At 69.5% G+C, this 56,372-nt stretch carries 58 protein-coding genes and 1 pseudogene (1 of these 59 running past the window's edge); 23 read left to right on the top strand and 36 right to left on the bottom strand.

What is annotated here, in order from left to right; translation table 11 throughout:
- Positions 1-722 carry the 5' end (the start) of a PGRS repeat-containing protein gene (locus tag A5771_RS24320; protein WP_064855391.1) on the bottom strand. It extends 2,830 nt beyond the left edge of the window, so the window shows 722 of its 3,552 coding nt (coding positions 1-722); it begins with the start codon at positions 720-722; its stop codon lies beyond the left edge, outside the window.
- Between the two features lie 249 nt (positions 723-971).
- Here A5771_RS24320 and A5771_RS11740 point away from each other — a divergent pair, with 249 nt between their 5' ends.
- The 3 genes from A5771_RS11740 to A5771_RS11730 are packed head-to-tail and all read left to right on the top strand — an operon-like array spanning position 972 to position 4,779.
- Positions 972-1,841 (top strand): helix-turn-helix transcriptional regulator, encoded by an 870-nt coding sequence (locus A5771_RS11740; RefSeq protein WP_064855396.1) that lies wholly within the window; start codon positions 972-974, stop codon positions 1,839-1,841.
- Positions 1,842-1,861: 20 nt separating this feature from the next.
- The gene (locus tag A5771_RS11735) at positions 1,862-2,896 is read left to right on the top strand and encodes an LLM class F420-dependent oxidoreductase (RefSeq protein ID WP_064855390.1); all 1,035 of its coding nucleotides are present in this window, start codon (positions 1,862-1,864) and stop codon (positions 2,894-2,896) included.
- A 56-nt stretch (positions 2,897-2,952) separates the two neighbouring features.
- Positions 2,953-4,779: a fatty acyl-AMP ligase gene (locus A5771_RS11730; RefSeq protein WP_064855389.1), complete on the top strand. Its 1,827-nt coding sequence runs from the start codon at positions 2,953-2,955 to the stop codon at positions 4,777-4,779.
- Between the two features lie 7 nt (positions 4,780-4,786).
- Here A5771_RS11730 and A5771_RS11725 read toward each other — a convergent pair whose 3' ends face one another.
- The 13 genes from A5771_RS11725 to eccCb all read right to left on the bottom strand — a co-directional run bounded on the left by A5771_RS11725 (position 4,787) and on the right by eccCb (position 16,292).
- The gene (locus tag A5771_RS11725) at positions 4,787-5,218 is read right to left on the bottom strand and encodes a TA system VapC family ribonuclease toxin (RefSeq protein WP_064855388.1); all 432 of its coding nucleotides are present in this window, start codon (positions 5,216-5,218) and stop codon (positions 4,787-4,789) included.
- Positions 5,215-5,451, bottom strand: coding sequence for a hypothetical protein (locus A5771_RS11720; RefSeq protein WP_064855395.1), 237 nt, complete (start codon positions 5,449-5,451; stop codon positions 5,215-5,217). Before A5771_RS11720 ends, A5771_RS11725 begins: the two co-directional genes overlap by 4 nt.
- 58 nt (positions 5,452-5,509) lie before the next feature.
- Positions 5,510-6,838 carry a hypothetical protein gene (locus A5771_RS11715; RefSeq protein ID WP_064855387.1) on the bottom strand — a complete coding sequence of 443 codons (1,329 nt, stop codon included), beginning with the start codon at positions 6,836-6,838 and terminating at the stop codon, positions 5,510-5,512.
- Between the two features lies 1 nt (position 6,839).
- Complete coding sequence (locus tag A5771_RS11710) at positions 6,840-7,142, bottom strand: type VII secretion target (RefSeq protein WP_064855386.1); 303 nt, start codon at positions 7,140-7,142, stop codon at positions 6,840-6,842.
- Positions 7,143-7,289: 147 nt separating this feature from the next.
- Positions 7,290-8,618 (bottom strand): phosphoglucosamine mutase, encoded by a 1,329-nt coding sequence (gene glmM / locus A5771_RS11705; RefSeq protein ID WP_064855385.1) that lies wholly within the window; start codon positions 8,616-8,618, stop codon positions 7,290-7,292.
- A gap of 88 nt (positions 8,619-8,706) precedes the next feature.
- Positions 8,707-9,228, bottom strand: coding sequence for a 30S ribosomal protein S9 (gene rpsI / locus A5771_RS11700; RefSeq protein WP_064855384.1), 522 nt, complete (start codon positions 9,226-9,228; stop codon positions 8,707-8,709).
- Positions 9,225-9,668, bottom strand: coding sequence for a 50S ribosomal protein L13 (gene rplM / locus A5771_RS11695; protein ID WP_064855383.1), 444 nt, complete (start codon positions 9,666-9,668; stop codon positions 9,225-9,227). The genes rpsI and rplM overlap by 4 nt, the downstream gene beginning before the upstream one ends.
- A gap of 180 nt (positions 9,669-9,848) precedes the next feature.
- Entirely contained in the window at positions 9,849-10,214 is a 366-nt protein-coding gene (locus tag A5771_RS11690) for a hypothetical protein (RefSeq protein ID WP_064855382.1), read from the bottom strand.
- Between the two features lie 54 nt (positions 10,215-10,268).
- Positions 10,269-10,700, bottom strand: coding sequence for a hypothetical protein (locus tag A5771_RS23040; protein WP_131808911.1), 432 nt, complete (start codon positions 10,698-10,700; stop codon positions 10,269-10,271).
- A gap of 153 nt (positions 10,701-10,853) precedes the next feature.
- On the bottom strand, positions 10,854-11,150 hold the full coding sequence (locus tag A5771_RS11680) for a WXG100 family type VII secretion target (protein ID WP_064855380.1): 297 nt from the start codon (positions 11,148-11,150) through the stop codon (positions 10,854-10,856).
- A 13-nt stretch (positions 11,151-11,163) separates the two neighbouring features.
- Positions 11,164-11,481, bottom strand: coding sequence for a WXG100 family type VII secretion target (locus A5771_RS11675; protein WP_064855379.1), 318 nt, complete (start codon positions 11,479-11,481; stop codon positions 11,164-11,166).
- A 69-nt stretch (positions 11,482-11,550) separates the two neighbouring features.
- Positions 11,551-12,729 (bottom strand): type VII secretion-associated protein, encoded by a 1,179-nt coding sequence (locus A5771_RS11670; protein ID WP_064855378.1) that lies wholly within the window; start codon positions 12,727-12,729, stop codon positions 11,551-11,553.
- Positions 12,726-16,292, bottom strand: a complete 3,567-nt coding sequence (eccCb, locus tag A5771_RS11665; protein ID WP_064855377.1) for a type VII secretion protein EccCb — start codon at positions 16,290-16,292, stop codon at positions 12,726-12,728. Before eccCb ends, A5771_RS11670 begins: the two co-directional genes overlap by 4 nt.
- A 120-nt stretch (positions 16,293-16,412) precedes the next feature.
- Between eccCb and A5771_RS11660 the strand changes: the two genes are divergently transcribed.
- Both A5771_RS11660 and mycP read left to right on the top strand, forming a co-directional pair.
- The gene (locus A5771_RS11660; RefSeq protein WP_165606088.1) at positions 16,413-17,528 is read left to right on the top strand and encodes an EsaB/YukD family protein; all 1,116 of its coding nucleotides are present in this window, start codon (positions 16,413-16,415) and stop codon (positions 17,526-17,528) included.
- Positions 17,529-17,531: 3 nt separating this feature from the next.
- Complete coding sequence (gene mycP, locus A5771_RS11655; protein WP_064855375.1) at positions 17,532-18,806, top strand: type VII secretion-associated serine protease mycosin; 1,275 nt, start codon at positions 17,532-17,534, stop codon at positions 18,804-18,806.
- Here mycP and eccB read toward each other — a convergent pair.
- The gene (gene eccB, locus A5771_RS11650) at positions 18,748-19,851 is read right to left on the bottom strand and encodes a type VII secretion protein EccB (RefSeq protein WP_064855374.1); all 1,104 of its coding nucleotides are present in this window, start codon (positions 19,849-19,851) and stop codon (positions 18,748-18,750) included. The genes mycP and eccB overlap by 59 nt on opposite strands.
- 107 nt (positions 19,852-19,958) lie before the next feature.
- Between eccB and A5771_RS11645 the strand changes: the two genes are divergently transcribed.
- The 3 genes from A5771_RS11645 to A5771_RS11635 all read left to right on the top strand — a co-directional run bounded on the left by A5771_RS11645 (position 19,959) and on the right by A5771_RS11635 (position 22,078).
- A complete protein-coding gene (locus tag A5771_RS11645) occupies positions 19,959-20,663 on the top strand; it encodes a cutinase family protein (RefSeq protein WP_064855373.1) in 705 nt (234 codons plus the stop codon).
- Positions 20,664-20,751: 88 nt separating this feature from the next.
- Complete coding sequence (locus A5771_RS11640) at positions 20,752-21,381, top strand: cutinase family protein (RefSeq protein WP_275084983.1); 630 nt, start codon at positions 20,752-20,754, stop codon at positions 21,379-21,381.
- 67 nt (positions 21,382-21,448) lie between these two features.
- Positions 21,449-22,078, top strand: a complete 630-nt coding sequence (locus A5771_RS11635) for a cutinase family protein (RefSeq protein ID WP_064855371.1) — start codon at positions 21,449-21,451, stop codon at positions 22,076-22,078.
- Positions 22,079-22,149: 71 nt separating this feature from the next.
- Here the strand turns inward: A5771_RS11635 and truA are convergent, their stop codons facing one another.
- The 8 genes from truA to infA all read right to left on the bottom strand — a co-directional run bounded on the left by truA (position 22,150) and on the right by infA (position 26,720).
- Positions 22,150-23,040 (bottom strand): tRNA pseudouridine(38-40) synthase TruA, encoded by an 891-nt coding sequence (gene truA, locus A5771_RS11630; protein WP_109401107.1) that lies wholly within the window; start codon positions 23,038-23,040, stop codon positions 22,150-22,152.
- Entirely contained in the window at positions 22,994-23,536 is a 543-nt protein-coding gene (gene rplQ, locus A5771_RS11625) for a 50S ribosomal protein L17 (RefSeq protein ID WP_064855369.1), read from the bottom strand. The genes truA and rplQ overlap by 47 nt, the downstream gene beginning before the upstream one ends.
- 75 nt (positions 23,537-23,611) lie before the next feature.
- A complete protein-coding gene (locus tag A5771_RS11620) occupies positions 23,612-24,655 on the bottom strand; it encodes a DNA-directed RNA polymerase subunit alpha (protein ID WP_064855368.1) in 1,044 nt (347 codons plus the stop codon).
- Positions 24,656-24,726: 71 nt separating this feature from the next.
- Positions 24,727-25,332 (bottom strand): 30S ribosomal protein S4, encoded by a 606-nt coding sequence (gene rpsD, locus A5771_RS11615; protein ID WP_064855367.1) that lies wholly within the window; start codon positions 25,330-25,332, stop codon positions 24,727-24,729.
- 15 nt (positions 25,333-25,347) lie between these two features.
- Positions 25,348-25,758 carry a 30S ribosomal protein S11 gene (gene rpsK / locus A5771_RS11610; protein ID WP_013830211.1) on the bottom strand — a complete coding sequence of 137 codons (411 nt, stop codon included), beginning with the start codon at positions 25,756-25,758 and terminating at the stop codon, positions 25,348-25,350.
- 5 nt (positions 25,759-25,763) lie between these two features.
- Positions 25,764-26,138 (bottom strand): 30S ribosomal protein S13, encoded by a 375-nt coding sequence (gene rpsM / locus A5771_RS11605; protein ID WP_046318640.1) that lies wholly within the window; start codon positions 26,136-26,138, stop codon positions 25,764-25,766.
- 189 nt (positions 26,139-26,327) lie between these two features.
- A complete protein-coding gene (gene rpmJ, locus A5771_RS11600; RefSeq protein ID WP_003879483.1) occupies positions 26,328-26,441 on the bottom strand; it encodes a 50S ribosomal protein L36 in 114 nt (37 codons plus the stop codon).
- 57 nt (positions 26,442-26,498) lie between these two features.
- The gene (gene infA / locus A5771_RS11595; protein WP_003418601.1) at positions 26,499-26,720 is read right to left on the bottom strand and encodes a translation initiation factor IF-1; all 222 of its coding nucleotides are present in this window, start codon (positions 26,718-26,720) and stop codon (positions 26,499-26,501) included.
- A 270-nt stretch (positions 26,721-26,990) separates the two neighbouring features.
- On the opposite strand from infA, the gene A5771_RS11590 reads away from it, so the two are divergent.
- Genes A5771_RS11590 through A5771_RS11560 form a run of 7 tightly spaced genes read left to right on the top strand, consistent with a single transcriptional unit; the run spans position 26,991 to position 32,398 of the window.
- Positions 26,991-27,848, top strand: coding sequence for an LLM class F420-dependent oxidoreductase (locus A5771_RS11590; RefSeq protein ID WP_064855394.1), 858 nt, complete (start codon positions 26,991-26,993; stop codon positions 27,846-27,848).
- Positions 27,849-27,879: 31 nt separating this feature from the next.
- On the top strand, positions 27,880-28,875 hold the full coding sequence (rfbB, locus tag A5771_RS11585; RefSeq protein WP_064855366.1) for a dTDP-glucose 4,6-dehydratase: 996 nt from the start codon (positions 27,880-27,882) through the stop codon (positions 28,873-28,875).
- Position 28,876: 1 nt separating this feature from the next.
- A complete protein-coding gene (gene rfbC, locus A5771_RS11580; RefSeq protein WP_064855365.1) occupies positions 28,877-29,449 on the top strand; it encodes a dTDP-4-dehydrorhamnose 3,5-epimerase in 573 nt (190 codons plus the stop codon).
- Between the two features lie 42 nt (positions 29,450-29,491).
- Entirely contained in the window at positions 29,492-30,646 is a 1,155-nt protein-coding gene (locus A5771_RS11575) for an FAD-dependent oxidoreductase (protein WP_234783031.1), read from the top strand.
- Positions 30,646-31,239: a DUF4389 domain-containing protein gene (locus A5771_RS11570; protein WP_064855364.1), complete on the top strand. Its 594-nt coding sequence runs from the start codon at positions 30,646-30,648 to the stop codon at positions 31,237-31,239. Before A5771_RS11575 ends, A5771_RS11570 begins: the two co-directional genes overlap by 1 nt.
- The gene (locus A5771_RS11565) at positions 31,236-31,865 is read left to right on the top strand and encodes a class I SAM-dependent methyltransferase (RefSeq protein ID WP_064855363.1); all 630 of its coding nucleotides are present in this window, start codon (positions 31,236-31,238) and stop codon (positions 31,863-31,865) included. Before A5771_RS11570 ends, A5771_RS11565 begins: the two co-directional genes overlap by 4 nt.
- Positions 31,865-32,398, top strand: a complete 534-nt coding sequence (locus A5771_RS11560) for a hypothetical protein (protein ID WP_064855362.1) — start codon at positions 31,865-31,867, stop codon at positions 32,396-32,398. The genes A5771_RS11565 and A5771_RS11560 overlap by 1 nt, the downstream gene beginning before the upstream one ends.
- 3 nt (positions 32,399-32,401) lie before the next feature.
- On the opposite strand, the gene A5771_RS11555 is transcribed toward A5771_RS11560, so the two are convergent.
- Complete coding sequence (locus A5771_RS11555) at positions 32,402-34,897, bottom strand: ABC transporter permease (protein ID WP_064855361.1); 2,496 nt, start codon at positions 34,895-34,897, stop codon at positions 32,402-32,404.
- Positions 34,894-35,616, bottom strand: a complete 723-nt coding sequence (locus A5771_RS11550; protein ID WP_064855360.1) for an ABC transporter ATP-binding protein — start codon at positions 35,614-35,616, stop codon at positions 34,894-34,896. The genes A5771_RS11555 and A5771_RS11550 overlap by 4 nt, the downstream gene beginning before the upstream one ends.
- 160 nt (positions 35,617-35,776) lie before the next feature.
- Between A5771_RS11550 and A5771_RS11545 the strand changes: the two genes are divergently transcribed.
- The 3 genes from A5771_RS11545 to mmsB are packed head-to-tail and all read left to right on the top strand — an operon-like array spanning position 35,777 to position 39,390.
- Entirely contained in the window at positions 35,777-37,309 is a 1,533-nt protein-coding gene (locus tag A5771_RS11545; protein WP_064855359.1) for a CoA-acylating methylmalonate-semialdehyde dehydrogenase, read from the top strand.
- Between the two features lie 23 nt (positions 37,310-37,332).
- A complete protein-coding gene (locus tag A5771_RS11540; RefSeq protein ID WP_064855358.1) occupies positions 37,333-38,496 on the top strand; it encodes an acyl-CoA dehydrogenase family protein in 1,164 nt (387 codons plus the stop codon).
- 18 nt (positions 38,497-38,514) lie between these two features.
- Entirely contained in the window at positions 38,515-39,390 is an 876-nt protein-coding gene (gene mmsB / locus A5771_RS11535; RefSeq protein ID WP_064855357.1) for a 3-hydroxyisobutyrate dehydrogenase, read from the top strand.
- Positions 39,391-39,410: 20 nt separating this feature from the next.
- Here the strand turns inward: mmsB and A5771_RS11530 are convergent, their stop codons facing one another.
- Positions 39,411-40,025 carry a L,D-transpeptidase family protein gene (locus A5771_RS11530; RefSeq protein WP_064855356.1) on the bottom strand — a complete coding sequence of 205 codons (615 nt, stop codon included), beginning with the start codon at positions 40,023-40,025 and terminating at the stop codon, positions 39,411-39,413.
- A 97-nt stretch (positions 40,026-40,122) separates the two neighbouring features.
- A complete protein-coding gene (locus A5771_RS11525) occupies positions 40,123-40,656 on the bottom strand; it encodes an HAD family hydrolase (RefSeq protein WP_064855355.1) in 534 nt (177 codons plus the stop codon).
- Positions 40,657-40,756: 100 nt separating this feature from the next.
- Between A5771_RS11525 and A5771_RS11520 the strand changes: the two genes are divergently transcribed.
- Both A5771_RS11520 and A5771_RS11515 read left to right on the top strand, forming a co-directional pair.
- Positions 40,757-41,407, top strand: a complete 651-nt coding sequence (locus A5771_RS11520) for a response regulator (protein WP_064855354.1) — start codon at positions 40,757-40,759, stop codon at positions 41,405-41,407.
- Entirely contained in the window at positions 41,404-42,660 is a 1,257-nt protein-coding gene (locus tag A5771_RS11515) for a GAF domain-containing sensor histidine kinase (RefSeq protein WP_064855353.1), read from the top strand. The genes A5771_RS11520 and A5771_RS11515 overlap by 4 nt, the downstream gene beginning before the upstream one ends.
- Here A5771_RS11515 and A5771_RS11510 read toward each other — a convergent pair.
- From A5771_RS11510 to secY, 5 genes are all read right to left on the bottom strand, one after another.
- Positions 42,657-43,172 carry a MarR family winged helix-turn-helix transcriptional regulator gene (locus tag A5771_RS11510; protein WP_064855352.1) on the bottom strand — a complete coding sequence of 172 codons (516 nt, stop codon included), beginning with the start codon at positions 43,170-43,172 and terminating at the stop codon, positions 42,657-42,659. The two genes, A5771_RS11515 and A5771_RS11510, sit on opposite strands and share 4 nt — an antisense overlap.
- A 52-nt stretch (positions 43,173-43,224) precedes the next feature.
- Complete coding sequence (locus A5771_RS11505) at positions 43,225-43,698, bottom strand: hypothetical protein (RefSeq protein ID WP_064855351.1); 474 nt, start codon at positions 43,696-43,698, stop codon at positions 43,225-43,227.
- A gap of 100 nt (positions 43,699-43,798) precedes the next feature.
- Positions 43,799-44,593, bottom strand: coding sequence for a type I methionyl aminopeptidase (map, locus tag A5771_RS11500; protein WP_064855350.1), 795 nt, complete (start codon positions 44,591-44,593; stop codon positions 43,799-43,801).
- The gene (locus tag A5771_RS11495) at positions 44,594-45,145 is read right to left on the bottom strand and encodes an adenylate kinase (RefSeq protein ID WP_064855349.1); all 552 of its coding nucleotides are present in this window, start codon (positions 45,143-45,145) and stop codon (positions 44,594-44,596) included.
- Positions 45,142-46,473, bottom strand: a complete 1,332-nt coding sequence (secY, locus tag A5771_RS11490; protein ID WP_064855348.1) for a preprotein translocase subunit SecY — start codon at positions 46,471-46,473, stop codon at positions 45,142-45,144. The genes A5771_RS11495 and secY overlap by 4 nt, the downstream gene beginning before the upstream one ends.
- A 309-nt stretch (positions 46,474-46,782) precedes the next feature.
- Here secY and A5771_RS11485 point away from each other — a divergent pair, with 309 nt between their 5' ends.
- Both A5771_RS11485 and A5771_RS11480 read left to right on the top strand, forming a co-directional pair.
- Positions 46,783-47,733, top strand: a complete 951-nt coding sequence (locus A5771_RS11485; RefSeq protein WP_064855347.1) for a class I SAM-dependent methyltransferase — start codon at positions 46,783-46,785, stop codon at positions 47,731-47,733.
- 3 nt (positions 47,734-47,736) lie between these two features.
- A complete protein-coding gene (locus A5771_RS11480) occupies positions 47,737-48,648 on the top strand; it encodes a class I SAM-dependent methyltransferase (RefSeq protein ID WP_064855346.1) in 912 nt (303 codons plus the stop codon).
- 3 nt (positions 48,649-48,651) lie between these two features.
- Here A5771_RS11480 and A5771_RS11475 read toward each other — a convergent pair whose 3' ends face one another.
- On the bottom strand, positions 48,652-50,076 hold the full coding sequence (locus A5771_RS11475) for an alkaline phosphatase family protein (RefSeq protein WP_064855345.1): 1,425 nt from the start codon (positions 50,074-50,076) through the stop codon (positions 48,652-48,654).
- 141 nt (positions 50,077-50,217) lie between these two features.
- Here A5771_RS11475 and A5771_RS11470 point away from each other — a divergent pair, with 141 nt between their 5' ends.
- The gene (locus A5771_RS11470; RefSeq protein WP_064855344.1) at positions 50,218-51,450 is read left to right on the top strand and encodes a serine hydrolase domain-containing protein; all 1,233 of its coding nucleotides are present in this window, start codon (positions 50,218-50,220) and stop codon (positions 51,448-51,450) included.
- 11 nt (positions 51,451-51,461) lie between these two features.
- Here A5771_RS11470 and A5771_RS11465 read toward each other — a convergent pair whose 3' ends face one another.
- The 3 genes and pseudogenes from A5771_RS11465 to A5771_RS24315 form a co-directional block, all read right to left on the bottom strand.
- Entirely contained in the window at positions 51,462-51,767 is a 306-nt protein-coding gene (locus tag A5771_RS11465) for a DUF732 domain-containing protein (protein ID WP_207545430.1), read from the bottom strand.
- 87 nt (positions 51,768-51,854) lie between these two features.
- The gene (gene sppA / locus A5771_RS11460) at positions 51,855-53,627 is read right to left on the bottom strand and encodes a signal peptide peptidase SppA (protein ID WP_064855342.1); all 1,773 of its coding nucleotides are present in this window, start codon (positions 53,625-53,627) and stop codon (positions 51,855-51,857) included.
- Positions 53,628-53,678: 51 nt separating this feature from the next.
- Positions 53,679-56,372, bottom strand: a pseudogene (locus A5771_RS24315) (PE family protein); the annotation flags it as partial.

The raw sequence follows: 56,372 nt of genomic DNA, 5'->3' as shown, positions 1-56,372 counted from the left end.
CCGCCGACACCGCCAGCACCTCCTTGACCGAAGAACCAGGCGGCCGCCGCACCGCCGTCGCCGCCGTCACCACCGCCGAAGCCGGCGGTGATGGCACTGCCGCCGGCCCCGCCGGCGCCACCGTTGCCCATGAAGGCGCCGCCGATCCCGCCCATGCCACCGTCCGCACCGGCACCGCCGTCACCACCGGCGCCGCCGTTGCCGAACCAGCCGGCGTCGCCGCCATCGCCGCCGGCGACCCCGGCCGCGTCGCTGTCCCAGCCCGCGCCGCCGTCGCCCAACCACAGCCCGGCGGCGCCGCCGTCAGGGTTGAGCGCCGTGCCGTCGATGCCGTTGCCGATTAAGTAGAGCCCGGCCATCTGGTTGATGGAGTTGTTGATCATCTCGCCGAAGTCGCTGGTGATCCAGGCCTGGATACCCATGTGCATCGGGGTGTAGAACCACTGGTCGATCAGGCTGGTCATGTCGAAGCCCAGCCCGTCGGCGGCGCCCGGGGCGAGCTCCAGCGCTGCCGTCGTGTCGGCCGGGGCGAACAACTCGTTGAACCAGCTGAAGTCGAACAGGTCCTCCAGGTCGGCCTGGGCCGGCGGCGCCGTCGCCAGCGGAGCCATCCCGAACGCCAGGAACGCGGCGACCGCGCTGCTGGCACCGATCGCCCGGTTACGGCGCTGCTGCCCGGCGTTGGCTTGCTGGCCACCCTGGCTGGTGCGGAGACGGCTCATGTATCAAAACCCTTCCTGTGAAAGTGGCAGGTTATTTTGCTCAGCGGAAAATAAGTCCGATCTGCGGTGGCGCCGCTCGTCCCGATCGCGACGGCGGGGCCGTGGGCACCGATGACGTGCGCAGATAGCGCCTGAACCGCAAGGCCCGGCTGTGATGCACGCAACGCTCCCGACATAGCTTCAATCTTCATCCGTCGGAAACCTGTGTAACAGGACAATTTTCCTCAGGCATGGATTATTGTTGTGAACATGCAGTACGCGGCCCGAGAAGTGCGTCAGCGCGGTGGCGTTCGGGTCTACGAGTACTCGCCGGACCCGCACATTCCGCCGGTGCTGCTGGCCCGGGCGGGGCGCGCGGCGCTCTCCGAACAGGGCCAGATTCACAACTTCCCGGCGCTGTGGTTCGACCGCCGGACCCGAGTCGCCTACGTCATCGCGATGGGCGTGATCATCGACCCGGGGCAGGTGGAATGCACCGAGGACGGGATCGCGGTGTTCTTCAACTCGACCGCGCTCGGCGACGACGGGGGGTCGCCCTGGCTGACCTGGCAGTCGCACCCGCTGCTCTGGTTGTTCCTGCACGAACACGACGGCGGATTGTTGCGCCTGGATCTGCCCGCGGAACGCCAGCCGATCATCAATACCACGCTCGAGTCGATGAAATCCGAGCTCAAAGGACGAGACGAGGGATTCCGCGAGGCGGCGCTGGCGCATCTGACGCTGCTGTTGACCGATCTCGCCCGGCTGGCCCGCGGCCCGCTCGGAGCCGCCCCCCGCGGCGGCGACCCGCTGCTGTCCAGCGTGTTCACCGTGATCGACCGGCGCTACCGCGAGCCGCTGTCACTGTCTGACGTGGCACGCGAACTCGCGGTCTCCCCGGGATATCTGACCACCGCGGTCCGCCGCAGCACCGGACGCACCGTCGTCGAATGGATCACCGAACGCCGGATGGGCGAGGCGCGCCGGCTGCTCACCGATACCCGCCTGCCGATCGCCGACATCGCCGGTCAGGTCGGGCTGCCCGACCCGGGCTACTTCACCAGGATCTTTCGCCAAGCACACGGCACCTCACCGAGTCACTGGCGAAACCAGCCCGCGGCGGCCTCGGACCGTCGGTAACGCTCTGGTATGTGTCGTAGATGCGAATCGGTGTGCAGCTGTCCTACTCAGGTGGATTCAAAGAGGCGGCCGAGCAGGTGGTCGAACTGGAGCGAGCCGGCATCGAGGTGGTCGCGGTCGCCGAGGCGTACTCCTTCGATGCGGTCAGTCAGCTGGGTTACCTGGCGGCCAAGACGTCGCGAGTCGAGCTGGTGTCCGGTGTCCTGCCCATCTACACCCGTACGCCGTCCCTGCTGGCGATGACGGCCGCGGGCCTGGACTTCGTCTCCGACGGCCGGTTCCGGCTGGGCATCGGCACCTCCGGGCCGCAAGTGGTGGAGGGCTTCCACGGGGTGCCGTTCGACGCCCCACTGGGGCGCACCCGCGAGGTGGTGGAGATCTGCCGAGCGGTGTGGCGCCGCGAACGGGTGAGCTATGCCGGCAAGCACTATCAGCTGCCGCTGCCGGGCGGCACCGGGCTGGGCAAGCCGTTGCAGCTGATCAATCATCCGGTGCGCGAGCGGATTCCGATCTCGATCGCTGCGTTGGGCCCGAAGAACGTCGCGCTGACCGCCGAGATCGCCGACGGTTGGCAGCCGGTGTTCTACTATCCCGAATGCGCCGCCGAGGTATGGGGTGAGGCGTTGAGGGCCGGCGCGGCCAAACGGGATCCGGCGCTGGGCCCGCTTGACGTGATGGCCGGAGTGTCGCTGGCCATCGGTGACGACGTCGAGGACCGGCTGGCGTGGGCGAAACCGCAACTGGCGCTCTACATCGGCGGGATGGGCGCGGTGGGCCGCAACTTCTACCACAATCTGGCCACCCGATACGGGTTCGGCGACGTGGCGGACCGCATCCAGGAGCTCTACCTGGCGGGGCGCAAGTCCGAGGCCATCAACGCCGTCCCCGACGACCTGGTGCGGCACACCTCGTTGATCGGCCCACGCGGATACGTCGCCGAGCGGCTCGCCGCGCTGGCCGAGGCTGGCGTGACGACGCTGCTGGCCGGCCCGCTGGCTGCGGAACCGGCTGAGGCGCTGCGCTACATGGAGGAGCTGCGCGCGTTGGCGCCCTGACCCGGTTCAAGTGGGTCGATTGTGGTCCACGACACCCCTCGGGCCAAGATGGGGCCATGGATTTCACGCCCACGGTGACGACGCCAATCGCAGAAACCCTCGTTGAGCTGCTACAACGCCAGGCCCACCGGTTCGGCGACAAGGTGGCGTTCAGCTTCTCCTACAACGGGGACGACGAGGGCCGCAGTGAGCTGTCCTTCCGCGAGCTGGATCTGCGGGCGCGCGCGATAGCGGCGAATCTGCAGCGCCACGACGTCGCCGGGGAGCGGGTCCTGGTGCTGGTGCGCCCGGGCCTGGACTTCATCGCCGGGTTCTTCGGCTGCCTGTACGCCGGCGCCGTCGCGGTGCCCGTGCACCAGAAGCTGGCGCCGCGCCTGCAGGTGGTCGTCCCCGACGCTGCGGCGAAGTTCGCGCTCACCGCCGGCGAGACCCAGCAGGCCACTCGCAGCGCGGTCGCCGGGATTCCCGGGGAACCGGAGCACTGGTTCTTCACCGACGCCGGCGCCGATCCCGACACCTGGGTCGCCCCCGACATCCGGGCCGACTCTCCGGCCGCCATTCAGTACACCTCGGGTTCGACCCGCTCACCCAAGGGTGTGCTGCTGTCCCACGGCAACGTACTGCACAACGTGGACGCCATCGCTCAGGCCTGGAACGGCGATGAGAACGCCAGGGGCGTCTTCTGGCTGCCGCCGCACCACGACCTGGGCCTGATCGGCGGGATTCTGTCGATGGTCTACCTCGGGGCGAGCACGGCGCTGATGTCGCCGACCGCGTTCATCAAACGTCCGATGCGGTGGCTGGAGCTGGTGTCCCGGCATCGTGGTGTGATCACCGCCGCACCGAACTTCGCCTATGACCGGTGTGTGGAAACCAGCACACCCGAAGAGCGTGCGGCACTGGACCTTTCCTGCATGACCGTCGCCATGAACGGCGCCGAGCCGGTGCGCGCCACGTCGCTGGCGGCGTTCGCCGATGCTTTCGCGCCGGCGGGTTTTCAGGTCTCGTCGTGCTACCCGGTGTACGGGCTGGCCGAGGCCACCCTGCAGGTGTCGGCCGGCTGTGCCACCGGGATGCCGGGGGTGCGCTACGTCCACCGGGTGGCGCTGGCCGAGGACCGCATCGTCGACATCGCACCCGACGATCCGGCCGCCGCGACGTTCGTGGGTTGCGGTCAGCCGCGCCAATCCGACGTCGCCATCGTCGACCCGGTGACCCACCAGCCCTGCGGGCCCGACGAGGTCGGCGAGATCTGGGTCGCCGGGCCCAATGTCGCCCTGGGCTACTGGAACAGGCCCGAGGAGACCGCGGCGACGTTCGGAGCGCGGCTGGCCGCGCCGGGGGACCCTGACCGGGGACCGTTTTTGCGTACCGGCGATTACGGGTTCCTCTGCGCCGGTGAGCTTTTCATCACCGGGCGCTGCAAGGACCTGATCGTCGTCGACGGGCACCGTTACTACCCCAACGACATCGAGTTCACCGTCCAGCAGTGCGACCCGGTGTTGGTGTCCGGCCGGGGCGCGGCGTTCGCCACCGACGCCCCACCGGGCGGCGTCGAGCAGCTGGTCGTCGTCCACGAAGTCGACAGTGCGCGAGCCGGCGAGACCGACCTGAATGAGGTTATCGACCGGATCCGAACCGCAATCGCCACCCACCACGGCATCGCGACCGACGCGGTAGTGCTGGTACACCACGTGTCGCTGCCGACTACGTCGAGCGGCAAGATCCAGCGCGGTCAGTCCCGCCAGCAGTTCATCGACGGTGCGCTGGCGGTGGTCGCCGAATGGCGGCGCAACCCGGCCGACGAGATGTCGCTGGAGCAGCTGGAGGCGGCCGCCAAAATCGCTTCGGCACTGCAGACCTGGGGAGCCCGCCAGGGCTGAGGTGGGTTCAGCGGGGGCCCAGCGGGTTGATCCAGCGCAGGCCGGGGAATCGCTGAAAGTCGGTGTCGGCGGAGGCGAGTTCGACGCCGTGTTCCATCGCCAGGGCGGCCAGTTGGGCATCGGGCACCAGGTTGCCGGTGACATCGACCTGTGCGCAGATCCTGGCGTAAACCTGAGCGGTGGATTCGGTCGCAGGCGGGATCCACACCACGGGCACCGCCAGCCAATCTGCGATATAGCTCCATGATTCGGATGCGCTCAACGGATTGTCGGTCACCCGGGGGTGAGTGACAATCCGCAGGAACGCGCCGATCGTCTGCCACGGCAAACCGATCCGGTTGGGGCCGCGCAGCGTTGCCGCCAGCCACGCCGCAGCTGCCTGGTTGTGCCTGCTGTCCTCATCGACGGCGTACAGCAGGAGGTTCGCATCGACGATCATCGGTCGTCATCGAGTAGGTCGAGCACATCGGCCACGCTGGTGACGTCGACCTTCAGTCCGATCCGTGCCGTGCGATGCCGGTAGGGAGCCGCGGGGGCACTGGCCTGCGCGGCCATGCCGCGGCGCGCGAGCAGGTTCAGCGCCTCGCTGACACCCAATCCCTCACGCCGAAGCCGTTCGACCTCGGCAGCGACATCACTGTCGATCACCACGGTTGTCCTCACATCGAGCATCATACGCCCGGTGCATCACGATGCGAGTGCCTAAGCATGTGCATGCTTACCAGCTTGTTCACTGCCCCACCTGCGGCAACTCCTGGGCGGCGATCTCGCAGGGGGTTTTGGGCGGACTGTCGGCCAGCGGCTGGGGCGCTGGCCCGGACGTCGGCTCGTTCTCGGTTTCCCCCGCTTCGACCGCTGGGGCGACTTGTTCGGAAGCGAGTTCGGATTCTCCGCCGGTCGGCTCTGGTTCCGGCCCGGTTTCGTCGGCCAGTTCGGCGTCGACGGGATCGTCGGCGGCGGCATCATCATCGTCCGCGGGCTCAGCCTCGGAGTCATCGTGGTCCTCCGGGCCATGCTCGTCAGCCTCCGGCGTGTCCTCGAACGGGTCGTCGAACGGCTCGCCGAGCCCGGCATCACCGAACGCGTCGGCCAGCCGCGGAATCAGCCCGCCCAGTCCACCAAGACCACCGAGCCCGCTGCCACCGGCCGGCAGCCCGCCCGACGGCAAGCCCAGATCGCCAGGCACGCCGAGGCCGGCCGGCAAACCCGGATCGACAGGCAGGTCCTCGAATGCTGCGGTGGGTTCGGGCGCGGCGGCGCCCGGCCGATCGCCCGCCGCCGCCGGTGCGTCTGCCGAGGGCAAATCTGCCGCAATGGGGGCGATGGCCGCCGGGGCGGCCGGTGCCGGGTCGTCGGGCGGGCGCTCTGGCCCGAGGTCACCCGGAATCGCGAAGAGCACCCCCGCCCCGACGTCAGCCGCCGCGGTCGCGCTGCGGTAGGCCGCCGCAGCCCCGTCCCGGACCGGCCGCACGGCCGATGCCCACACGCCCCGAACGTTGTTGTCCACGTGGGGCATCACCTGCTTCTCGATGACCTCGGTGGCGTGCTCGTCGGCGGCACCGGAATCCACCGCGTGCGCGGCGGCCAGCCATGCCGGACGCTGGGCGCCGACCGCCTCGTCGATGGCCAGCACCGCGGCCACCTTGCTATCGACCAGCCGCCACAGCTCGTCGCGCAGCACCGCACATCCGGTGGCGGACGCCCGCAGCCGGGCCGTCAACTGCGCACCGGCATCACAGTGCCGGCGCAGGAACACCGCGGCGGCCTCAGCCCCGGGACCGCGCCAGGCCGTGGCGAACTCGCCGAGTTGCGCGCGCTGCTGGCGCACCGCATCGTCGGCCGTATCGGCCAGCGCTCCCAGCGCGGCGCAGTCGGCGTCGAGCAGCCGCAGGTCCAGGCCGGCTTCGCTGTCGTAGCAGTCGGCGAGCTGCCCGTCGTAGCCGGTGAGCTCGGGATGGCGATAACCGAGCCGATGGCAAGCTGACACGTAGGTTTGATTGTGCGCCAACGCCTCTCGACCCTCGGCGAGCCGCCCGGCCACGTCGTATTGCTGCGCCACCTCAACCGACCCGATCCGCCGCGGAGGTTTCGGCGTGTTCGTAGCGCACCAGTCCTCCTCGCAAAGCCGCCGCGATCTCGGTGTTGGCCCGCGACCAGCGCGTCAGCTCGCTCGCCCAGCCGTCCAGCGCGCGGCGCATCTCCTCCCCCGCCGCGACGTGGTCGCGCCCAGCGACGCGACCGTCGAACGCCAATCCGCCCAGCCGGATTCGGATGGCGGTATCGATATCGGCCGCGGTGGCTTCAAAGCAGTCCGCCACGGAGTGCAGCGCGGCGACGTCGAGGTAAAGCTGTTGTCGTCCCATATGGGTATGACGGTGCGGGCGCTGCAGCGGTTCCCGGCAATTCCACACCGCCTCATGCGGTGCTAGCGCCGAGGCTACCGTTTTCGAAAAGGTCTCACCCCACCTGATCGGAGACAACAGTGACGGGTGAGACGCCCGCGGCAAGGATCAGCGGCTGCGTACCGTTTCGGCGACACCGAGCGCGATCTGGCGCGCGGTGTCCTCGTCGGCCGCTTCCACCATCACTCGAATCAGCGGCTCGGTGCCGGAGGGCCGCAACAGAATTCGTCCGGTCTCGCCGAGCTCCTCCTCGGCGCGCTGCAGTGCGGTGCGCACCGCCAGCCGGCTCATCGCGGCAGCCTTGTCGGTGACTTCGACGTTGATCAGCACCTGCGGCAGCGTGCGCATCGCCGAGGCCAAACCGGCCAGCGGGATGCCGGTCTGCGCCATCCGCGCCATCAGGCGCAGGCCGGTGACGATGCCGTCGCCGGTGGTGGCAACTTGGGGCAGCACGATGTGACCGGACTGTTCACCGCCGAGGGTGAAACCGCCGGCCCGAAGCTGCTCGAGCACGTAGCGGTCGCCGACGTCGGTGGTGCGCACCTCGATGCCCGCCTCACGCATCGCCAGGTGCAGGCCGAGGTTGCTCATCACCGTCGTGACCAGCGTGTCGCCGGCCAGTTCACCGGCGTCGCGCATGGCCAGCGCCAGCACGACCATGATGGCGTCGCCGTCGACCACCTGACCGGCGGCATCCACGGCCAGGCACCGGTCGGCGTCGCCGTCGTGGGCCAGGCCCAGATCCGCGCCGTGCGCGAGCACCGCCTCCCGCAACGGTTCCAGGTGCGTCGAGCCGCAGCCGTCGTTGATGTTGAGCCCGTCGGGATCGGCGTTGATCGCGATCACGGTGGCACCGGCGGCCCGGTAGGCCCGCGGCGCCGCATGGAACGCTGCGCCGTGGGCGCAGTCCACCACCACGGTCAGCCCGTCCAGCCGGGTGCGGTGGGTTTCGCCGAGGTGGCGCAGGTAGCAGTCCAGGGCGTCCTTGGCGTCCACCACCCGGCCCAGCTCGGCGCCGACCGGTCGCAGCCCCGGCCCGGCGGCGACCAGATCCTCGATCTGGTCCTCGGTGGCGTCGTCGAGTTTGTGGCCGCCCGGGCCGAAGAACTTGATGCCGTTGTCGGGCATCGGGTTGTGCGACGCGGAGATCATCACCCCGAAGTCCGCTTCATAAGCACTGGTCAGGTAGGCCACCGCGGGTGTGGGCAGCACACCGGTCCGCAGTGCGTCGACGCCTTGGCTGGTCAGCCCGGCGATGACCGCGGCTTCCAGCATCTCGCCGCTGGCCCGCGGGTCGCGACCCACGACGGCAACCCGACGCTCGGTGCCGGTGGACAGCCGCTGGGCCGCCGCACTGCCCAGCGCCATGGCCAGTTCCGCGGTCAATTCGCGGTTGGCCACCCCACGGACGCCGTCGGTGCCGAAAAGTCGACCCATAACTATCCTTTATCGCCGCGAGCGTGCGTGTTCCCGGTCCGACACGCCGGTGTAGGACCGTTTCCACGCACGCTCGCTGCCAGAACGATCAGCGCTTGCTGTACTGAGGCGCCTTGCGGGCCTTCTTCAGGCCGTACTTCTTGCGCTCGGTGGCCCGCGGGTCACGGGTCAAGAAGCCGGCCTTCTTCAGCGCCGGCCGGTCCTCCGGCTGCACCAGGATCAGGGCGCGTGCCAGGGCCAGCCGCAGCGCGCCGGCCTGCCCGGAGGGGCCGCCGCCGTCGAGGTGGGCGTAGACGTCGAAGCTTTCTAGCCGGTCCACGGTGACCAGCGGAGCCTTGATGAGCTGCTGGTGCACCTTGTTCGGGAAGTAGGCCTCCAGGGTCCGCCCGTCCAGGTTGAACTTGCCGGTGCCGGGCACCAGGCGCACCCGCACCACGGCCTCCTTGCGGCGACCGACGGTCTGGATGGGACGTCCCAGGTCGTGCGGCTCGTAGCTCGGCGCGGCCTCCGCCTGCGTCTCTATGGTCTCCTCGACCTCAACCGTCTCGGTGGGCTCAGTGGGCTCAGTGGGCTCAATGGCCTCGGTGCCCTCGATTGCCGTCTCGGTCATTGCGTCACCTGCTTGATTTCGTACGGGACCGGCTGCTGGGCGGTGTGCGGATGCACCGGCCCGGCGTAGACGTGCAGCTTGCGCTGAATCTGACGCCCCAGCTTGGTGTGCGGGATCATCCCGAGGATCGCCTTCTCCACGACACGGTCGGGACGGGTCTCCATCAGCTCACCGATGCTGCGCTTGCGCAGCCCGCCCGGGTAGCCCGAGTGGCGGTAGGCCATTTTCTTCTGCAGTTTGTTGCCGCTGATGGCGACCTTGTCAGCGTTGATGATGATGACGAAGTCACCACCGTCGACATTCGGCGTGAACGTCGGCTTGTGCTTGCCGCGCAGCAGATTTGCTGCCGCAACGGCGAGCCGGCCGAGCACCACGTCGGTGGCGTCGATGACGTACCACGACCGCGTGGTGTCACCCGCCTTCGGCGTATAGGTGGGCACAGCGCTTACCTCTCGTAATTCGGGTTGCTACCCGGTTGTGCGGATCCCGGAGCGGGCCGGGTGCCGGTCCAGCGTGAGCGGCGGGGTGGTTCTCGGCGACCGACAGTGACCCGAGGACCCGCTGTGCCAGGACGGCACCGCACGCCAACGCAGCAGCTTACCGGCGGGTATCCGGGCAGGTCAAAACGGGGCAGTGGACCGTTGTGCGGTGCGCGTGACAGGACGACGCCGCACGACGGAGTCATCTTCGGCAATCAGTGTCAGTGCGACCTTCGGGTCGGCTGCCGCGAGACGGTCGAACGTGATGTCGGCGCGGCGCTGTTGCTCGTCGACGGTCGGGGCACCGACCGTGACCCACAATTCACCGTCATACGGCTCGTCGGGCATAGTGACAACGAAGTCGTAGCCCGTCGCGCGGTACCACCGAACATTGCGGCCCTGCGTCCACACGCCCCCCGGGCCGAATGCCTTCTCGATCAGCTGCGCCAGCTCTTCGGTGGTGTCCACACCGACATCGAGCAGGTCGTGCCGCAGCTCCGTAGCCATCGCGTGTCACCACCTTCCTCGTTGCCAGTCATAGCGGTCGCCGATCACCCGAGCTTACGTCAGAACGCCGAGGTCAATAAGTTGCTGGACCAGGTCAGACATGGTGTCGGGACTGATCCGCGATTGCTTCGCATTGACGAACACTCGTGTCGCATGCGCTTCTTGCAGTCGTTTGCCGAAACCTTGAACACCAGCTCCGATGCTGGTCTTGATTTCGGCAAGCACGCCGTCGACGACCAGGTCAGGCGGAGGTTGACCGGTTTTGGCGGGCGGGACGTGGCTGACGTTCCGGTCCTCAGACACCAGCAGCCGAGCGACAAACCGTTCGCTGTCATCGAGTTTTCCAACACGTTCGTCAAGGTGTGCTGGATAGCCGAGTTCCGCCCGGTACCGGTGAAGCATCCGCGCCTGATCGAGAACGCTGGCCAACGCGACGGACTCGTCGCGAAGCCGGCGCCGCACAAGTTCGTCCAGGCGACGTTCCATCGCTCGTTCTTGAGGGTCACGCGAAAGTCCCGATATCTCGTCACGACCGGGATGGTCCTCCCTTACCAACAGTCCACCTCGACTCGGTGAGCCGGTGTGGCCCCGACGGCTCTCCTCCATCGGGGCCACACCGTTACCCGGGGGTGGTCTCTCCTACCGCCCCCAAGTTCCCGCCGCGCGCCGGTCGGCGTCGGCGACGTCAGCCGCGCCGTCGCGCACCGCGCTACCCAAGGCGAACAGGATCTGGTTGAGTGCGTCCACGGCCTGCTGCCATCGCAGCTGCTCGGCGTGGTAGGCACCGGCCGCCTCCCGGGTCCACACCTGCTGCAGCGGTGCGATCTGCGACCGCAGCTGTTCCAGCGCGCCGTTGAGCCGGCTGGCCGTGGAGTGGATCTCCTGACGGACGGCGTATTCGATTTCCTCGAAGTTGTACGACAATGCCGCGGCCATGACTGACCGCCCCTCAGATACCGTCGCCGGCGGCGGCGATGTGGTGCGAGTGGGTCTCGGCCACCTCCCGCAACGCGCGCTCATTGTGGCGAATGGTCTCGGCAATGCGCGCCAGCGCGTGATGCAAGCTCAGCGATTCGGTGTTCCAGCGGTCCAGGACATCCTGGAACCGGGCTGCTGCCATTCCCGACCAGACCGACGGCGGCACGGCCCGCATCCGGCCGACGAACGCTTGCAGCATTCCCCGGATCTCCTCGTTGCGGGCGTCGGTGGCCGCCGCGACAGCGAGCATGACGTCGAAGTCGGCGCTGAGTGTGTTGGATGGGCTCACATCTCCCCCGTATCGGTTGTTGGTTGTTATGTAGTTCGACGGCGGCGGGGCGCATTCGGTTCCGGTCAATCAGCCCGCCGGAGGAACACCCAGCGCGTGCGCCGAGCGCACCGCCTGCTCGCACACCGGGAGCAGGACATCGCCGTCGCCTGGTCCGCTCTGGCAGCCGATGCCGATCCGCACCGCACGGTCGACCAGCACCGTCCAGTCGACGTGATGGTCGGCGCGAATCTCGCGGTAGGTCACCGCGGGCCGGCCCGCGCTGCTACCGGCCGGGTCGAAGCCGACGAACACTCCGGGCGCCTCGGCCTCGGCGAGTTTCATGGCCAGCTGCAGGGGTTCGGCGATGTCGGCCAGGGTTTCGCCGACGGCCGGCGCCTGCGTAACGTGCAGCATCAGCTGTGGCTCGTTCGGGGACACCACCTCCATCCGGGCCGATCCGGGCCCGGCGGTGACCCGGCGCAGCGACCAGCCCGCCGGCACCTCCACCGTCACCCGGCCCTCGATCAGATTGGTCACCGTCGTTCCCTCCAGGGGCGGGGCACGGTGGACTCCTAGACCCAGTGCGACGACACCCACCGCCACCAGGACGGCCGGCGCGAGCCGTCGACGGCGGTCGGGGCGGGCCGGGGCCGGCTCCGGCGTCGCGGCGGGTTCGACGGCCTGAACCGTCGGCAGCGCGTCGAGCACCGTCACCTGCGCTGTGTCCCTGAGCTTTTCGGCGATCAGATCGGCCAAGACGCCGGCCCCGCCCACCGCGGCGGCCGCGTCGATCAGCACCGCAGCGCCGCGATCCGGGACCGCCTCCCGCACCCGGTGCGCCACCGCCGCGGCCACCTCGCCGGGTGAGCCAACCCGCGGCTCGGCGGTGATTCCGGCGGCAGTGACAGCGACCAATTGAGTGGCGATCTCCACGACCGCCGCAGCCGCGAAGGTGTCCGCCAGCAGGCGTGCGCGGGACCGCGTGACGACCTCGGCCGCCAGGCCGCGCGCGGCCGCGCTGACCAGTTCGACCCGCCGGGCCGGCCACCACGACGGGTGGATGATCTCGATCGCCTCGGCGGCCGCCGGGCAGGCCAGCACACTGCGCAGCAGCTCCGCCACCTCGACCGGCTCCCCCTCGACCAGCGCGAACGGCTCATCGATCCACTCCCCCAGGGCCCCCGCGGCATCAGATGATTCGCCAGCGCCGCAACACAACCGGCGGACGGTCGCCGGGCCGACCTCGATGACGGCGCGGTGCGTCACGGTTCCCAGGCCACCTGGATCGGCCGCTCGCCGCCGGAGCGGGTGACCAGGGTGCCGCGCCCGGGCGGCAGTGGGCTCGGCCGCACCGAACCGATCAGCGGGGTGTCGGCGGGGTCGCCGCTCATCACCAGGCCCATCGCGCCCAGGTCGTGCAGTGCGGCCAGCACCGGCTCGTACATCGACCGCGCCGCCCCGCCGCTGCGGCGCGCCACCACCAGGTGCAGTCCGAGATCGCCTGCCTGAGGCAGGTATTCCAGCAGCGGTGTCAGCGGGTTGCCGGCGGCGGTGGCCACCAGGTCGTAGTCGTCGACCAGGACATACAGCTCCGGGCCGCGCCACCATGACCGGTCGCGCAGTTGCTGCGGGCTGACGTCCGGCCCGGGCATCCGCCCGGCGACACGCTCGATCACCGCCGGTAGCAGCGCTGAGCACGCTGCGGCCGACATCGCGTAGCCGGCCAGATGGCCGGTGTCGACGACCCCGAGCAGGCTGCGCCGGTAGTCGACCACCAGCAGCTGCGCCTGCTCGGGGGTGTGCGTGCGCACCAGTTCTCGGCACAATGTGCGCAACACGGTGGACTTACCGCACTCGTTGTCGCCCAGGATCAGCAGGTGCGGTTGCCGCGTGAAATCGACTGTGACGGGTCCGCGTTCGTCGGCTCCCAGCACCGGCTGGCCACCGGCGGAGACAACCAGTTCAGCTCGCTCGACCAGCTCCGGCAGCAGCGGAATCGGCGGCACCGACTTTCCGTTGTCTTGCACTGGTTCCCAGTCCTGCGGGAGCGCGACCAGCATGTGCAGACCCTCCGGTGTCAGGCCGCGACCGGGCCGGTCACGGGGTACCCGGTGGGCTTGGCGCCGGTCCAGCTCGGATTCGGCCGGATCTCCCAGCCGCAGCTCGATGCGGGTACCAATCAGATCGCGCAATGCGGGCCGCACTTCGGCCCACCGCGACGCCGAGAGCACCACGTGCACCCGAAAGGACAGGCCGCGACCGGCCAGAGCGGTGATCGCTGACTCCACATCGAACTCGTGGCACAGGCCCGCCCACCCGTCGATCACCAGGAACACGTCGCGGGCCGGGCCGCCGTCGCAAGCACCGCCGGCCGCCTCCCTCCGTTGCACGATCGCCTCCATCTCGGCGATCGTGCGCCGCACCAGGTCGGGCTGGCCACGACCGGCCACCGACCCCACCTGCGGCAGCCAACCCAGCTCGGAGAGGGTGCCGCCTCCGAAGTCCAAGCAGTAGAAGCCCACTCGGGTCGCGTCGTGAGTCCCACTCAGCGCGGCGATCAGCGTGGCCAGTGTCGTCGACTTACCGGACCGGGGCGCACCGACGACGGCGACGTGCCCGCCGGCGCCCTCGAGGTGGACCGACAGCGGGGTGCGCCGTTGCTCGAAGGGCCGGTCGACGATTCCGATCGGCACGCTCAGCGCGGGATTCTCGCCCTCGAGCAGCGCGCCCAGCGTCGGCGAGGCCCCCAACGGGGGCAACCACACCTGCCGGGCCGCCGGGCCGTGGCCGGAGATCCGCTGCAGGATCGCCTCGAGTACAGTGCGCCCGACCGCCGCGGGCACCTCTCCGGTCGGGCCGCTCGGCACCGCGGTGAACCACAACGCTTCGCGCGGAGCCGGCCGGGCAGCCGGACACCCGCCGGAGACGTAGGCCGCCTGGAACCGCGTCACCTCGCCGTCGGCGGTACGCAGGAACCCCGCCCCGGGAATGTTGGGCAACTCATGGGCGTCTGCCACCCCGAGCACCAGCCGGGACTCGGCGGCCGACACCGTCTTAAGGCACACCCGGTAAGACAGGTGCGATTCCAACCCTCGCAACCTGCCCTCCTCGAGGCGCTGGCTGGCCAGCAGCAGGTGAATCCCCAGCGAGCGCCCTAACCGGCCGATCGCGAGGAACGTGTCGATGAAATCGGGCTGTTGGTCGAGCAGTTCGGAGAATTCGTCGACGATCACGAGCAGCGCCGGCAGGGCCGGCAGCGCCATGCCTGAGGCCTGCCGGGCCTGGCCGTAGCTGCTGATGCCGGCAACGCCCGTGGCCCGCAGCAGTTCCTGGCGTCGGCGCATCTCACCGGCCAGCGCGTCACGCATCCGCTCCACCAGCGGCGCCTCATCGGCGAGATTGGTGATCACCGCGGCGATATGCCGGGTTTGCTCGAACCCGAGAAACGTTGCGCCCCCTTTGAAGTCGACCAGAACCAGATTCAGGTCCTCCGGTGAATGCCGGACCGTCATGCCCAGCACCAGGGTGCGCAGAAACTCCGATTTGCCCGAGCCGGTGGCGCCGATGCACAGCCCGTGCGGCCCGCTGCCCCGCTCGGCGGCCTCCTTGATGTCCAGCCGCACCACGTTTCCGTTCGGGTCGGTGCCGATCGGCACGCACAGCCGCTGCGACGGTGCGCCGGCCCAACCGCCGGCCGGCTCGTAGCGGTCGATATCGCCAATACCCAGCAACTGCGCCCAGTCCGCCGGCCTCCCGCCGCCGGCCGCGTTCGCTCGCTGGCCGGCCAGCCGCTGCGCGCATACCACCGCGTCGGCGATACCGAGGAAGTCAGGCCGGGCGCCCTCGGGGTCGCTCAGCGCCGTCGCGGTAACCGTGAGCCGTCGCGCGGTGCCGGCGGTACCGAACTCGGCCACCGAAAGGCCTTCGCCCGTGCTGTCGACGATCACCACCGCCCGTCGGCCGGCCAGCGCGGCTTCAGCGGCAGCCAAGCTGGGGCAAGTCAGCCGAAGCGGCCCGGTGGCGTCGGTATCCGACGGATGCTGATGGTGTGGAAGCCATTTCAGCCAGTCCCAGTGGTCGGGTGCATCGGTGACTGCAGCGATCCGCAGCACGTCCGGGCCGTGCAGCATCGCCAGCCGGCAGATCATCGCGCGCAGCAGGCCACGCGCCGCGTCGGCGTCGCCGTCCAGCAGCAGCGGCCCCGCGCCCAGCAGCGGCACCGTGATCGGCACCTCGGGCACCGTCGCGTGGGTCTCGAGGAAGCGCCGCAGCGCGGTGTCGGTGACCGGGTCGATGCGCCGCGCCGGATCGTGCGGCGGCGGGACCAGCCGGGTGGCCAGGCCGGTCGGACCGATCCCGACCCTGACGCAGCCGAAGTCCGCGTCGCCGGGCCGGCGCTCCCACATCCGGGCGCTGCCGGCCAGCATCCAGAGCGCATCCGGCTCCGGATGCGCCCACCACAGAAACGAGCGTTGACGGGCGGCGGTGTCGGTCACCGATTCACGCAGCGCGGCAAGGTAATCCAGGTAGCCCTCGCGGGCGTCGTCAATGTTCTTGGGCCCGCGGTTCCGTCCGGCCACCGTCGCGGCCACCGCGGAAGCCAGCATCATCAACGGCAGCATCGCGAACACCGGGCTGCGTGCCGCCGATGATCCCGAGCGGTAGACGACCGCGGTCATTGCCAGCATCCCCACTGCCATGACGGCGGGCAGCAGTCGGGCCAGCGGGACGTCCGAATCCGGAAGCGTCGCCGACGGCGGTGCGGCGACGGCGATTTCACCGTCCGGCGGTGCCGGCGGCGGGCCCGCAGTGCTTCCCAGCGCGGTCATCGGCACACCGTAGGCAGCGGGCGAAGGACCGGCAAGTCAGCTGTGGAAGAACGAAAACATTGCGGGCCCCCATCGCGCTACGGTGCGCGCAAGCGGAAGGCGCAAACGAGGAGGCTAGGCGTGTCGATTACGGATTCGGGTCTGCGCCGGGTCGCGGTGCACACCGATACCGGTCGCGCCGATCTGGCACTGCCGGCCGCGGTGCCGGTGGCAGCGCTGATCGCCTCCGTCATCGACCTCATGCCGCGCCGGGACGGCCCGCACGCCCCGCGTCCGTACCGGCTGGGTCTGCCCGGGCGGGCACCGCTGGACCCCTCGAAAACACTGGCGCAGCAGGGCATCCACGACGGCGCGGTGCTGGTGTTGGCGCGGGCGGGCGACATTGTGGCGGATGCGCGTTTCGACGATCCCGCCGAGCAGGTGGCGGCTACGGTGCGGGAAGCGCTAAGCCCGTGGAATCCGGCTGCTCGCCGGCTCACCGCCGCGCTGGCAGCGTCCGGCTTGGCCGGGGTGGCCGGTTTCGTGGCGGTCCCGGGCGGGCCCGGCACCCCGAACGCCCTGTTAGCCGTCACTGCGGCCGGGACAGTGGCTGCCGCTGCGGTTCCGTCGAGCGGCTGTAGCGGGCCGGTGCGGGCGACGTTGTGCTGCTTGGCCGGGTTGGCGGTGGCCGCCGCTGTCGTGGGGATGGCTTGTGCTGCAACCGGCATCTCGCTGCAGGCGGCCGGTGCGGTGGGAACGGCGGTTGCGGTCGGTGTGGTCCGGATGGCGGGCCGGATCGCGCTGGCGACCCGGCGCCCGACACGCGAGGCCCACGATCTGCTGACCGGGTTAGTCGCCGCGTCCGCAGCCGCGGTGGTCCTGGGTTCCCTCGGCGTCGCGGCCCGACAACCGGACCCGGGGCCGGTCGGTGTCGCATTCGCAGCCGTGGCCGGCCTCGCCCTGTTACTGCGGGCCCGCTCCCACAGCGATAGCCGCCAGATCGCGGCATTACTGGCTGGCGGCGTCACCACCATCGGAATCGCGGTTCTCACAGCGGGTTCGGGGCCATGGCCGGCCGCGGTGGCGCTGGCACTGGCCGGTGGCGCCATCGCTGCCGGTTTCGCCGCACCGCCGGCATCCCCGTTGAGCCGGCGCGGCGCCGAGGTGCTGGAGAGCCTGGCGCTGGGCGCGCTGGTGCCGCTGGCCTGCTGGCTCTGCGGGGTTTACGGTGCCGTGCGCGGACTGAGTCTGGGCTGACGCGTGCGGATCGCCCGGATCGCCATCGCCGCTGCGGTGATCGCCGGGGCCACCCCGGGCGTGCCGCCGGCCAACGCGGTCGCACCCCCGCCGATCGACGGCTCCCGGTTACCGGCCGCGGCGCCGGCCGCACCGGCGCATCCCACCGTGCAACGTCAGGTGTGCGCGGTGCCGGCGCTGGATCCCGCGGTGACACCGAACCAGCTCGACGGGCTGGACCTGCCGGCGGTCTGGGCGCTGACCCGCGGGGCGGGGCAGCGGGTGGCGGTGATCGACACCGGGGTGGCCCCGCATCGACGGCTGCCCGGTTTGGTGGGCGGCGGCGACTACGTGTTCACCGGCGACGGCACCCAGGACTGCGACGGCCACGGCACCCTGGTCGCCGGGACTATCGCGGCCACAACCGATCCCGGCGACCGGTTCAGCGGTGTGGCGCCGCTGGCTACGGTGATCGGTATCCGCCAATCCAGCACCAGGTTCGGCGCCGTCGGCGACGCCGCGGGTGTCGGCGACGTCGACACGCTGGCGAAAGCGGTGCGTACGGCGGCCGATTTGGGGGCGTCGGTGATCAACATCTCGGCCGTGGCCTGCCGGCCGGTGAACTCCGGCCTCGACGACCGGGCACTCGGCGCCGCCCTGGCCTACGCGGTCGAGACGAAGAACACCGTCGTGGTCGCCGCGGCCGGCAACACCGACGACGGGTGCGCTAAAGACGGGCCGATGATCGTCAGCCCGGCCTGGTACGACGACTACGTGCTGACGGTCGGCTCGGTGGACGCCGACGGCGCACCGTCGGCCTTCACCCGCGCCGGCCCCTGGGTCGACGTGGCCGCACCCGGCGAAAAAGTGCTGTCGCTGAGCAGCGTCGGCGACGCGATGGCGACCACCGCCGGCGGCACCAGTTTCGCCGCACCGGTGGTCAGCGGTGTGGCGGCACTGATCCGGTCCCGCTTCCCGGCGTGGACGCCGCGCCAGGTGATGGACCGGATCAAGGCCACCGCGCGCCACCCGGCCGGCGGGCGCGACGACGTCGTCGGCGCCGGGGTGATCGATCCGCTGGCCGCGGTCAGCTCGGAGGTAGCTGAGCCCGCCTCCGTTGCCCGAGCCCCCGAACCGGCACCCCCACCCCCGCCGGCCGTCGAGCCCGTCGCCGCTTCGGCCGGGCTGCGCACCGCGATCACCGGCACCGGTGTCCTGCTGGCCCTGCTGCTGGCGGTGGTCACCGGCCGGGTGGCGGTGGCACGACGTCGCGGGCCAGCAGCGCCTGCTGCCGACTGAGCCGCGGGCCGGCCGGCAGCCCGGCGAGCATCGGCCAAGGCACCCCGGCAGGGGTCTCGGGCAGACCCAGGCTACGTGCCGCGGCGGCATCGTCGACGGTGAACCGCACCCCGGTCTCGGTGATCAGGTAGCCGGCACCAGCTGGGCGACCAGACACACCGACGGCCCGAACGTAGGCACTGCGGCCCGGCGGCAACCAGACCGCATCGAGGGCCGGGCCGAGGCCGTCGGCCTGGGCCAGCACCGTTGCCGCCGCGCCCGCCGGCAGCGGCAGGCCGACACCGGCCGACAGCGTGATGCCGACCGGATCGTCGGCACGCCAATGGGCGCACAGCGTCACCGCGGCGGCGGGCAACGTGGCGAGGCGGCCGTCGAATTCCTTCGCCGGCGGGGCCTCGGGTAGCGCAGTGAGCAGCAGACCCGAGACCCGCCGCGGCGCTGCGGATTCCAGGCTCGGATCAGCCGGGTTGACCGGAATCCGCCGGCCCCGCAGCACCAGGTACGTGGCGGTGGACTCCGCGCTGACCGGCACCGCCGCATCGGCGTCGATACGCGCGGATTGCGGCGGTTCGGCCCCGACGACCAGGGTGGTGCCGGCCGGGTCATCGCACAGCGACCAGGTCTCGGTCGCGGCCGCCGCTGCGCCGAGTGCGCCGGGGACGCCAGGGATGCCCAGCGGTGGCCCGCGCCGGGCCTTTGCGATCTCGGTGCCGGCTACCGGCCGCGGGTCGGCGGGGCCGGCGATCAGGCGGGCCGAGGCGAGGTTGAACACCGGATGGACCGTGTCGCCGACCCGGACATACAGCGCGCCCGAGGCGCGGTCCAGCAGGATCGGCGCGTCACCGAGGCCGGGTTGCGGCCGCACGATGGCCAGCACCACCGCGCCGGCCGCCACGATCACGCTGAGCAGGCAACCCAGCGCCAGCCCGGCCCGCCCGGGCGCGGGGCCGCCGGCCGCCTGGCCGCACCGCAGCGCACGCTCGATGCGGCGCGCGCTGAATCGGTGCGCATGCAGCTGTAGCTGTGTGGTCGTTCGCCCGGCCATGCGCCCCCGTTCCCGTGCCGACGACGCTAACCCCGGCAGCGGCCCGGCGGCCTCCGACCATCCACAGGGCCGTCCGCGCCGAAATCGGGCTTCGGTACCATTCCGCTATGCGTTTTGTTCGATTGAGCAGCATTTTCTCGGCGGCGTTGATGGCCGGCGCACTGCTGACCGTGCCGGTCGTGGCCCCTGATGCCATCCCGTCGGCGGCCGCCTACGACTGCCCCGACGTCGAGGTCATCTTCGCCCGCGGCACCAGCGAGCCGCCCGGCGTCGGCCGGGTGGGTCGCGCGCTGATCGACTCGCTGCGCCAGCAGACCTCGAAGAAGGTCGACGAGTACGGCGTCAACTACCCCGCCGGCCGGCTGCAGCTGGGTGGCGGCGACGGCGCCAATGACGTGATCCGCCGCGTCAAGGCCGCCGCCGACGTGTGCCCGGACACCCAGCTGGTGCTCGGCGGGTACTCGCAGGGCGCCTCGGTGATCGACATCGTCACCGGCACCCAGGTGGGCGGTATCAGCTGGGGCAGCCAGCTGCCCGCCGAGTACGCCGACCAGGTGGTGGCCGTGGTGGCGTTCGGCAACCCCGCCGTCCGCACCGGCGGCCCGATCAGCGCGCAGAGCGCCCTGTTCGGCGCCAAGGCCCTCGACCTGTGCAACCCGGGTGACCCAATCTGCCACGAGGGACCGGGCAACGAGTGGACCGACCACACCGACGGCTACATCCCGGCGCTGACGAGCCAGGCGGCCAACTTCATCGCCGGCCGGCTGCGCGCTCCTGGGCCGGTGCCCGACGTCGAACCGCTGGTCCGCTGACCTGCACCGACGCTCTTATTTAGCCCGTCAAGTTTTTACGGCGCTACTATCAGTCGCTGTGAAGGCATACCGGCTCCTGACCGCGGTCGTGCTGCTCGCCGTGTCCTTGATAGCTCCCGCGCTGATACCGACGGTCATTCCCTCGGCGGCGGCGGCCGGCTGTCCGCCGGTCGAGTTGGTGTTCGCCCGCGGCCGGCTCGAGTCGGCAGGCCCGGGCATAATCGGCAACGCCTTGGTCAGCGCGTTACGCGCGCGGGCCAACCGCACCGTCGGACTGTATGCGGTGCGCTACGACGCGGACGCCGATGTGGATCGCGGCGCCAACGACATGAGCGGCCACATCCAGCACATGATGCAGACCTGCCCGGACACCCGATTGGTGGTCGGCGGCTACTCGCTGGGCGCGGCGGTCAGTGACATCGTGCTGGCCGTCCCGATGAGCGTGTTCTCGTTCAACAACCCGCTACCGCCTGGCGCCGACGAACACATCGCCGCGGTCGCGCTGTTCGGCAACGGCAGCGCCTGGGCCGGGCCGATCACCCGGTTCAGCCCGGTCTACGCCGACCGGACCATCGAGTTGTGCCACGGCGCCGACCCGATCTGCAATCCGGCCGACCCCAACACCTGGGAAGCGAACTGGCCACAGCACCTGGCCGGTGCCTATATCGAGGCCGGCATGATCAACCAGGCCGCCGACTTCATCATGGGCAAGCTCTGACCGGGCTCGTCGCGACTGGGCCGCCGGGATTAGTTAGATCATCTTTGCTTCGCTACTATTCTCCGCTGTGAAGGCATACCGCATCCTGGCGGCCGGCCCCCTGGCCGCAGCCCTGCTGATCAGCCCCGTCCCGTCGTCGACGGCTTCGGCCGACGGGTGTCCGGACGCCGAGGTGGTGTTCGCGCGGGGCACCAATGAGCCGCCGGGCCTGGGCCGCGTCGGCAACGCCTTCGTCGGCGCCCTGCGCGGCCAGACGTCCCGCTCGATCGGCACCTATGCGGTGAACTACCCGGCCAGCTACGACTTCGGCCGGGCCGCCGACGGCGCCAACGACGCCAGCGGCCACGTGATGTGGATGGTGGAGAACTGCCCGGGCACCCGGCTGGTTCTCGGGGGGTACTCGCAGGGCGCGGCCGTCATCGACGTGGTGGCCGCCGCGCCGGTGCCCGGCTTCGGGTTCACCGCGCCGCTGCCGCCCGAGGCCGCCGACCACGTCGCGGCGATCGCGGTGTTCGGCAACCCGTCCAACAAGATCGGGCAGCCGCTGACGAACAGCCCCGGCTACGGGTTCAAGACGATCGACCTGTGCACCGACGGCGACCCGGTCTGCTCCCCCGGACGCAACTTCGCCGCCCACTCCGGCTACACGCCCAGCATGACCAATCAGGCCGCGGCTTTCGTCGCCGGACTGCTGTAGCCCGGTTGCTCGACTGTGCAGTTTGGTTGCCGAAGTCCCGTTTCTGCGACCCAAACCGCACACTCGACCGTCTAGCGAGTGCGAATATCCCGGGTGACGACGCTGCGCGCCGCCAATTGGTCGTCCGGCGGGTAGTCGACCCCGACCAGGGTCAGGCCCCGCGCCGGCGCGGCGGTGAAATCACTGGACCGGCGCTCAGCGTTCAGCAGGTCGGCGCACCAGGTGGCGCTGCGCCGGTGCTCACCGACCGCGAGCACCGCCCCGACCAGCGAGCGAACCATCGACCAGCAGAACGCGTCGGCGCTGACGTGCGCGGTGACCAGATCACCCTCACGCTCCCAGTCCAGCCTCTGCAGATCACGAATGGTGGTGGCGCCCGCCCGATGGCGGCAGAACGCCGCGAAATCGTTGAGCCCCAACAGCCCCCGCGACGCCTGCCCCATCGCCTCGATATCCAGCGGGCGCGGCCAGGCTGTGACGTAGCGCGCCAGCTGCGGCACCACCCCGTAAGGCGCGGTCGAGAGCCGGTAGACGTAGTGGCGCCGCAGCGCCGAGAACCGCGCGTCGAAATCGGGCGCCGCCCGCACCACGCGCAGCACCCGGACATCGGCCGGCAGGAAACGCGCCAATCGCCGTGTCAGTGCCAGGAATTCCGGCTCGCCGGGCCGCTGCCCACGCGAATAGACGTGCGCCAGTGCCGATCCCGGGATGTCGATGTGGGCGACCTGCCCGGTGGCGTGCACGCCGGTGTCGGTACGCCCCGCGGCGAACAATCGCACCGGAACGCGAAACACCGTCGCCAGCGTCTCTTCGAGAACGCCGGCGACGGTGCGCTGTCCGTTCTGTACCGCCCACCCGGCGAAATCGGTGCCGTCGTAGGCGATGTCGAGCCGAAGCCGAACTTCGGCCCCGGACTCAGGACTCGTCAGTGGCTTCGGTGGCCTCGGGAGCCTCGGCCTCAGCGGCCGGCTCCGCTACCTTCTCGGCCTCGGTAGCCTCGGCGGGCTTCTCCTCGACCTTCTCGGCTGGCTTCTCGGCGGCCTTCTCGCTCTTGGCAGCCTTAGGGGCCTTGCGCGCCTTCTCGGCCTCCGACGTCACCGTCTTCTCCCGGACCAGCTCGATCACGGCCATCGGGGCGTTGTCGCCCTGACGCGCCTCGACCTTGATGATGCGGGTGTAGCCGCCGTTGCGGTCCGCGAAGTGCGGGGCGATCTCGGCGAACAGCGAGTGCACCACGTCCTTGTCGCGGATCTTCTTGAGCACCTCACGCCGGTTGTGCAGCGTGCCCTTCTTGGCGTGGGTGATCAGCTTCTCGGCGTACGGCCGCAATGCCCGCGCCTTGGGCTCGGTCGTCTTGATCCGGCCGTGGGTGAACAGCGACGTGGCCAGGTTGGCCAGCAGCGCCTTCTGGTGCGAGGACGACCCCCCGAGACGGGGACCCTTGGTGGGCTTGGGCATTGCGACTTCTCCTAAATGGGGCCGGCCCCCGTATCAGGTAGGGCCGGGACGGCTCTCTTGCGAGAGGTTGGGCGTTTAGAGCTGCTCGGTCTCGGCGTAGTCCTGCTCGTCGTAGCTGGTGTCGCCCGACCAGGTACCGGTGGCCGCGTCGTAGCCCGCCACCTGCGACGGGTCGAAGGTGGCCGGGCTGTCCTTGAGCGACAGACCCAGCTGGTGCAGCTTCACCTTGACCTCGTCGATGGACTTCTGCCCGAAGTTGCGGATGTCGAGCAGGTCGGACTCGGTCCGGGCGACCAGCTCCCCGACCGTGTGCACACCTTCGCGCTTGAGGCAGTTGTAGGACCGCACGGTCAGGTCCAGGTCGTCGATCGGCAGGGCGAACGACGCGATGTGGTCCGCTTCGGCCGGCGACGGCCCGATCTCAATACCCTCGGCCTCGACGTTGAGTTCCCGTGCCAGACCGAACAATTCGACCAGCGTCTTGCCGGCCGAGGCCAGCGCGTCCCGCGGGCTGATGGAGTTCTTGGTCTCCACGTCCAGCACCAGCTTGTCGAAGTCAGTGCGCTGCTCGACACGGGTCGCCTCGACCTTGTAGGTCACCTTGAGCACCGGCGAGTAGATCGAGTCGACCGGGATGCGGCCGATCTCGGCACCGGAGACCTTGTTCTGCACGGCCGGGACGTAACCGCGGCCGCGCTCGACGATCAGCTCGACCTCGAGCTTGCCCTTGTCGTTCAGGGTGGCGATGTGCATGTCGGGGTTGTGCACCGTGACGCCGGCCGGCGGCACGATGTCCCCGGCGGTGACGGCACCCGGGCCCTGCTTGCGCAGGTACATGGTGACCGGCTCGTCCTCCTCCGAGGACACCACCAGGCCCTTGAGGTTCAAGATGATGTCGGTGACATCCTCTTTGACGCCGGGCACCGTGGTGAACTCGTGCAGCACGCCGTCGATGCGGATGCTGGTGACGGCCGCGCCGGGGATCGACGACAGCAGGGTGCGCCGAAGCGAGTTCCCCAGGGTGTAACCGAAACCCGGCTCCAGCGGTTCGATGACGAACTGGGACCGGTTGTCTGCCACAACCTCTTCGGACAGGGTCGGTCGCTGCGAGATCAGCATTGTTTTCTATCTCCTTCTCGGCACCCGCTATTTGATGCCGGTCAAGTCCTGCACCGGTTGGTACAGGCGTGTTACTTCGAGTAGAACTCGACGATCAGCTGCTCGGCGAGCGGAACCTGGATCTGGGCACGCTCGGGCAGCTGGTGGACCAGAATGCGCTGCCGCTCCCCGACCACCTGCAGCCAGCCCGGGATCGGGCGGTCGCCCGCGGTCTCCCGGGAGATCTGGAACGGCACCGTGTTGATCGACTTGTCCTTGACGTCGATGATGTCGTACTGCGACACCTGGTAGCTGGGCACGTCGACCTTCACCCCGTTGACGGTGAAGTGGCCGTGGCTGACCAGCTGGCGGGCCATCCGACGGGTGCGGGCCAGGCCGGCGCGGTAGACCACGTTGTCCAGCCGGCTCTCCAGGATGCGCAGCAGTTCCTCGCCGGTCTTGCCGCCGCGGCGCACCGCTTCTTCGTAGTAGCGGCGGAACTGCTTCTCCATCACGCCGTAGGTGAAGCGCGCCTTCTGCTTCTCCTGCAGCTGCAGCCGGTATTCGCTTTCCTTGATCCGCGCGCGGCCGTGCTGGCCGGGCGGGTAGGGCCGCTTCTCGAATGCCTGGTCACCGCCGATGAGGTCGACGCCCAGCCGGCGGGACTTGCGGGTTGCGGGTCCGGTGTAACGAGCCATCTTTTTTCAGTCCTCCTAGACCCGGCGCCGCTTGGGCGGACGGCAGCCGTTGTGCGGCTGCGGTGTGACGTCGGAAATCGCGCCGACCTCCAGGCCGGCAGCCTGCAGCGAACGGATCGCGGTCTCGCGGCCCGAGCCCGGGCCCTTCACGAACACGTCGACCTTCTTCACGCCGTGCTCCTGCGCCTTGCGGGCGGCGTTCTCGGCGGCCAGCTGCGCGGCGAACGGAGTGGACTTACGCGAGCCCTTGAACCCGACGTGACCCGACGACGCCCAGGCGATGACATTGCCCTGCGGGTCGGTGATCGTCACGATCGTGTTGTTGAAGGTGCTCTTGATGTGCGCGGCACCATGCGGGACGTTCTTCTTTTCCCGCCGCCGAGTCTTCTGGCCCTTCTTGGGCCCGGTCGCTTTCTTCGTCGCCATGGGTCTTACCTGGCCTTCTTCTTACCGGCGATGGTGCGCTTGGGGCCCTTGCGGGTGCGCGCGTTGGTCTTGGTCCGCTGGCCGCGCACCGGCAGGCCGCGACGGTGCCGCAGGCCCTGGTAGCAGCCGATTTCGATCTTGCGACGGATGTCGGCCTGCACCTCGCGGCGCAGGTCGCCCTCAACCTTCAGATTGCGCTCGATGTAGTCACGCAACTGGGTGAGCTGGTCGTCGGTGAGGTCCTTGCTGCGCTGGTCCTTGTCGATACCGGTCGCGGCCAGGATTTCGCCTGCGCGGGTACGGCCGATGCCGTAGATATAGGTCAGCGCGATCTCCATGCGCTTATCGCGCGGCAGGTCGACGCCCACAAGTCGAGCCATGGGGGGCATGCCCCTTTCATCTTCGTTGCGGAGGTTGTGATCCCAGCCCGTTCCCGGCCGAAAACTCCGGGGCCCGGCCTCCGATCCGGGCGTGTGTGAGCTGGCCCATCTGGAAAAGATGCCAGCCGCTCACTGGTACTGGGAGGTCTGCATTCAGTTGTGGTCTGCGGGGACTGAGCCCGGCGATGGCTAGCCCTGACGCTGCTTGTGGCGCGGGTCGGAGCAGATCACCATGACCCGGCCGTGCCGACGGATCACCCTGCACTTGTCGCAGATCGGCTTGACGCTGGGGTTCACCTTCACGGCTGCTGTGGTCCTGTTCTCATCGCTGGTTGACGTACGGGTGGCGCTATCGGGGGATCACTTGTACCGGTAGACGATGCGTCCGCGGGACAGGTCGTAGGGAGACAACTCCACGACCACCCGGTCTTCCGGCAGGATACGGATGTAGTGCTGCCGCATCTTGCCGCTGATGTGGGCGAGCACCTTGTGACCATTCTCCAGCTCAATGCGAAACATCGCATTGGGCAGGGGCTCGACCACGCGGCCCTCGACCTCGATTGCACCGTCTTTCTTGGCCATTACTCTCCGGCGATCCTCCGTGTCTGGCTTACCTGTTGCATGTGCATGCGCCCGCCGCGGCGCAGCATCGACTACGACTACAGAACGTGGGCCGGTGGCAGGAAATTCCAGGTGAATCGCCAAGAATCTCAGACTGGGCACGCAAGAGTCGACGCGGACGCCGCACCGTCGTCCCACGATACCCGCTGAACAGCCGGTCGCCAAAATCGTCGGCGGTGAGACACTGATTCCAGGCGGCACCCGCCGTCGCCACGCAGCGATGGGATGCACATGACCGAGGGACTCTCACTGAAACCCGACATGGGCCGCTACGCGGTTTGGACCTTCGGATCCCCCACTCCCGAGCAGGCGACCGAGATCGAACGGCTGGGCTACGGCGCGATCTGGGTGGGCGGCTCGCCGGCGCCTGAGCTGGAGTTCGTCGAGCCGCTGCTGGCGGCGACATCGACGCTGCAGGTGGCGACCGGGATCGTCAACGTCTGGTCGGCGCCGGCAGCGCAGGTCGCCGAGTCGTTTCACCGGATCGAGGACGCCTACCCCGGCCGGTTTCTGCTCGGCGTCGGCGTCGGTCACTCCGAAGCCACCGCCGAGTACCGCAGCCCCTATCGGACCTTGACGGACTATCTGGACGCCCTGGACGCCGACGGGGTACCGACCAGCCGCCGGGTGCTGGCCGCGCTGGGCCCCAAGGTGCTGCAGCTGGCGGCCGAGCGCAGCGCCGGGGCGCATCCCTACCTGACCACCCCGGAGCACACCGGAACAGCCCGCGAGCTGATCGGGCCCTCGGTGTTCCTGGCGCCCGAGCACAAGGTGGTGCTGTCGACGGATGCCGCGGCCGCGCGCGCCGCCGGACGCGACGCGGTCGGCTTCTATCTAGGCCTGTCGAACTACGTCAACAACTGGCACCGGCTTGGCTTCGGCGACCGCGACGTGCGTGCGCCCGGCAGCGACCGGCTGATCGATGCGGTGGTGGCGCACGGCACGGCCGAGGACGTCGCCGCCCGGTTGGGTGAGCATCTGGCGGCCGGCGCCGACCAGGTGACGATCCAGGTGCTGGGCGGCTGGAAGCAGCTGCTTCCAACGCTGACGGAGCTCGCCGGGCCGCTGGGGCTGACACCGCGCGACTGAGGGGCGCCCCCGCCACCGCTAGGGTTGCCCCATGCGTCTGCTGGTCACCGGCGGCGCCGGGTTCATCGGCGCCAACTTCGTGCACAGCACGCTCGTCCAACACCCCGACGCCCAGATCACCGTGCTGGACGCCCTGACCTACGCCGGCAGCCGCGAGTCGCTGGCCAACACCGCGCGCGAGATCGCGCTGGTGGAAGGCGACATCACCGATACCGCGCTGGTGGAGCGGCTGGTCGCCGACTCCGACACGGTGGTGCACTTCGCCGCCGAAACCCACGTGGACAACGCGCTGGCCGAACCCGAACCGTTCCTGCGTTCCAACGTGATCGGCACCTTCACCGTGCTGGAGGCGGTACGCCGGCACGGGGTACGGCTGCACCACATTTCCACCGACGAGGTCTACGGCGAGCTGGCCCTCGACGACCCGCGCCGGTTCACCGAGACGACCCCCTATCGCCCGTCGAGCCCGTACTCGTCGACCAAGGCCGCCGCCGACCTGCTGGTGCAGTCCTGGGTGCGCTCCTTTCGCATCCACGCGACGATCTCGAACTGCTCGAACAACTACGGCCCCTACCAGCACGTGGAGAAGTTCATCCCGCGGCAGATCACCAACCTGCTGACCGGACGCCGCGCCAAGCTGTACGGCAGCGGCGCCAACGTACGCGACTGGATCCACGTCGACGACCACAACGCCGCCGTCTGGCAGATCATGACCCGCGGGCATGCCGGGCGCACCTATCTGATCGGCGCCGACGGCGAACGCGACAACCGCAGTGTGCTGCAGACCATCCTGCGGCTGATGGGCCACGACCCCGACGACTTCGACCACGTGCCCGACCGGCCCGGCCACGATTTGCGCTACGCGATCGAGCCGTCGGCGCTGCGCGACGAACTGGATTGGAAGCCCGAGCACACCGACTTCGAGGCCGGCCTTCGCTCGACCATCGACTGGTATCGCGCCAACGAGCCCTGGTGGGCGCCATTGAAAGAGGCCGCCGAAGCCCGCTACGCCGAGCTGGGACGCTGACGTGGCGTTCCGCGAACTGGCCGTCCCCGGAGCCTTCGAGCTCACCCCGACCCAGCACGCCGATGACCGCGGCGTGTTCTTCGAGTGGTTTACCGACGAAGAGTTCACCGCCTTCGCCGGGCACCGCTTCGACGTGCGCCAGGCCAACTGCTCGGTGTCGCGGGCCGGTGTGTTGCGCGGCCTGCACTTCGCCGAGGTGCCGCCCGGGCAGGCCAAATACGTCACCTGCGTGTCGGGGGCGGTCTTCGACGTCGTCGTCGATATCCGGGTCGGCTCACCGACATACGGGCAGTGGGATTCGGTGCTGCTGGACACCCAGAACCGCCGGTCGATCTACCTGGCGGCCGGCTTGGCCCACGGATTCCTGGCGCTGCACGATGATTCGACGGTGATGTACCTGTGCTCGGCCGGCTACGACCCGCAGCGCGAACACACCATCTGCGCCACCGACCCGGCGATCGGCATCGACTGGCCGGCCGATCACCCGCTGGTGCTCTCCGCGCGGGACCGCGACGCACCGTCGCTGGCGGAGGTCCGGGCCGCCGGACTGCTGCCGGACTGGAAGCCCAACTGAGCAGGCACTGAACCATCGCGCGGCGGACGTCGTGATTGAGGTGTGGGGACGGCGCGGATCCTCGTTGTCGGTGCGGGCGTAGGCGGAATTTCCGTTGCGCGGGGACTGCTTCGCGACGGACACGAAGTCTCTGTCTTCGAGCAGGGCACCGACGTGCGAACGGCCGGCGGCGCGGTGACCATCTGGCCCAACGGGGCAATGGTTCTTCGCCAGCTGGGCGTTGCGATGGACGGCGCCGGCCAGCGGCTGTCCACCGTCCGGGTCGTGACGTCGGCCGGCCGTCCGCTGGCCACGCTGGATCTGACCGCCATGGCCGACCGGCTGGGTGCGCCCGTTCGAATGGTTCCGCGCCGCGTGCTGCTGGACCGCCTGCTGGACGGGTTTCCGCGCGACCGCATCCACTGCGGCGCCCGGCTGGTCCTGGTGCACTCCAACCACCAGGGCGTGCGCGTCGGATTCGACGACGGCAGCCGCGCCGACGGAGACGTGCTGATCGGCGCGGACGGATTGCATTCGCGGGTCCGCGACGTCGTCGGGGCGCGCCACGCCAACCCGACCGGCTGGTGCAGCTGGCAGGGACTGGTCACCCTGCCCGACGTCGCCGACACAGATGTCGCACTAGTCGCCATCGGCGAGCACGGGAACCTCGGGCTGTGGCCGGCCGGCGGCGGCGAGATCCAGTGGTGGTTCGACCTGCCGTGGTCATTCGACTTCTCCCGACCGCAGCACCCGATCGAGGTGATCCGCTCGAAGTTCAGCGGATGGTCGGATGCGGCCGACCGGGTGCTCGCCGCCCTGACCGAAGACGATCTGGCCTCGTCGCCGTATCCGCATTTCCGCCATCCGATTCCGCCGCCGGGCCACGGCGTGCTCACTCTGCTCGGCGATGCGGCACACACCATGCCGCCCACCCTCGCCCAGGGAACCAATCAGGCGCTGCTCGACACGATGGTGTTGCGACAGGCGTTGTCGAACGTCGGCCGCACCGCCGTCCCGGGTGCACTGCGCACCTACGAGCGGAGCAGGAGACGCCGGGTGGCGACGGTGTCGCGGGTGGCGTCGCTGCCGGTGTCCCACGGCGAGTCCGTTCTCAGGCCGGCGGCACTGATCCCGGACCGGTTCCACACCTGGGCGCTGACGACGTTTCTGCGGTGGTCCAGCCACCGCCGGATGGCCGCGGTGATCGGCAGACGGTGATGACGAGCCCGAATGATCCGGTACGAGTACGCGGCGCTATCGATGCGCCTGCACGCTGGTTGTGGTTGCTCAAATGGTGCGTGCTGGCCGCCCCGCACTACCCGATCCTGATCGGGCTCTACCTGGTGTATCCGCTGCTGACTCTCGTTGCGGGCGTAGCGATCCTGTTCACCGGGCGGTTTCCGCGGCCCATCTTCGACTTCAATGTCGGGGTGTTGCGCTGGTCGTGGCGGGTGATGAATTACCGGTTTCCGATGAATGCCACCGACAAGTACCCGCCTTTTGCGTTGGCGTCCCGGTCCGACTATCCCGCCGATCTGCACGTCAGCTACCCCGAACGGTTCAGCAGGTGGGCGGTGCTGGTGCGATTGCCGTTGGCGCTGCCGCAGGTCATCGTGTGCTGGGCGATGGAGCCGCTGCTGCAGGTGCTGTGCGTGATCAACGCCGGGTGGTTGTTGTGCATCGGGACGGCGTCGCCGAGCCTGTTCGACCTATTGATGGGCATGGCGCGATGGCGCTACCGGGTGGCCGCCTACGTCTCGCTGATGCGCGACGAGTATCCGCCGTACCGACTGGATATGGGCAGCCGATGACGCGCGGTAATCCCTTGTTCCCGTACGTGTATCGCCTCGGTATGCCGATCTTCGATCGGCTGTTCTACCGCCGCTATCGCCGGGCGGCGATGAGCCATGCGACCGGGCGGTTGCTGATGGTGGGCCTGGGCCCGGGTACCGATCTGCTGTTCATTCCGCCCGCGGTGACGTCGATCGCCGCCGTGGAGCCGGTCGCGGCGATGCGGCGGATGGCGGCGGCACTGGCCCACCGCCACGGCATCGACGCCGACATCGTGGACGGAATAGGTGAGGCGATTCCATTCCCGGACAATAGTTTCGACTCGGTGCATGTCGGGCTGGTGTTGTGCTCGGTCGACGATGTCGCCGCCACACTCGCCGAAATCCGCCGGGTGCTCACCCCCGAGGGCAGGTTGGTGGTGCTGGAACATGTCCGCGGTGACGGTGCCCTGGGCCGAATCCAGGACCTGATCGCCAGACCGTGGTCGTGGCTGGCCTCTGGCTGCAGGCCGAACCGGCGCACCGTCGACGCCATTGCCGCGGCCGGGTTCGACACCACCACACTGCGCCGCGTCCAGCGCACCCCGGTGCCGCCGCCGTGCACACCGCATCTGCAGGGATTCGCCACCGTGAGAAAGGAATTCTGATGAACCGATTATTCGCCCTCGCCACCGTTGCCGGGGTGGTCCTGCCCGCCGGGCTCAGCCCACTGGGCGTCACTCTCACCGCCCTCACCGGTCCGCATGATCAGGTCTGGTCGATGCACGCCCTGTTGACCGGCCAGACCGACAACCTGGGTCTGCTCGCGACCACACCGTTGGACGGGTTCCAGTTCCCGGACCTGACGTCCCTCGGGTCAGAACCCGTCGACAGTGTCTCGGACCCCGATTTTATAAGCAATATCCACGATCTCGGCATCCTCACGCTCACATCGGCGGCCGACCCGGACGACGATTACGTTGCGTTCGCCATCCAAACGCCACTCTTCACCGATATCTTGACGTCCGGCGCCGACCCCGAGGGGACCTTGGGCTTGGGCGACGCGAGCATCGGCCTGGCCGGGGCGACGGTGAACACCTTCGAGAGTTCGGTCTTCCCGTTCCTCGACAGTTCGTTCACCCTTCCCTTCCCGGATCCGTTCGCCGATCTGTTCACTTTGCTTGTCCAACTCGGCTTGTAGCGCCTATTCCACGCTCACCGCCGCGATGATGTTCAGCCGCGCCGCCCGCCGCGCCGGCGGCAGCGCACCGAGCAGGCTGATCACCAACGCGCCCAGGGTGAACGCAGCCGCCATCGGGCTGGGCCGGAAGGTGACGGCGAAGTTCATGACGTCCGCGCTGACCAGGCTGTAGAGCCACTGGTCCAGCAGGCCGATCAGCAGCCCGAACGCGCCGCCGACGGCACCGATGCCCACCGCCTCGGCCAGCACCATCCGCACGGTGAACCGGCGGCTGGCTCCCATCGCCCGCAACACCCCGAGTTCGCGGCGGCGCTCCAGCACCGACAGCGTCAACGTGTTGAACAGGGCGACCGCGGCCACGATCACCACGATCACCAACACCGCGTTGGCGATGAACATGCTCTGGTGCAGCGGCGCCTCGAGTCCCGCCAGCGCCGCATTGCCGTCGTAGACATAGTTGGGCGCGGGAACCGCCCGGCGGACGTCGTCCGCCAGACGCCGGCGATCCACCCCGGCGGCCGCGGTGACCTGCAGCGTGGTCGCCACCGGCCGGTCGAACCACGTCCGCAGGTGATCGAGGCTGATCCCGACGGTGCCGATGACCGTGGAGAAGTACGGCACCAAGGCCAGCACCGTCGTGCGCTGCGGGCCGTGCGGCGTCTGCAGCTGCAGTTGATCGCCCACACCGACATGCAGCGTCCTACCGAGATTCGCCGACAGCACCACGCCGCGGCCGGTGAGCACGTCCTCCCGAAGCGGCGGGTCGAGCGCGCGGTACAGCGGATCGTGGGTTCCCGGGGCGAACCCGTCGAGCAAGACGCGGGTGCCGCCGACCACGGCGAAGCCGACGGCGCCCTCGGTGAGCCGTGCGACGCCCGGCACCGCGGCCACCGTGTCGGCGAGGCCACTCGGCAGCGCATCGGTGGGATAGCTGTCGGGCGGATCGGCACTCACCCACACGTCGGCTCCCGCAGCCGGCGCGAAGACGCCGCGCGCCGAGGCGACCATGTCGGCGTTGGTGCCGGTGATCATCACCGTGGTGATCACGGCGATGAGCACGGTCATGACGGTGGCCCACACCCGCCGCGGCGCACGTTGTATGGTTGCAGCCGCCAATGCCCCAACGGTTCCGAAGATCCGAGCCGTGGCCGCGGTGGCATTGACGATCGGTGTGGTGAGCGCGAATCCCATCGCGATCTCGGCGCAGAACAGCGCGATCATCCCGGCGAACGCAAGGGTGCCGGGCCGGGCGAGCACCATCGCGATCGCTGCCGCGAACACCGCGAGCGCCACCACTCCGCTTCCGACCCGCAACCAGCGGGGTACCACGTCGGCCGCCGACGCGCCGGGCGGCGCGAGGGCCTCGATCGGCGCGACCTTGTAGACCTGCCGGGTAGTCATCGCCGAGGCGGCCACGCCGGTGAGTACCGTCGCCGCCAGCGCGGCCGGAATCGCGTAGCCGGGCAACAGGTATTCGACCCGGGCTTCCAGTCCCTGTGTTATGGCCGGCGGCAATCGGCCGATCGCCATGCGGCCGGCGAAGATGCCGGCGCCCGCCCCGAGCGCACCACCGATCAGCCCGAGAATCGCGGCCTCGGCCAGCAGGTCGCGCACGATCATGGCGCGTCGGGCCCCGATCGCCCGCAGCATCGAGATGACCGGCCGGCGCGCGGTGATCGCCATGGTCATGGTGGTGTAGATCAGGAACGCGCCGACCACCAACGCAACCGCCGCACCCATCAGCGCCATGTAGTTCATCAGCTTGACCCCGTCGCCGGCCCGCGCCGCCCGCAGACTCGGATCCGCGACGACCGCCCGGCCGCCCACGGCGGCGGTGACCGCGGCGCGCACGGCCGTCGGGTCGGCACCGGGCTTGACGGTGATCAACAGCGAGTCGAGTTGCCCGGCGCGTCCAGTGACGTTCTGCGCCAACGCAAGTGGGGCCAGCACGTAGTGGCCGCCGTTGAGGTCGGCGAGCTGCTTGCCGGTCAGTACCTCGGCGACGACGACCGAACCCGAACCCAGCTGGAACGTCTCACCTTCCGCGTGAGCGACGCCGGGCCCGACCCGCACGCCATCGGGCCGCTGCGCCGCCGGCAGTGCGCCGACGGCGCTCTTCAGAGCCCCCTCCAGCGCGGCGCTGCTCGCGTCCGCACCGAGCAATAGCACTGGGCCATCGGCGGTGGCCGCCGACGTCCGGATCATCGGTGCCGCGGTCGCCACGCCGGGCACCGCGGCGACCTCCGCGACGATGCTGTCGGGAAAGCCGGCGTCGGTGATACCGGATACCTCCAGGGACGCGATGCCGGCGATCTGGTCGGCCAGCCGGTTCACCGATCCGGTGATGGATCCGAAGATGCCGAAGATCGCGACCAGATACAGGGCGGACACCGCCATGACGGCGATCGAGGCGGTGGTGCGCCGACGGTGCACGGCGAGTTCGCGCACGCTGAACACGCGCAGCCGGCTCGCGACCGCCATCGCCGTGGCCGGTTTCATCGCGCGACCAGCGCGGCGTCGGAACCGACCCGACCGTCCTGCAGGGTGATCACCCGATCGGTGGCCGCTGCGGCCTCGCCGTTGTGGGTCACCATCACCACCAGCCGCCCGCGGCCGCCCTCGTGTGCCACCTCGGCGAGCAACGCCAAAATCGCTGCGCCGGTGGTGGAATCGAGATTCCCGGTGGGTTCGTCGGCCAGGATCAGTGCCGGGTCCATCATCAGCGCTCGCGCCACCGCGACCCGCTGCATCTGGCCTCCGGACAGTTCCGCCGGGCGATGCTCGGTGCGGTTACCCAGACCCACCCGGTCCAGCAACCGGACCGCATCGGCGCGGGCCCTGCCCAGCCGGACGCCGTCGAGCAGCGTCGGGACCGCCACGTTCTCCCACGCCGACAGGGTGGGCAGCAGGTTGAAGAACTGAAAGACGAACCCCACCTGATGGTGGCGAAACCGGGACTGTTCCTCATCGCCGAGCCGGCCGATCTCGGCGCCGTCGAAGGCGATGGAACCGGCATCCGGGGTGTCCAGCGCGCCGAGCAGGTGCAGCAGCGTACTTTTACCCGCCCCCGACGGCCCGACGATCGCCACGAACTGTCCGCCGGTGAGGTGCAGGCTGATCCGGTCGAGCGCCCGCACCGATTGATCGCCGACCCGGTACTCACGCACCACATCGCGAAGGTCGATGGTGAGTGCGCGCTGGTCACGTCCTCTGGTCATGGTCCTCCCGCGGGGCCGCGCACCGCCGATATGAATACCACGAGTCCGGCCCGCGAACGGTTCGACAACGAATGGCACCCCCCTCGCATTTACTAGGATGTCCTAGTATTCTGGGCGTCGGGCCGGTTCCGGCTCACCACCACAGTCACGGGGATGACGCATGACCACACAGATTTCGCACTTCATCGACGGCAAACGCGCCGCGGGCCGTTCGCAGCGCACCGCCGACGTCTTCGATCCCAGCACCGGCGCGGTGCAGGCGAAGGTTCCGCTGGCCGACGCCGCCGAGGTCGACGCCGCGGTCGCGGTGGCCGTCGCCGCCCAGAAGAACTGGGCCGCCTACAACCCGCAGCGGCGGGCCCGGGTGCTGATGCGCTTCATCGAGCTGGTCAACGCCAACATGGACGAATTGGCCGAGCTGCTCTCCCGCGAACACGGCAAGACCGTGGACGACTCCCGCGGCGACATCCAGCGCGGCATCGAGGTGATCGAGTTCGCCATCGGCATCCCGCACCTGCTCAAAGGCGAGCACACCGAGGGCGCCGGTCCGGGCATCGACGTGTTCTCGCTGCGCCAGCCGCTGGGCGTCGTCGCCGGGATCACCCCGTTCAACTTCCCCGCGATGATCCCGCTGTGGAAGGCCGGCCCCGCGCTGGCCTGCGGCAACGCGTTCATCCTTAAGCCTTCCGAACGCGACCCCTCGGTCCCGGTGCGCCTGGCCGAACTCTTCTTGGAGGCCGGCTTGCCGCCCGGGGTGTTCCAGGTGGTGCACGGCGACAAGGAGGCGGTGGACGCCCTGCTGGGCCACCCCGACATCGCCGCGGTCGGTTTCGTCGGCAGCTCCGACATCGCCGAGTACATCTATTCGACCGCCACCGCGAACGGCAAACGGGCGCACTGTTTCGGCGGGGCGAAGAACCACATGATCGTGATGCCCGACGCCGACCTGGACCAGGCGGTGGACGCGCTGATCGGCGCCGGATACGGCAGTGCCGGCGAGCGCTGCATGGCGATCAGCGTGGCGGTGCCGGTCGGCGAGGAGACCGCGGAGGCGCTTCGCTCCAAGCTGGTCGAGCGGGTCAACCAGTTGCGGGTCGGGCACAGCCTGGACCCCAAATCCGACTACGGACCGCTGATCACCGAGGCCGCACTCGCCCGAGTCCGCGACTACATCGGGCAGGGCGTGGAAGCCGGCGCCGAATTGGTGGTCGACGGCCGGACCCGCGCCGCCGACGACCTGGAGTTCGGCCTTCCGGACGGGCCGGCCAGCCTGTCCGGCGGCTATTTCATCGGGCCCACCCTGTTCGACCACGTCACCACCGACATGTCGATCTACACCGACGAGATCTTCGGCCCGGTGCTGTGCATTGTCCGGGCGGCCAATTACGAAGAGGCCCTGGCATTGCCGTCCGAGCACGAGTACGGCAACGGGGTGGCGATCTTCACCCGTGACGGCGACACCGCCCGGGATTTCACCTCCCGGGTGCAGGTCGGCATGGTCGGGGTGAACGTGCCGATCCCGGTGCCGGTGGCCTACCACACCTTCGGCGGCTGGAAGCGGTCCGGCTTCGGCGACCTCAACCAGCACGGCACCGCGTCGATCCAGTTCTACACCAAGGTCAAGACCGTCACGCAGCGCTGGCCCTCCGGCATCAAGGACGGCGCCGAATTCCACATCCCCACAATGGGTTAACGACCCAGACTGTGAACACGACTATGGATGACGAAGAACGAGTGATCGTCGAGACCGCCGCGGCGTTCGCCGAGAAGCGTCTCGCCCCACACGCCCTGGAATGGGATGAGACGCACCACTTTCCGGTCGACGTGATGCGGGAGGCGGCCGAACTGGGCATGGCCGCGATCTACTGCCGTGACGACGTCGGCGGGTCCGGACTGCGCCGCCTGGACGGGGTGCGCATCTTCGAGCAGTTGGCGATCGCCGACCCGGTGATCGCCGCCTACCTGTCGATCCACAACATGTGCGCCTGGATGATCGACAGCTACGGCACCGAAGAGCAGCGCAAGAACTGGGTGCCCAGGTTGGCGCCGATGACCTCGGTCGCCAGCTACTGCCTCACCGAACCGGGGGCCGGATCCGACGCCAGTGCGCTGAGCACCCGCGCGGTGCGGTCCGGGCCCGGACAGAACGCAGACTACGTGCTCGACGGCGTCAAGCAGTTCATCTCCGGCGCCGGTGTCTCGGACGTGTACGTGGTGATGGCCCGCACCGGCGGTGAAGGCCCTCGGGGCATCTCGGCGTTCATCATCGAAAAGGACTCGCCCGGACTGAGTTTCGGTGCCGCCGAGCAGAAGATGGGCTGGAACTCCCAACCGACCGCGCAGGTGATTCTCGACGGGGTGCGGGTGCCCGCCGAGGCGATGTTGGGCGGCCCCGAAGGCGAAGGAACCGGCTTCTCGATCGCGATGAACGGCCTCAACGGTGGCCGGATCAACATCGCGGCCTGCTCGCTGGGCGGCGGGCAGGCCGCGTTCGACAAGACCGGCGGCTACCTGGCCGACCGGTCGGCGTTCGGCAAGGCACTGCTCGACGAGCCGACGATCCGCTTCACCCTCGCCGACATGGCGACCGCACTGGAGACCTCCCGGCTACTGCTGTGGCGCGCGGCGACCGCGCTCGACGACAACGCGCCCGACAAGGTCGAACTGTGCGCGATGGCCAAGCGCTACGTCACCGACGCCTGCTTCGACGTCGCCGACCAGGCGCTGCAACTGCATGGCGGCTATGGGTATCTGCGCGAGTACGGTCTGGAGAAAATCGTCCGGGATCTGCGGGTGCACCGCATCCTGGAGGGCACCAACGAGATCATGCGGATGGTGATCGGCCGGGCCCAAGCCGCCCGCGTCCGGTCTGGCCAGTAGCCGGCGCAAAGGAGAGACATGGCGATCGTGGCGTTCCTCGGCCTGGGCCACATGGGCGGGCCGATGTCGGCCAACCTGGTCACCGCCGGGCACACCGTGCGGGGCTTCGACCCGGTGGCGGCGGCCGCCGCGGCCGCCGAGCAGCACGGGGTGAGCATGCAGCCGTCAGCCGCCGACGCGGTGGCCGGCGCCGACGCGGTAGTCACCATGCTGCCGCACGGGGACGCGGTGAAGCGCTGCTACGCCGAGATCCTCACCTGCGCCCGGCCCGACACCCTGTTCATCGACAGCTCCACGATCTCGGTTAACGACGCCCGCGAGGTGCACACGCTGGCCGGCTCGCACGGGTTCGCTCAACTCGATGCCCCGGTGTCCGGCGGTGTCGCCGGTGCGGTCGCCGGGCGACTGGCCTTCATGGTCGGCGGCAGCGAAGAAGCAGTGACACGGGCGAAACCGGTGCTGGAACCGATGGCCGCCAAGATCATTCACTGCGGTACCGCCGGAGCTGGCCAGGCCGCCAAGATCTGCAACAACATGGTGCTGGCCGTGCAACAGGTCGCCGTGGGTGAGGCGTTCGTGCTGGCCGAAAAACTCGGACTGGCCGACCAGGCGCTGTTCGACGTGATGACCGGGGCAACCGGAAACTGCTGGGCGCTGCACACCAACTGCCCGGTTCCCGGCCCGGTGCCCACCTCCCCGGCGAACCGCAATTTCGAGCCGGGTTTCGCCACCGCGCTGATGAACAAGGATCTTCACCTGGCGATGGACGCGGTGGCGTCGACCGGCGCGAACGCCCCGCTGGGCAGCCACGCCGCCCAGATTTACCGCGACTTCGCCGCCGAACACAGCGCCGAGGACTTCAGCGCGGTGATCAACCTGCTGCGGGAGAGCTGAGCGCCCCGCCGTCCTGCCGACTACTTCGCGATTGCCATCAGCGCGCCCGGCCGTAGCCAGCCGATGATCTTCACGAGCGTGGCGTCATCGATCGCCACGCAGCCCGCCGTCGGCCCGCCATCGGTGGTGTGAAAGAAGTAGGCGGAGCCGTCACCGGGGGTGCGGGTTTTATTGACGCCGATGACCACCGCATGCCGGTACTGCGGGATGTCGAGGTTCTCACTGGCCGCCGTGTTGAACGGGCACTGGGCTTTTTTGCAGACCTGCATGGTGTTGTAGGTCGGGCTGTTGGAGTCGCTGTCCCACCAGTGGTCGGATCCGACCTGCACATAAGGCAGGCCACCGCCGGGATTCGGAGCGGTGCCGAACGCCGAATCGAGCGTGTAGAACCCCATCGGGGTCGACGGTTCACCTTCCTTGGTTTGCGGGGTGATACCCGCCGAGCCGACATGTGCCGGAATCCCGGCTGCGACCGGTTCCCACCCGGCGGCAGTCCGCTGATAGACATCGATCTTTGCGGTCGAATGACCCACTCCGACAACCGAAACCACCTGGGTGGCATTGCCGACCGCCTCGGCGAACCACGGTTCGACGACCGCCGCGGCCAGTGGCGCGGTCACCGAGGTCACGCCCATCGCACACAGCACCGCGCACAGCAGAACTACCAGTCGACGAGGCACCAGATCATGGTCGATGACCGGTGGCGTCAGCGTCAATTAACCAGCGCCGTGATCAACCCGCTTCGCGGCAGCTGAACCGGGCCACCACCCGCTGCGCCTGCAGTTCCCGGCACCCGTTGGCCGACAGGCCGTCGTAGCCGTCGGTGTCGGCGAAGATCGCAGGCAGGCCGATGGCCGCGGCGGTCCGGGCGCCGGCCTCGGATCCGGCGATCACCAGCGACTCACCGGCGACGATGCCCAGCTCCCACAACGCCAGCCGGTAGAGCTCGGCGTCACCGGCGGGACCGGTGAGGTCCTCGGCGGTCACGACGGTCTCGGTCATGCCGTCCCCGATCAGTTCCCGCACCCGGGCCTGCACCGCGTCGCGCGGTCCGGCGCCGACCACGGCCACCCAAAGTCCGGTGGCGAACAGGCTCAGCACCAGGTCCACCAGGCCGGAGCGGGGCTCGCCGTCGGCGTCGGCAAGAGCATCGATATCGAAGATCACCGCTTGTAGGGGGTACACCTCGGCGTCGGTGTGCACCTGGTCCCACCAGAACGGGCGGCCGGGACTGGTCCATGTCGCGAGCTCAGTTGTGATCGGCATAACAGCAGGGTGCCCGAGAACGGGCGCGGGCGTCCTCCCCCATTCGGGGGAACTGCCCGGGGTAAACCGTCGGAGCTTATTCGGGCCTTATTGTCATGTCATGCCCGTGCGACTGGTCCTCGTCGACGATCACGAGATGGTGATCGAAGGCCTGCGGGCCATGCTCACCGCGTTCACCGACCGGATCGAGGTGGTCGGGCAGGCGATCAACGCCGAGCAGGCGCTGGCCGTGGTCGCCGAGACCGACCCCGACATCGTGCTGTGCGACGTACGGATGCGCGGCGAAAGCGGTCTGGACCTTTGTCTGGCGCTGCGGGAACGCGACCCGGAACGCCGGGTGGTGATGCTCTCGGTCTACGACGACGAGCAGTACCTGTTCGAGGCGCTGAGAGTCGGTGCCAGCGGCTACCTGCTCAAGAGCATCAGCAGCGACGATCTGGTGCATCAGATCGAGATGGCCCACCGCGGCGAGACGGTGATCGACCCCGGCCTGGCGGCCCGGGCGGCCGGCACCGCCGCCCGGCTGCAACGCGACGAGTTCTGGCCCGGCGCCCGCCAGGGCCTCACCCAGCGCGAAAGCGAGATCCTGGCCTACATGGTCAGCGGGCTGTCCAACCGCGGCATCGCCACCAAGCTGGTGATCGGCGACGAGACCGTCAAGAGCCACCTGCGGTCGATCTACCGCAAGCTGGGGGTCTCCGACCGCACCGGCGCGGTGGCCACCGCACTGCGCGAAGGCATCTACCGGTGAGCTCGGCCGGCCAGAACCGGTCCCGCACCCGCAAAGCCACCGCGGTACGGGATTTTGTTGACGCCAACCACGAGCTGGCGCTGCTGCGCGAGCTCATCCAGGCCGCCTCCAGCGGGCCCGGCGTGGAACCGCTGGCCGCCGCGGCCGCCCGGATGATCACCGCGGCCACCGGCACCGACGTCTGCTTTGTGCACGTCCTCGACGACACCGACAGGTCGCTGACCCTGACCGGGGCGACGCCGCCGTTCGACACCGAGGTCGGCAAGATCCGGCTGCCGCTGGGCTCGGGGGTGTCGGGGTGGGTGGCCAGCCATCGCGAGCCGGTGGTGATCAGCGACAACAAGGAGGCCGACCCGCGCTACGTGCCGATCGAGTCGCTGCGCGGACGCGATTTCACCTCGATGGTGTCGGTGCCGATGGAGACCGATCCGGGCGGGCTGGTGGGCGTGCTCAACGTGCACACCGTGGCGCGCCGCGACTTCACCTCCAGCGACATCGAGCTGTTGCGGGTGATCGGCCAGCTCATCGCCGGCGCCATGCACCAGGCCCGGTTACACCGGCAGTTAGTGGCGCGCGAACGCGCCCACGAGCTGTTCGTCGAGCAGGTAATCGAGGCTCAGGAGATCGAGCGGCGCCGGTTGGCCGGTGACATCCACGACGGGATCTCGCAGCGGCTGGTGACGTTGTCCTATCGGCTCGACGCCGCCGCCCGGCTGGTCGCCGCCGACCCCGACGAGGCGTCGGTGCAGTTGGAGGCCGCCCGCGAGCTGGCCGGGCTGACGCTGCAGGAGACGAGGGTGGCGATCAGCGGGCTGCGGCCGCCGGTGCTCGACGACCTGGGCCTGGCCGGCGGGCTGGCCAGCCTCGCAAGGTCGATCCCGCAGCCGCGCATTGAGCTGGACCTGGACGAGACCCGGCTGCCCGAGCACATCGAGCTGGCGCTGTACCGGATCGCCCAGGAGGGCCTGCAGAACGTCGTCAAGCACGCTGAGGCGACCATCGTGCGGCTGCGGTTCGCCATCACCGCCGATCCCGACACGGCCCGGCTGGAGATCGTCGATGACGGCGTGGGTTTCGACACCTTCGAGCATCCGGTGGGCGGCGACGAGATGGGCGGCTACGGGGTGTTGTCGATGGCCGAGCGCGCCGAGCTGGTGGGCGGCCGGCTCAACATCCGGTCGCGCCCCGGCGCGGGAACGGCCGTCACCGCCACCATCCCGATCCCGTCCCCCTCCGCACGAGACGCCGGCTAAAAGTCCCCGGCATGCCGGCGCAGGGTCTCGATCGCCTCCGACAGGCTGCGGGACTCCTGCGCCGACATTCCGATGTCGGCGAATACCTCGCGGTTGAGGCTGACGGTCGCCTCCGCCACCGTCGAGCGGCCCAGATCGGTGATGGACACCAGCGTGGTGCGGCCGTCGGTGGGATGCGGCAGCCGTTCCACCAGTCCGGCGGCCTCGAGCCGGCGGATCGCGTGCGTGACGCTGGTGACGTGGACCTGCAGCCGGTCGGAGGCCTTGGTGATCGGCAGGGCGCCGGAGCGGCTGAACGCCAGCAGTCGCAGCAGCTCGAACCGGGAGAAACTCAGGTCGTAGGGCCGCAGGGTGGATTCCACCCGGGCCAGCAGGATCTGGTGGGCGCGCATCACCGACGTCACTGCCACCATGCCGTCGGCGACCTCACCCCAGCCGGCCCGCTCCCAGTTGGCGCGGGCTAGCGCGATCGGATCGGGCTCACCGGCAGGGTCAGGGGGATAACAGGCCACGCTCCTTATTACCGCACGTGCCAAATGCGCGCGGGACGGAAACACCCTCGGATCAGAAGCCCAGCGGCAGGAGTGCAACCCACAAGTCGGTGAGCGGATCCGTGAACGGGATGATCGACGTGCTGTCCAGGGCCGGGTCCATCGAATCCCTGAACGTGTTGACCGTCTCGTCGACCGTTCCTGCGGTCACGTCCGCGGGCAGCCCCAGGCCGGGATCGGCCAAGGCCAGGTGATCCGAGGGGTCGATTCCCGATGTCAATACGTCGGTGATGCCGAGGGACGGTATCTGGAAAACGATCGCATCAAAGTGTTCGTCCGGGTCGGCGAAGCCCTGGTCGGTGAAGAAGCCGAAATTCTGCACGGGCCCACTTAGAAAATCCGGGTCGGGGCCCGGCGGCGAGATGACCGTGATGCCGTCGCCGTCGTCTGCGTGGGCGAGCGGGCCGGCTGTCAACGAGATGAGCGCGACGGCCAGGAAAGCTCCGGCAGCCGTGCAGAGACCGGGTGTGGTTCGGATAGCACCCATCAGAGCGACTCCAATTCGTGAATGGGTTGAGGATGAAGGTGATACGACCCATTCATGAATTCAGTTCAGACGCGAACAGAAGTAGTTCGCGTCGGCCGAGTCAGACCTGCGTCAGGATCCGCGGCCCGTCGTCGGTGACGGCGACGGTGTGCTCCCAGTGCGCGGCGCGGGACCCGTCGGCGGTGACCACCGTCCACTCGTCCTCGAGGATGCGGGTCTGGTCGGTGCCCAGGGTCAGCATCGGCTCGATCGCCAGCACCGATCCGGCTACCAGCAGCGGCCCGCGCCCTGGCTCCCCCTCGTTGGGCAGGAACGGATCCATGTGCATCTGGCGGCCGATACCGTGGCCGCCGTAGCCCTCGACGATGCCGAACGAGCGGCGGAACCGCGCCGACGCGGCGCGGGCGCCCGTTTCGATGGCATGCGAGACATCGCTGAGCCGGTTGCCCGGGACCATCGCCGCGATTCCGGTGTCCATCGCCTGCCGGGTGGCCGCCGACAGGTCCTCGTCGGCCGATGACAGGGTGCCGACGCCGAACGTCACGGCCGCGTCGCCGTGCCAGCCGTCCAGGATCGCACCGCAGTCGATGGACACCAGATCCCCTGCCACCAGCACCTCGCTCGGCGACGGGATGCCGTGCACCACACGGTCGTTCACCGAACTGCAGATGGAGGCGGGGAAACCGTGGTAGCCCAGGAACGACGGCGTGGCCCCCGCTTTCCGGATTACCGACTCGGCGACCTCGTCGAGCTCCAACGTCGACACGCCGACGGCAGCGGCCTCACGCACCGCGGCCAGGGCGGCGGCGACGACGGCACCCGCCGCGGCCATCGCGTCGAGCTCCCCCGGGCTGCGATGCGGCACCGCCTTCCGCCGCTTCGCCCACCCGATCACTTAGCGTCCCAGGGCGCTCAACGCGCGCGCGAACACCTCATCGAGCGTGCCGAGTGCATCCACCACGTGCAGCTCGTGCTCATCCTGGTAGTAGTCCAGTAGCGGCGTGGTCTCTTCGCGGTAGACCACCATGCGGTTGTGGATCACCTCGGCGGTGTCGTCCGCACGGCCACGCGCCTTGAGCCGCTTGAGCAGCTCGCTCTCGGTGACCCGGAACTCCAGCACCGCATCCAGCTTCGTCTGGCGGCGTTCCAGCATGTCATGCAGCGCCTCGGCCTGCTCCACGGAACGGGGGTAGCCGTCCAGGATGAATCCGCCTGCCGCATCGGGCTGGTCGAGCCGGTCCTCAACTAGTGCGTTGGTCAGCTCGGGCGGCACCAGGTCGCCGGCATCGAGGTATTGCTTGGCCTGCCGGCCCAGTTCGGTGCCCTCGGCGATGTTGTGCCGGAACAGGTCGCCGGTGGAGATCTGCGGGACGCCCAGCTTCTCGGCCAGTTTGACGGCCTGGGTGCCCTTACCCGCCCCGGGCGGTCCCAGCAGTACGACTCTCACTTGAGGAACCCTTCGTAGTTGCGCTGCATGAGCTGGCTCTCGATCTGCTTGACCGTGTCAAGCCCGACGCCGATCATGATCAGCACCGCGGTGCCACCGAATGGCAGGTTCTGGACTGTCCCGGAGTTGCCCATCTGCAGGAACAGGTTGGGCAGCACCGAGATCACACCCAGGTAGATCGAGCCCGGCAGCGTGATCCGGTTCAGCACGAAACGCAGGTAGTCCGCGGTCGGGCGGCCCGGCCGGATACCCGGGATGAAGCCGCCGAACTTCTTCATCTCGTCGGCGCGCTCGTCGGGGTTGAACGTGATCGACACGTAGAAGTAGGTGAAGAAGATGATCAGGCCGAAGTACACACCGATGTACACCAGGTTCGACGGGTCGGACAGATAGGTGCTGACGGCCTTGTCCCACCAGCTGTTGCCGACGCCGCCGCTGCCGCTGCGGACCAGCTGGGTCACCAGCTGCGGGATGTAGATCAGCGACGATGCGAAGATGACCGGGATTACGCCGGCCTGGTTGACCTTGAGCGGCAGGTAGGTCGAGGTGCCGCCGTACATCCGCCGGCCGACCATCCGCTTGGCGTACTGCACCGGGATACGGCGCTGGCCCTGCTCGACGAAGACCACGCCGACGACGATGACCAGCGCAGCCAGGCAGACCATGGTGAAAACCAGGCCGCCGCGGGAGTCCAGGATCGTCTTGCCCTCGATCGGAATACGTGCGGCGATACCGACGAAGATCAGCAGCGACATGCCGTTGCCGATGCCGCGCTCGGTGATCAGCTCACCGAGCCACATCACCAGCACCGCACCGGAGGTCATCACCAGCACGATGACCATCAGGCCGAAGATGCTGTGGTCGGAAATGATGTCGTGGCGCAGGCTGCAGGTCTGCAGCAGGCCGCCGTTGGCCGCCAGCGCGACGATGGACGTGGCCTGCAGCACCGCCAGCGCCACCGTCAGGTAGCGGGTGTACTGCGTCATCTTGTTCTGGCCGGACTGGCCTTCTTTGCGCAACTCCTCGAAGCGCGGGATGACCACGGTCAGCAACTGCACGATGATGCTCGCGGTGATGTAGGGCATCACGCCGATAGCGAACACCGTCAGCTGCAACAGCGCACCGCCGGAGAACAGGTTGATCAGTGAGTAGACCTGCGCCGCCTCACCGCCGCTGACCTCTTTGATGCACTGCTGCACGTTCTGGTAGTCGACGCCGGGCGACGGGATGGCCGCCCCGAGCCGGTATATGACGATGATGCCCAGGGCGAACAAGATCTTGCGCCTCAGGTCGACCGTCCGCAGTGATGAGATGAAAGCCGAGAACACTCTTCTCCTCCTGCGCAGCCGAGGTCCGGTCGCGGCGTGCCATTGGGCTGGTTTGTTCCGGCCCGGTTAGTCCTGGGGTGGTCCTGCGCTTCCGCGTCGACGCGCCGACCGATCATGAGGCGGCCACGCGTGTACTTCAGGCGCGTCAGCAGTCTACGAGACTAACAGCTCAGCACCGTGGGCCGGGCAGCCGCAGCGACGCGCTGTCAGCGGACCATCAGCGGGCGGGGGTACAGTCGACGACAGCTCGTTAAATCAGCTAATTAATTTCCGGCGCTGCGTCGCCGGTAACCATAGGAGAGTTCGAGTATGAAACAAACCGGCCGATTTCCCGGAGACACCTGGGATCTGTCCTCCAGTGTGGGCGCCACCGCGACCATGGTGGCGGTGGGCCGCGCGGTGGCCAGCCGCGGAAACGGCACCGACCGGCCGCTGATCAGCGACCCCTACGCCGAGCCGCTGGTGCGCGCGGTGGGCGTGGACTTGTTCAGCAAGCTCGCCAGCGGCGAGCTCAGCCCGGCCGACTTCGACGACGGCGAGGCCGAAAACGGCGCGACGATGCTGTCCCGGATGTCGGACAACATGGCGGTGCGCACCCGCTTCTTCGACGAGTTCTTCCTCGACGCGTGTACCGAAGCGGGCATCCGGCAGGCCGTCATCCTGGCCTCCGGGCTCGACGCGCGCGCCTATCGGCTCGACTGGCCGGCCGGCACCACCGTCTTCGAGATCGACCAGCCCGACGTGATCGAGTTCAAGACCCGGGTGCTGGCCGCCCAGGGCGCCCAGCCGGCTGCCGATCGCCGGCCGGTAGCCGTCGACCTGCGTGACGACTGGCCGGCCGCGCTGCGGGCGGCGGGTTTCGACCCGGCCGCGCCGACCGCCTGGAGCGCCGAGGGCCTGCTGGCCTACCTGCCCGCCGACGCCCAAGACAGGCTGTTAGACACCGTCACCGCACTGTCGGCGCCCGGCAGCAGATTCGCCGTGGAATGCACCCCGCCGCTGGACCCGTCCGACGAGGACACCGCACGCACGCGGATGCGGGAGGCCGCCGAGCGGATGCGCAGCCGCGGCCTGGATCTCGACCTCACCGAGCTGGTCTACTTCGGTGACCGCAATGAAGCCCCCAGCTACCTCGCCGGGCACGGCTGGCGTCTCGACAGCCGCACCATCAACGAGCTGTTCGCCGCGCACGGCCTCCCCCAGCTCGAGGAGGCCGACAGCTACGGCGGGCTGACCTACGTCACCGCGACCCTGGGATAGGCGATGGCACGCAGCGAGAACGACAGCTGGGATCTGGCATCCAGCGTGGGCACGACCGCCACCATGGTCGCGGTCGGCCGCGCGCTGGCCAGCCGGCAACCCGACGCGCTGATCGACGACCCGTTCGCCGCGCCGCTGGTGCGTGCGGTGGGGATCGAGTTCTTCAACCGGCTGCTCGATGGTGAGCTGGACCCGGCGGTCGCTGCGGAAGCCGACGCCACCGCCGGGCCGATGACCGAGGTGATGGCGGTGCGCACCCGGTTCTTCGACGACTTCTTCCTGCAGGCCGCCGCCGCCGGTATCCGACAGGTAGTCATCTTGGCCGCCGGACTGGATTCGCGGGCCTATCGGCTGGGGTGGCCGGACGGCAGCGTCGTTTACGAGATCGACCAGCCGGAGGTGATCGAGTTCAAGTCCCGAACCCTGGCCGAGCTCGGCGCCGAGCCGACCGCCGAGCGCCGGACGGTCGCCGTCGATTTGCGCGACGATTGGCCGGACGCATTGCGCCGAAGCGGATTCGACGAGACAAAGCCGACCGCGTGGAGCGCCGAGGGGCTGCTCGTCTATCTGCCGCCGGAGGCCCAGGATCGGCTGTTCGACAACATCACCGCGTTGAGCGCGCCGGGCAGCCGGCTGGCCACCGAATACCACCCCGACGGCGCGGCCGCGCTCACCGATTCGAATCGGTCGGTGGGCCGGCGCTTCGCCGATCAGGGCCTGGATCTGGACATGGCCGATTTGGTCTTCGCCGGCGAGCGGCGACCCGCCGGTGAATACCTGACCGAACACGGGTGGCAGGTCAGCGGACGCACCCGGACCGAAGTCTTCGCGGCCTATGGCCGCAGCTTCCCCGACGAGGCAGAAATCGTTGCGCAGCTGCGCAACTCAGTGGCGATCGAGGCTATTCGCGCCTAAGCGCTAGGCCACGTCGAAGTCCGGCAGCGCCAGATCGGGCGCCGCGAGGCCGTGGTCCCCGCCGAGCAGTCCCCACACGTCGCTGAAGTCCGCGGAACCGGCCGGCGGCAGCGGCGGGTCGGTCGGTGCGATGACTCCCGATCCGGTCAGGTAGGCGATACCCCGGGCCAGCGTGTCGGTGGTATCGACCACCAGGCCGCCGGTGAACTGTACGACCTGCTGGAGGAATTCGGCCAGTCCGCTGACCAAGAAGATGTCCTGGTCGACGATCGACTGCAGGAACTTGTCGATTTCGGTGACGACGAGGTTCAGCCCGTAAGGGATGGAGGTGACGATCGTCCGGATCCCCAGCATGATGTCGTTGCCGATGTTCGGGTAGCCGTACATCGCGATCGCGTCGGTGAGCGCCTGCTTGAGGTCCACGGGCGAGACGACGCCGTTGAGGACGGTCGGGTCGAACGCCATCGAGACGCCGTCGAAGTCCGAGCGCATCGGGACCCCGAACAGTGACAGGATCGTGGGCGTGATGTCGGCGATGGAGTAGTTCAGGTTCTGGCTGCCGTCGGTGGCGTGATCGCCGGCCTGATCGAAGATGACGAACTGCGTCGTCTCATTCGGCGACTGGAAGCCATGACCGAAGCCCAGTGACTGCTGGTGGCCGTGGTCGGTGGTGATGAGAATCGACCAGTCATCGCCGGTGACCGCCTTGACCGCGGCTATCGCGTCCAGGATCTCCTTGATGTTGGCTCCGGTATTCACCACGGCTTGCGCGTACTCGGCCGAACCGCCCCCGAAGCTGTGCCCGGCCTCATCAACCTGCACCTGGTAGGAGAACAGAAAGTTCGAGATGTCATCCGGGTTGTTCGCGGTGGCCATGATCTGGGCGATGGTCTGCGCGGTGACCTGCGCGTCGGTGGTGGCCCAGTCGTCCTGGAACGGGACGAAGATGTTGTTGTCCGCCGGGTGGCCGCCCGCGCCGGCGATGCCGTTGATGTAGTCCCAGTCCGCGACCACCGTGGTGTTGACCTCGGGCTTGTAGTACTCGAGCATGTTGAACACCGTCGGCCACTTGTCGTACGGCTCGGGCCGGAACAGGTTGTTGACCACACCGTGCTTGTCGTCCCAGACACCGGTGAGAATCGTCGACCACGACGGCCCGGAGATCGTGGTGTGGTTCACCTCGGTCGCCGCGCCGGTGATGCCCTGATCCATCGCGATCTTGAACCCGCTGTCGTCGTTGTAGGCATACTCCAGGATCTTGCTGAGGTTGGTGCCGTCCACGCCGATCAGCAGCACATGCTCGGCGGCCAGCCACCAGTCCAGCGCCGACGGCCCCACATAACCGATCGGCACGCCGACCGCGGCCCCCGTTCCGGCGACCAGACTCGCGACGGCGGTACCGCACAGAAACTGCTTGATTGATGTCACGATCGATTCCCTCGTCGAAGTTCCGCCCACTGGCGGCGACACTAGCAGAACACCCAGGGAACACTCAGGTTTTTTGACCGTTTCATTCATTTTTTCTATATCGGCGTTGAAGAAACGCTGACCCGGGGTATAACCGCACCGATGGTGCTCAAAGTCAAGGTGTCGCCCGACCTGATCGACGGGGACGTCGATGAGGGCTACGGCAAGGTCGCCGACGCGTTCCGCGCCAACTTCGCCGGCGGCCGCGAGGTGGGTGCCGCGGTCTCGGTGTACCGCGACGGCATCAAGGTGATCGACCTGTGGGGCGGCTACCGCGACGGCGTCACCATGGCGCCCTGGCAGCGCGACACCATGGTCAACGTCTTCTCGACCACCAAGGGTGTCGCCGCCCTGGCCGTGGCATTGGCGGTGTCGCGCGGACTGTTCGGCTACGACGACAAGGTGGCCGACCACTGGCCGGAATTCGCCCAGGCCGGCAAGGGTGAAATCACGGTCCGCCAGCTGCTCGGTCATCAGGCCGGCTTGTGTGTGCTCAAGCCGGTGCCGTCCCTCGCTGACGTCGCCGACCCGCAACGACTGGCGCCGATACTCGCCGCCCAGCGGCCGGTCTGGCTGCCCGGCACCCGACACGGCTATCACGCGATCACGCTGGGCTGGTATGAGTCCGAGCTGACCCGTCGCACCGACCCGGCCGGCCGCACCCTGGGCCGGTTTCTCGCCGACGAGATCGCTGCGCCCCTCAAATTGGACTTCTGTATCGGACTGCCGAAATCGGTGGCGCGCCAACGGGTGGCGCTGTTGCACCAGTGGAAGCGGGCGGAGGGGCTGCTGCACCTCAAAGCGATGCCGATGCGCCTGGTGGCCGCGTCGTTCAATCCGGTCGGCTTGCTGACCCGAGCGGGATGCCTGCCGAGCAATGTCACCCCGTGGGACGGTGACTACAACCGTGACGACGTGCGTGCGATCGAGATCCCCTCGGCCAACGGAATCGGCACCGCATCGTCGATCGCGCGCCTTTATGGTGCTGCGGCAACCGCCGATCCGGCGCTGCCGCTGAGCGCACCGGTGCGCGAAGCGCTCGCCGCGATGCCGGCATCACCGAGCCGCGGTGAACGCGACAAGGTGCTCGGCGTCAAAGTCCGCTTCTCCCTGGGGCTGTCCAAACCGGGGTTCGGCGCCGTCTTCGGTTCCTCGGATTCCGCTTATGGCACACCGGGTTTGGGCGGGTCTTTCGGCTTCGCCGATCCCGATACCGGGATCGGTTTCTGCTACGTGATGAACCGCCTGGGATTTCACCTCTACAGCGATCCCCGCGAACTCGCGCTACGCCGCGCGCTGTTCTGTGACGTGCTGGGTGCCAGACCGCAGACCTGACCGCGGGGTGCCTACATGTGCTCCGGGCAGTAGTGCGCGGTCGAGATGGCGGCGAACTCCCCCGCCTTCTGGATGGTGAAGCCGGGGTTGGTGGCCTGCACCGCGACGACGGTGTCCATCGGGGACAGCCCGGCGTCCATCAGCTGGCACACGGCACGGCCGGCCGACACCGCGGCCTGGTCGTTTCCGGAGTGGCTGAGCCCGGCCCCGGTCAGGGTGGCGAGGAACTGCCCGTCGATGCCGGTCGGTGCGGCGTGGGCAGGCGCCGCGAGGCCGACCATCGCACTCAGACCTGCCAACAGCAGTAACCGTTTCATGCTTCCCAGCATGAGTGGCGCTCGTTAAGCGCGCGTTACCGAGTTTTTACTGTCGCGGAAGCAAAATGTTGAATCTGTGTTACGCGCTCACCAGCGCGATTCACCCAACCACAGCACCTGGGCGCCGTTGACCGACCGCCCCGCCTGCTCGACGATCCCGGTCAGCGACCGCACCAGCAGCGCCCCGACCGCATCCGAGAGCGCCGCCGCCGGCTGCGAGGACGGGCGCGGCCGGATGAACTCCCACAGTGACGAGCCGGGGTAGCGCACCGTGCGGACCTGCGCGTGGGGGTCGAGTCCGGCCAGCACCTTGGCGCGGCGCACGGCCGTGCCCAGTCCACCCAGCTCGTCGACCAAGCCGCGTTCGGCGGCGTCAGCGCCGGTCCACACCCGCCCGCGCGCCACCGCGTCGACCGCCTCGGTGGACAGCTTGCGACCTTCGGCGACCCGCGCTACGAAGTCGGTGTAGAACAGGTCGGCCTCGGTTTCGACCTGCCCGTGCTGTTCGGCGGTGAACGGGGCGTTGATCGACCAGGCGTCGGCGTTGGCGCCGGTGCGCACGGTGTCGGTGCCCACTCCCAGGCGGTCCTTGAGCTCGCGGGCGACCAGCTTGCCGGTCACCACGCCGATCGATCCGGTGATGGTGCCCGGGTTGGCCACGATGGCGTCGGCGCCCGCCGAGATGTAGTAGCCGCCGGATGCGGCGACCGCGCCCATCGAGGCCACCACCGGTTTGCCGGCCTCCCGCGCCTGCTGCACCGCACGCCAGATGGTCTCCGAGCCGGTGACCGAGCCGCCCGGGCTGTCCACCCGCAGCACGATCGCAGCGACGTCGTCGTCGGCGGCGGCCTCGCGCAGGGCCGCGGCGATCGTGTCGCCGCCGACGCTGCGGTTGCCGAACGGCGACAGCTGCGGCCCGCCGGAGCCGCTGACGATCGCCCCTGCCACCGTCACCACGGCGATCGCCGGCTTGGGTTTGCGTCCCGGCAGGCCCGGTCGTGCTCCCTCGGCGGTGGCATTCGCGTAGCGCGACAGGTAGAGACGAGGTGGTGCGTCGTCATCGTCGGCGCCTGAGATACCCTCGGCGCCAACGAGTTCGGCGATGCGTTCGTAGGCCTCGTCGCGAAATCCGATCCGGTCGATCAGGCCCGCCCCGATCGCGTCGTCACGCAGCAACGGCGCCCGGTCGGCCAACTCGTCGACGACGCCGCCGTCCAGATTCCGCGATTCGGCGACGGCCCTGCGCACCTGCGCGTGCAGGCTTTCTACCAGCGCGGTATCGGCCTCGCGGTGCGCGTCGGTGTAGGAATCCTGGGTGAACAGGTTGGCCGCCGACTTGTATTCGCCGCGGGCGACGAACTGCGCTTCGATGCCTGCCTTGTCCAGGGCGGTGCGCAGGAACGTCGCATTGGTGGCGAAGCCGATCAGTCCGAGCGTCCCCGAGGGTTGCATCCACACCTCGCCGAACGCCGACGCCAGGTAATAGGACAGGGTGCCCGGGTAGGTCTCCGCCCACGCCAGCGACGGCTTGACCGCGGTGAAGTCGGCGATCGCGGCCCGAAGCTCCTGGACCGGGCCGGCAGCCGCGGACGAAAGCTGCACCCGCGCTATCAGTGCGGCGACTCGCGGGTCTTCGGCCGCGCGGTGGATCGCAGCCACCACGTCACGCAGCACCGGCGGCTGGCTTCCGGAACGAAGCAGCGCCAGCGGGTCGAAACCGCCGGTCTCGTGCGGCAGCGACTGCAGGTCGAGTTCGAGCACGACACCGTTGGGCACACCATGGTGCCGGGCGGTGTCGATGCGCCGGGCCGCGCCGCGCAGGTCATCCAGGCCAGGTAACGACGGCAGCAGGGAGAACATGGATTTCAGCCTACCGGCGTGGCCTCGCCCAGTTCTCAAGCTCGGGGCGCGCTACCCCACGATGCTGCCGGGGGCGCCCGCACCTCCTGCGCCGCCCGTGCTTCCGCTGGGCGGACTGCCCGGAGAGCCCGGGGTGCCGTTCGCCGGGCCACCGGTACCACCGGTGCCACCGGCTCCACCGGCACCGCCGTTTCCGCCGGTGCCGCCATGGCCGCCGGAGCCGGTGAAGACCCCGATGAAGTCGCCGCCGGCCGCACCGCCGGTGCCGCCGTCGCCGCCGTTGGTGCCGGCCGCCGTACCCGAGCCACCCTTGCCGCCGGCGCCGCCGTCACCGCCGAAGGCGCTCAGGGCGTTGCCGCCACCGGCACCACCGGTTCCACCGGCACCGCCGGTGCTGCCGACCGCGGTACCGGCGGCGCCACCGGTGCCCCCCGCGCCGCCCGTGCTGCCGGGCGCGGCACCAAGAAGGTTGTCGCCACCGACACCACCGGTGCCGCCCTGGCCACCGACACTGCCGACCCCGCTGCCGCCGGCGCCACCGGTCCCGCCGGCGCCACCCGCGCCGCCGGACAAGACACCGATTACGTTGCTGCCACCGGTGCCACCGGTGCCGCCCTGGCCGCCGATGCTTCCGACCCCGCTGCCGGCGGCGCCACCGGTGCCGCCGGTGCCGCCGGTGCTACCGACTGCCAGACCGGCAAGGTTGGTGCCACCGGTGCCGCCGGTCCCGCCCTGGCCGCCGACACTTCCGTCGGCGTTGCTCGCGGCGCCACCGTCGCCGCCGTTCCCGCCCTTGCCGCCGCCGATGGTTCCGGCCAGGCCGCCACCGCCGTCGCCGCCCTGTCCACCTTCGCCGGCGATGCTGCCGGCCTGGTTGGCGGCGGCGCCGCCGGTGCCGCCCGTACCGCCGGCGCCACCGTTTCCGCCGACCACGGAGATGGCGGCGTCACCACCCTTACCACCGTCGCCGCCCGCGCCGCTGATACCGGCGGCGCCCTGGTCGACTCCACTTCCGCCGCCAACGCCAGCCACCCCGCCGGCGCCGCCGTGGCCGCCCTGAGCGCCGGCGCCACCCAGGCCGACGAGAACGCTCCCACCTAGACCGCCGGCGCCGCCGACACCGCCGTCGCCGCCGGCGCCATTGCTACCGACGAGCCCGCCGTTGGCGGTGCCGGCGACACCGCCGACACCACCGAGGCCGCCGACGCCACCCACGGCACCGGCCTGCGCCCCGCCGAGGCCCAGGGCAGCGACTATGGCATCCGCACCGTTACCGCCGTCACCACCGGTGCCGCCGGTACCGCCCGCGCCACCGGCGCCGGCGTTGAAGCCGTTCCCGCCGGTGCCACCGACGCCACCCGCACCGGCATTGCCGCCCGTGCCGGGGAGAGTGGGGTTGAGCAACGAGTTGACGCCGTTCGTTCCGGCCTTCCCGGTGCCACCCATGCCGCCGTCGCCGCCGTCGCCGCCGTCGCCCTGCTGCGCGTGGCTGCCGTCGGTTTCCTGGCCGCCCTGACCCCCGTCGCCGCCGGTGCCGCCCTTTCCACCGGTGCCGCCGGCCGTGTTCACCGAGTTGGACGCGGTTCCCTGGGCGCCATTGCCGCCGAGGCCACCGTTACCGCCGACGCCCGCCTGGCCGGCGCTGCCGTCGCTGCCGGCATTGCCGCCGTCCGCCGGGTTGTTTCCGGCTCCGTCTAGGCCGCCAGCGCCTGCCGTGCCGGCCTTACCGGCGTGGCCGGCGTTGCCGCCGGTGCCACCCGTCCCGCCATTGCCGCCATTGGCACCATTCGCCGTGGTCGAGGTGTAGCCGGTGCCGCCGGTGCCGCCTTTACCGCCGTTGCCGCCCTGGCCGCCGTCACCGGCGTCGCCGCCCTTACCTCCGGCACCTACGTCGCCATTGACGCTGCCGGTACCCGCGGCACCACCCTGGCCGCCCTTACCGCCGTTACCGCCGGTGCCGCCGTCGACTCCATTGCCGCCGGTTTCCCCGGCGCCGCCGGTCGGGGTGCTCGACGTTCCCGCCTTCCCCGCGCCGCCGTCGCCGCCGTCGGGCCCCGTAGTCCCGGTGGCGCCGTCACCACCGGCACCGCCCTCGCCGCCGTTGCCGCCGACACCTTGCAAACCGGTGGCGCCGTCTGTTCCCGCGTCGGCCCGGTCGACGCCGGCTCCGTTCAGGCCGCCGAGGCCTGCGGTGCCGCCTTCGCCGCCCTGCCCGCCGGTTCCGCCGGCGCCGCCGACACCGCCGTTGCCGCCGGACAGCCCGGTGGTGCCGGGTCGGTCGTAGCCGGCGCCGCCGTTTCCGCCGTTGCCGCCGGTTCCGCCCTGGCCGCCGATACCGCCGTTGCCGCCGACACCGCCGGCGCCCACCACGCCGTCCGTGGAACCGGTGCCCGCCGCACCGCCCTGGCCACCGGCCCCGCCGTTGCCGCCCGCTTGACCCTGCCCGCCGGTGTGCCCGGTTTCGCCGGTGCCACCGTCGGGCGTCTCGCTGGTTCCTGCCGCGCCCACGCCACCGTCCGGACCGGTCGTTCCGATCCCGCCGGCCGCACCGTCTCCGCCCTTGCCGCCCACGCCGCCGTTGCCACCGGCGCCTTGATCACCAACCGCGCCATCAGCACCCGAGTTCGCCTGCCCGCCCGCACCGCTACCACCGGCACCACCCCCGTCGGGCCCCGTAGTCCCGGTGGCGCCGTCACCACCGGCACCGCCCTCGCCGCCGTTGCCGCCGACACCTTGCAAGGTGTC

The sequence above is a fragment of the Mycolicibacter sinensis genome, assembly GCF_001667375.1.
Lineage (GTDB): Bacteria > Actinomycetota > Actinomycetes > Mycobacteriales > Mycobacteriaceae > Mycobacterium > Mycobacterium sinense_A.
This window is presented reverse-complemented; position numbering and strand designations above follow the sequence as displayed.

Bases quoted from the DNA above. Each gene is read 5' to 3' on its own strand.
- A5771_RS11480 (WP_064855346.1), top strand. From the start codon at position 47,737: ATGGCACGCAGCGAGAACGACAGCTGGGATCTGGCATCCAGCGTGGGC.
- sppA (WP_064855342.1), bottom strand. From the start codon at position 53,627: ATGTTCTCCCTGCTGCCGTCGTTACCTGGCCTGGATGACCTGCGCGGC.
- A5771_RS11730 (WP_064855389.1), top strand. From the start codon at position 2,953: ATGGATTTCACGCCCACGGTGACGACGCCAATCGCAGAAACCCTCGTT.
- A5771_RS11555 (WP_064855361.1), bottom strand. From the start codon at position 34,897: ATGAAACCGGCCACGGCGATGGCGGTCGCGAGCCGGCTGCGCGTGTTC.
- rpsI (WP_064855384.1), bottom strand. From the start codon at position 9,228: ATGACCGAGACGGCAATCGAGGGCACCGAGGCCATTGAGCCCACTGAG.
- rfbB (WP_064855366.1), top strand. From the start codon at position 27,880: ATGCGTCTGCTGGTCACCGGCGGCGCCGGGTTCATCGGCGCCAACTTC.
- A5771_RS11710 (WP_064855386.1), bottom strand. From the start codon at position 7,142: ATGGGACGACAACAGCTTTACCTCGACGTCGCCGCGCTGCACTCCGTG.
- A5771_RS11680 (WP_064855380.1), bottom strand. From the start codon at position 11,150: ATGGCCGCGGCATTGTCGTACAACTTCGAGGAAATCGAATACGCCGTC.
- A5771_RS11720 (WP_064855395.1), bottom strand. From the start codon at position 5,451: ATGCTCGATGTGAGGACAACCGTGGTGATCGACAGTGATGTCGCTGCC.
- A5771_RS23040 (WP_131808911.1), bottom strand. From the start codon at position 10,700: ATGGAACGTCGCCTGGACGAACTTGTGCGGCGCCGGCTTCGCGACGAG.
- rpsK (WP_013830211.1), bottom strand. From the start codon at position 25,758: ATGGCGACGAAGAAAGCGACCGGGCCCAAGAAGGGCCAGAAGACTCGG.
- rplQ (WP_064855369.1), bottom strand. From the start codon at position 23,536: ATGCCCAAGCCCACCAAGGGTCCCCGTCTCGGGGGGTCGTCCTCGCAC.
- A5771_RS11485 (WP_064855347.1), top strand. From the start codon at position 46,783: ATGAAACAAACCGGCCGATTTCCCGGAGACACCTGGGATCTGTCCTCC.
- A5771_RS11530 (WP_064855356.1), bottom strand. From the start codon at position 40,025: ATGGGCGTGACCTCGGTGACCGCGCCACTGGCCGCGGCGGTCGTCGAA.
- A5771_RS11470 (WP_064855344.1), top strand. From the start codon at position 50,218: ATGGTGCTCAAAGTCAAGGTGTCGCCCGACCTGATCGACGGGGACGTC.
- A5771_RS11505 (WP_064855351.1), bottom strand. From the start codon at position 43,698: ATGGGTGCTATCCGAACCACACCCGGTCTCTGCACGGCTGCCGGAGCT.
- A5771_RS11645 (WP_064855373.1), top strand. From the start codon at position 19,959: ATGCGTTTTGTTCGATTGAGCAGCATTTTCTCGGCGGCGTTGATGGCC.
- A5771_RS11565 (WP_064855363.1), top strand. From the start codon at position 31,236: ATGACGCGCGGTAATCCCTTGTTCCCGTACGTGTATCGCCTCGGTATG.
- eccB (WP_064855374.1), bottom strand. From the start codon at position 19,851: ATGGCCGGGCGAACGACCACACAGCTACAGCTGCATGCGCACCGATTC.
- A5771_RS11540 (WP_064855358.1), top strand. From the start codon at position 37,333: ATGGATGACGAAGAACGAGTGATCGTCGAGACCGCCGCGGCGTTCGCC.
- A5771_RS11545 (WP_064855359.1), top strand. From the start codon at position 35,777: ATGACCACACAGATTTCGCACTTCATCGACGGCAAACGCGCCGCGGGC.
- A5771_RS11560 (WP_064855362.1), top strand. From the start codon at position 31,865: ATGAACCGATTATTCGCCCTCGCCACCGTTGCCGGGGTGGTCCTGCCC.
- glmM (WP_064855385.1), bottom strand. From the start codon at position 8,618: ATGGGTCGACTTTTCGGCACCGACGGCGTCCGTGGGGTGGCCAACCGC.
- A5771_RS11725 (WP_064855388.1), bottom strand. From the start codon at position 5,218: ATGATCGTCGATGCGAACCTCCTGCTGTACGCCGTCGATGAGGACAGC.
- A5771_RS11740 (WP_064855396.1), top strand. From the start codon at position 972: ATGCAGTACGCGGCCCGAGAAGTGCGTCAGCGCGGTGGCGTTCGGGTC.
- A5771_RS11590 (WP_064855394.1), top strand. From the start codon at position 26,991: ATGACCGAGGGACTCTCACTGAAACCCGACATGGGCCGCTACGCGGTT.
- A5771_RS11550 (WP_064855360.1), bottom strand. From the start codon at position 35,616: ATGACCAGAGGACGTGACCAGCGCGCACTCACCATCGACCTTCGCGAT.
- A5771_RS11525 (WP_064855355.1), bottom strand. From the start codon at position 40,656: ATGCCGATCACAACTGAGCTCGCGACATGGACCAGTCCCGGCCGCCCG.
- eccCb (WP_064855377.1), bottom strand. From the start codon at position 16,292: ATGACCGCGCTGGGAAGCACTGCGGGCCCGCCGCCGGCACCGCCGGAC.
- rpsM (WP_046318640.1), bottom strand. From the start codon at position 26,138: ATGGCTCGACTTGTGGGCGTCGACCTGCCGCGCGATAAGCGCATGGAG.
- A5771_RS11690 (WP_064855382.1), bottom strand. From the start codon at position 10,214: ATGGCTACGGAGCTGCGGCACGACCTGCTCGATGTCGGTGTGGACACC.
- A5771_RS11620 (WP_064855368.1), bottom strand. From the start codon at position 24,655: ATGCTGATCTCGCAGCGACCGACCCTGTCCGAAGAGGTTGTGGCAGAC.
- A5771_RS11735 (WP_064855390.1), top strand. From the start codon at position 1,862: ATGCGAATCGGTGTGCAGCTGTCCTACTCAGGTGGATTCAAAGAGGCG.
- A5771_RS11570 (WP_064855364.1), top strand. From the start codon at position 30,646: ATGACGAGCCCGAATGATCCGGTACGAGTACGCGGCGCTATCGATGCG.
- A5771_RS11465 (WP_207545430.1), bottom strand. From the start codon at position 51,767: ATGAAACGGTTACTGCTGTTGGCAGGTCTGAGTGCGATGGTCGGCCTC.
- rpsD (WP_064855367.1), bottom strand. From the start codon at position 25,332: ATGGCTCGTTACACCGGACCCGCAACCCGCAAGTCCCGCCGGCTGGGC.
- mmsB (WP_064855357.1), top strand. From the start codon at position 38,515: ATGGCGATCGTGGCGTTCCTCGGCCTGGGCCACATGGGCGGGCCGATG.
- A5771_RS11520 (WP_064855354.1), top strand. From the start codon at position 40,757: ATGCCCGTGCGACTGGTCCTCGTCGACGATCACGAGATGGTGATCGAA.
- infA (WP_003418601.1), bottom strand. From the start codon at position 26,720: ATGGCCAAGAAAGACGGTGCAATCGAGGTCGAGGGCCGCGTGGTCGAG.